Source organism: Geodermatophilus sp. SYSU D00079, from assembly GCF_054050635.1.
In genome coordinates, this window is the sequence record NZ_JBJGZS010000032.1 from 1 (window position 1) to 49,129 (window position 49,129).

Annotated in this window: 53 protein-coding genes and 1 pseudogene; 34 read left to right on the forward strand and 20 right to left on the reverse strand. The window is 76.2% G+C overall.

What is annotated here, in order from left to right; genetic code table 11:
• Positions 1 to 97: 97 nt before the first annotated feature.
• Positions 98 to 307, reverse strand: coding sequence for a dodecin (locus ACI79E_RS19845; RefSeq protein WP_456934295.1), 210 nt, complete (start codon positions 305 to 307; stop codon positions 98 to 100).
• Positions 308 to 475: 168 nt separating this feature from the next.
• On the opposite strand from ACI79E_RS19845, the gene ACI79E_RS19850 reads away from it, so the two are divergent.
• On the forward strand, positions 476 to 2,197 hold the full coding sequence (locus ACI79E_RS19850; RefSeq protein ID WP_456934296.1) for an FAD-dependent oxidoreductase: 1,722 nt from the start codon (positions 476 to 478) through the stop codon (positions 2,195 to 2,197).
• A gap of 16 nt (positions 2,198 to 2,213) precedes the next feature.
• Here the strand turns inward: ACI79E_RS19850 and ACI79E_RS19855 are convergent, their stop codons facing one another.
• Together ACI79E_RS19855 and ACI79E_RS19860 are read right to left on the reverse strand one after the other, a co-directional pair.
• Positions 2,214 to 2,657: a TIGR03618 family F420-dependent PPOX class oxidoreductase gene (locus tag ACI79E_RS19855; RefSeq protein ID WP_456934297.1), complete on the reverse strand. Its 444-nt coding sequence runs from the start codon at positions 2,655 to 2,657 to the stop codon at positions 2,214 to 2,216.
• A gap of 42 nt (positions 2,658 to 2,699) precedes the next feature.
• A complete protein-coding gene (locus tag ACI79E_RS19860) occupies positions 2,700 to 3,407 on the reverse strand; it encodes an alpha/beta fold hydrolase (protein ID WP_456934298.1) in 708 nt (235 codons plus the stop codon).
• A gap of 146 nt (positions 3,408 to 3,553) precedes the next feature.
• Between ACI79E_RS19860 and ACI79E_RS19865 the strand changes: the two genes are divergently transcribed.
• From ACI79E_RS19865 to ACI79E_RS19875, 3 genes are all read left to right on the forward strand, one after another.
• Positions 3,554 to 5,128 (forward strand): FAD-dependent monooxygenase, encoded by a 1,575-nt coding sequence (locus ACI79E_RS19865; protein WP_456934299.1) that lies wholly within the window; start codon positions 3,554 to 3,556, stop codon positions 5,126 to 5,128.
• Between the two features lie 26 nt (positions 5,129 to 5,154).
• Positions 5,155 to 6,849, forward strand: a complete 1,695-nt coding sequence (locus ACI79E_RS19870) for a (2,3-dihydroxybenzoyl)adenylate synthase (RefSeq protein WP_456934300.1) — start codon at positions 5,155 to 5,157, stop codon at positions 6,847 to 6,849.
• A 179-nt stretch (positions 6,850 to 7,028) separates the two neighbouring features.
• The gene (locus tag ACI79E_RS19875) at positions 7,029 to 7,877 is read left to right on the forward strand and encodes a mycofactocin-coupled SDR family oxidoreductase (protein ID WP_456934301.1); all 849 of its coding nucleotides are present in this window, start codon (positions 7,029 to 7,031) and stop codon (positions 7,875 to 7,877) included.
• Between the two features lie 54 nt (positions 7,878 to 7,931).
• On the opposite strand, the gene ACI79E_RS19880 is transcribed toward ACI79E_RS19875, so the two are convergent.
• Entirely contained in the window at positions 7,932 to 8,135 is a 204-nt protein-coding gene (locus tag ACI79E_RS19880) for a hypothetical protein (RefSeq protein ID WP_456934302.1), read from the reverse strand.
• Positions 8,136 to 8,201: 66 nt separating this feature from the next.
• On the opposite strand from ACI79E_RS19880, the gene ACI79E_RS19885 reads away from it, so the two are divergent.
• The 16 genes from ACI79E_RS19885 (at position 8,202) to gcvP (ending at position 23,531) form a co-directional block, all read left to right on the forward strand.
• Entirely contained in the window at positions 8,202 to 9,080 is an 879-nt protein-coding gene (locus ACI79E_RS19885) for an alpha/beta fold hydrolase (protein ID WP_456934303.1), read from the forward strand.
• 251 nt (positions 9,081 to 9,331) lie between these two features.
• Positions 9,332 to 9,898: a hypothetical protein gene (locus tag ACI79E_RS19890; protein ID WP_456934304.1), complete on the forward strand. Its 567-nt coding sequence runs from the start codon at positions 9,332 to 9,334 to the stop codon at positions 9,896 to 9,898.
• 108 nt (positions 9,899 to 10,006) lie between these two features.
• Positions 10,007 to 10,882 (forward strand): alpha/beta fold hydrolase, encoded by an 876-nt coding sequence (locus ACI79E_RS19895; RefSeq protein WP_456934305.1) that lies wholly within the window; start codon positions 10,007 to 10,009, stop codon positions 10,880 to 10,882.
• Between the two features lie 128 nt (positions 10,883 to 11,010).
• Positions 11,011 to 11,562, forward strand: coding sequence for an AAA family ATPase (locus ACI79E_RS19900; RefSeq protein WP_456934306.1), 552 nt, complete (start codon positions 11,011 to 11,013; stop codon positions 11,560 to 11,562).
• A gap of 144 nt (positions 11,563 to 11,706) precedes the next feature.
• A complete protein-coding gene (locus ACI79E_RS19905; protein ID WP_456934307.1) occupies positions 11,707 to 11,907 on the forward strand; it encodes a DUF1918 domain-containing protein in 201 nt (66 codons plus the stop codon).
• Positions 11,908 to 11,910: 3 nt separating this feature from the next.
• The gene (locus tag ACI79E_RS19910; RefSeq protein ID WP_456934308.1) at positions 11,911 to 13,980 is read left to right on the forward strand and encodes an elongation factor G-like protein EF-G2; all 2,070 of its coding nucleotides are present in this window, start codon (positions 11,911 to 11,913) and stop codon (positions 13,978 to 13,980) included.
• Between the two features lie 129 nt (positions 13,981 to 14,109).
• Complete coding sequence (locus ACI79E_RS19915) at positions 14,110 to 14,775, forward strand: CDP-alcohol phosphatidyltransferase family protein (RefSeq protein WP_456934309.1); 666 nt, start codon at positions 14,110 to 14,112, stop codon at positions 14,773 to 14,775.
• A complete protein-coding gene (locus tag ACI79E_RS19920; protein ID WP_456934310.1) occupies positions 14,772 to 15,698 on the forward strand; it encodes a DUF881 domain-containing protein in 927 nt (308 codons plus the stop codon). Before ACI79E_RS19915 ends, ACI79E_RS19920 begins: the two co-directional genes overlap by 4 nt.
• Positions 15,699 to 15,701: 3 nt before the next feature.
• Positions 15,702 to 16,034 carry a small basic family protein gene (locus ACI79E_RS19925; protein WP_456924003.1) on the forward strand — a complete coding sequence of 111 codons (333 nt, stop codon included), beginning with the start codon at positions 15,702 to 15,704 and terminating at the stop codon, positions 16,032 to 16,034.
• Complete coding sequence (locus ACI79E_RS19930) at positions 16,031 to 16,933, forward strand: DUF881 domain-containing protein (RefSeq protein ID WP_456934311.1); 903 nt, start codon at positions 16,031 to 16,033, stop codon at positions 16,931 to 16,933. The genes ACI79E_RS19925 and ACI79E_RS19930 overlap by 4 nt, the downstream gene beginning before the upstream one ends.
• 40 nt (positions 16,934 to 16,973) lie before the next feature.
• Entirely contained in the window at positions 16,974 to 17,375 is a 402-nt protein-coding gene (gene gcvH, locus ACI79E_RS19935) for a glycine cleavage system protein GcvH (RefSeq protein ID WP_456934312.1), read from the forward strand.
• Positions 17,376 to 17,688: 313 nt separating this feature from the next.
• Positions 17,689 to 18,204 (forward strand): oxoglutarate dehydrogenase inhibitor Odhl, encoded by a 516-nt coding sequence (odhI, locus tag ACI79E_RS19940; RefSeq protein WP_456934313.1) that lies wholly within the window; start codon positions 17,689 to 17,691, stop codon positions 18,202 to 18,204.
• 49 nt (positions 18,205 to 18,253) lie between these two features.
• Positions 18,254 to 18,979, forward strand: coding sequence for a transcriptional regulator FtsR (ftsR, locus tag ACI79E_RS19945; RefSeq protein ID WP_456934314.1), 726 nt, complete (start codon positions 18,254 to 18,256; stop codon positions 18,977 to 18,979).
• A 116-nt stretch (positions 18,980 to 19,095) separates the two neighbouring features.
• Positions 19,096 to 19,584 (forward strand): bifunctional nuclease family protein, encoded by a 489-nt coding sequence (locus tag ACI79E_RS19950; protein WP_456934315.1) that lies wholly within the window; start codon positions 19,096 to 19,098, stop codon positions 19,582 to 19,584.
• A gap of 266 nt (positions 19,585 to 19,850) precedes the next feature.
• Positions 19,851 to 20,423, forward strand: a complete 573-nt coding sequence (locus ACI79E_RS19955; protein WP_456924009.1) for a MerR family transcriptional regulator — start codon at positions 19,851 to 19,853, stop codon at positions 20,421 to 20,423.
• Between the two features lie 96 nt (positions 20,424 to 20,519).
• On the forward strand, positions 20,520 to 23,531 hold the full coding sequence (gene gcvP, locus ACI79E_RS19960; protein ID WP_456934316.1) for an aminomethyl-transferring glycine dehydrogenase: 3,012 nt from the start codon (positions 20,520 to 20,522) through the stop codon (positions 23,529 to 23,531).
• A gap of 179 nt (positions 23,532 to 23,710) precedes the next feature.
• Here the strand turns inward: gcvP and ACI79E_RS19965 are convergent, their stop codons facing one another.
• Both ACI79E_RS19965 and coaA read right to left on the reverse strand, forming a co-directional pair.
• On the reverse strand, positions 23,711 to 23,914 hold the full coding sequence (locus ACI79E_RS19965) for a DUF5999 family protein (RefSeq protein ID WP_456934317.1): 204 nt from the start codon (positions 23,912 to 23,914) through the stop codon (positions 23,711 to 23,713).
• Positions 23,915 to 24,079: 165 nt separating this feature from the next.
• Complete coding sequence (coaA, locus tag ACI79E_RS19970) at positions 24,080 to 25,033, reverse strand: type I pantothenate kinase (protein ID WP_456934318.1); 954 nt, start codon at positions 25,031 to 25,033, stop codon at positions 24,080 to 24,082.
• A 98-nt stretch (positions 25,034 to 25,131) separates the two neighbouring features.
• On the opposite strand from coaA, the gene ACI79E_RS19975 reads away from it, so the two are divergent.
• Positions 25,132 to 25,977, forward strand: a complete 846-nt coding sequence (locus tag ACI79E_RS19975; RefSeq protein ID WP_456934319.1) for a GNAT family N-acetyltransferase — start codon at positions 25,132 to 25,134, stop codon at positions 25,975 to 25,977.
• A gap of 21 nt (positions 25,978 to 25,998) precedes the next feature.
• On the opposite strand, the gene ACI79E_RS19980 is transcribed toward ACI79E_RS19975, so the two are convergent.
• Both ACI79E_RS19980 and ACI79E_RS19985 read right to left on the reverse strand, forming a co-directional pair.
• The gene (locus tag ACI79E_RS19980; protein ID WP_456934320.1) at positions 25,999 to 26,889 is read right to left on the reverse strand and encodes a serine hydrolase; all 891 of its coding nucleotides are present in this window, start codon (positions 26,887 to 26,889) and stop codon (positions 25,999 to 26,001) included.
• A 117-nt stretch (positions 26,890 to 27,006) separates the two neighbouring features.
• Positions 27,007 to 27,552, reverse strand: a complete 546-nt coding sequence (locus ACI79E_RS19985) for a YbhB/YbcL family Raf kinase inhibitor-like protein (protein ID WP_456934321.1) — start codon at positions 27,550 to 27,552, stop codon at positions 27,007 to 27,009.
• Positions 27,553 to 27,718: 166 nt separating this feature from the next.
• Here ACI79E_RS19985 and ACI79E_RS19990 point away from each other — a divergent pair, with 166 nt between their 5' ends.
• Positions 27,719 to 28,450: an HAD family hydrolase gene (locus ACI79E_RS19990; protein ID WP_456934322.1), complete on the forward strand. Its 732-nt coding sequence runs from the start codon at positions 27,719 to 27,721 to the stop codon at positions 28,448 to 28,450.
• The gene (locus ACI79E_RS19995; RefSeq protein ID WP_456934323.1) at positions 28,447 to 30,810 is read left to right on the forward strand and encodes a glycoside hydrolase family 65 protein; all 2,364 of its coding nucleotides are present in this window, start codon (positions 28,447 to 28,449) and stop codon (positions 30,808 to 30,810) included. Before ACI79E_RS19990 ends, ACI79E_RS19995 begins: the two co-directional genes overlap by 4 nt.
• Before the next feature lie 6 nt (positions 30,811 to 30,816).
• On the opposite strand, the gene ACI79E_RS20000 is transcribed toward ACI79E_RS19995, so the two are convergent.
• The 3 genes from ACI79E_RS20000 to ACI79E_RS20010 all read right to left on the reverse strand — a co-directional run bounded on the left by ACI79E_RS20000 (position 30,817) and on the right by ACI79E_RS20010 (position 33,382).
• On the reverse strand, positions 30,817 to 31,536 hold the full coding sequence (locus ACI79E_RS20000; protein WP_456934324.1) for a M50 family metallopeptidase: 720 nt from the start codon (positions 31,534 to 31,536) through the stop codon (positions 30,817 to 30,819).
• 73 nt (positions 31,537 to 31,609) lie between these two features.
• Positions 31,610 to 32,407 (reverse strand): ABC transporter permease, encoded by a 798-nt coding sequence (locus ACI79E_RS20005; protein WP_456934325.1) that lies wholly within the window; start codon positions 32,405 to 32,407, stop codon positions 31,610 to 31,612.
• 15 nt (positions 32,408 to 32,422) lie between these two features.
• On the reverse strand, positions 32,423 to 33,382 hold the full coding sequence (locus ACI79E_RS20010) for an ATP-binding cassette domain-containing protein (RefSeq protein ID WP_456934326.1): 960 nt from the start codon (positions 33,380 to 33,382) through the stop codon (positions 32,423 to 32,425).
• A 71-nt stretch (positions 33,383 to 33,453) separates the two neighbouring features.
• Between ACI79E_RS20010 and ACI79E_RS20015 the strand changes: the two genes are divergently transcribed.
• Together ACI79E_RS20015 and ACI79E_RS20020 are read left to right on the forward strand one after the other, a co-directional pair.
• On the forward strand, positions 33,454 to 34,242 hold the full coding sequence (locus ACI79E_RS20015; protein WP_456934327.1) for a TetR/AcrR family transcriptional regulator: 789 nt from the start codon (positions 33,454 to 33,456) through the stop codon (positions 34,240 to 34,242).
• A gap of 12 nt (positions 34,243 to 34,254) precedes the next feature.
• Positions 34,255 to 34,899 (forward strand): LysE family translocator, encoded by a 645-nt coding sequence (locus ACI79E_RS20020; protein WP_456934328.1) that lies wholly within the window; start codon positions 34,255 to 34,257, stop codon positions 34,897 to 34,899.
• A 115-nt stretch (positions 34,900 to 35,014) separates the two neighbouring features.
• Here the strand turns inward: ACI79E_RS20020 and ACI79E_RS20025 are convergent.
• Positions 35,015 to 35,227 (reverse strand): annotated as a pseudogene (locus ACI79E_RS20025) (VOC family protein); the annotation flags it as partial.
• Positions 35,170 to 35,376, reverse strand: coding sequence for a VOC family protein (locus tag ACI79E_RS20030; protein ID WP_456934329.1), 207 nt, complete (start codon positions 35,374 to 35,376; stop codon positions 35,170 to 35,172). The gene ACI79E_RS20030 and the pseudogene ACI79E_RS20025, both read right to left, overlap by 58 nt.
• Before the next feature lie 140 nt (positions 35,377 to 35,516).
• Between ACI79E_RS20030 and ACI79E_RS20035 the strand changes: the two genes are divergently transcribed.
• From ACI79E_RS20035 to ACI79E_RS20045, 3 genes are all read left to right on the forward strand, one after another.
• Positions 35,517 to 35,762 (forward strand): type II toxin-antitoxin system Phd/YefM family antitoxin, encoded by a 246-nt coding sequence (locus tag ACI79E_RS20035; protein ID WP_456934330.1) that lies wholly within the window; start codon positions 35,517 to 35,519, stop codon positions 35,760 to 35,762.
• A gap of 52 nt (positions 35,763 to 35,814) precedes the next feature.
• Positions 35,815 to 36,132 carry a type II toxin-antitoxin system VapC family toxin gene (locus ACI79E_RS20040; RefSeq protein WP_456934331.1) on the forward strand — a complete coding sequence of 106 codons (318 nt, stop codon included), beginning with the start codon at positions 35,815 to 35,817 and terminating at the stop codon, positions 36,130 to 36,132.
• A gap of 488 nt (positions 36,133 to 36,620) precedes the next feature.
• The gene (locus ACI79E_RS20045; protein ID WP_456934332.1) at positions 36,621 to 36,860 is read left to right on the forward strand and encodes a hypothetical protein; all 240 of its coding nucleotides are present in this window, start codon (positions 36,621 to 36,623) and stop codon (positions 36,858 to 36,860) included.
• Positions 36,861 to 36,873: 13 nt separating this feature from the next.
• Here the strand turns inward: ACI79E_RS20045 and ACI79E_RS20050 are convergent, their stop codons facing one another.
• Positions 36,874 to 37,293, reverse strand: a complete 420-nt coding sequence (locus ACI79E_RS20050; protein WP_456924033.1) for a hypothetical protein — start codon at positions 37,291 to 37,293, stop codon at positions 36,874 to 36,876.
• Positions 37,294 to 37,364: 71 nt separating this feature from the next.
• Between ACI79E_RS20050 and ACI79E_RS20055 the strand changes: the two genes are divergently transcribed.
• The 6 genes from ACI79E_RS20055 to ACI79E_RS20080 all read left to right on the forward strand — a co-directional run bounded on the left by ACI79E_RS20055 (position 37,365) and on the right by ACI79E_RS20080 (position 42,946).
• Complete coding sequence (locus ACI79E_RS20055; protein WP_456934333.1) at positions 37,365 to 38,582, forward strand: MalY/PatB family protein; 1,218 nt, start codon at positions 37,365 to 37,367, stop codon at positions 38,580 to 38,582.
• A 34-nt stretch (positions 38,583 to 38,616) separates the two neighbouring features.
• Positions 38,617 to 39,393 (forward strand): glycerophosphodiester phosphodiesterase, encoded by a 777-nt coding sequence (locus ACI79E_RS20060; protein ID WP_456934334.1) that lies wholly within the window; start codon positions 38,617 to 38,619, stop codon positions 39,391 to 39,393.
• Positions 39,390 to 40,286 (forward strand): lysophospholipid acyltransferase family protein, encoded by an 897-nt coding sequence (locus ACI79E_RS20065; protein ID WP_456934335.1) that lies wholly within the window; start codon positions 39,390 to 39,392, stop codon positions 40,284 to 40,286. Before ACI79E_RS20060 ends, ACI79E_RS20065 begins: the two co-directional genes overlap by 4 nt.
• A gap of 46 nt (positions 40,287 to 40,332) precedes the next feature.
• Positions 40,333 to 41,679, forward strand: a complete 1,347-nt coding sequence (locus tag ACI79E_RS20070) for an MFS transporter (protein ID WP_456934336.1) — start codon at positions 40,333 to 40,335, stop codon at positions 41,677 to 41,679.
• Positions 41,676 to 42,419: a thymidine kinase gene (locus ACI79E_RS20075; protein ID WP_456934337.1), complete on the forward strand. Its 744-nt coding sequence runs from the start codon at positions 41,676 to 41,678 to the stop codon at positions 42,417 to 42,419. Before ACI79E_RS20070 ends, ACI79E_RS20075 begins: the two co-directional genes overlap by 4 nt.
• Positions 42,420 to 42,601: 182 nt before the next feature.
• On the forward strand, positions 42,602 to 42,946 hold the full coding sequence (locus tag ACI79E_RS20080; RefSeq protein WP_091322337.1) for an RNA polymerase-binding protein RbpA: 345 nt from the start codon (positions 42,602 to 42,604) through the stop codon (positions 42,944 to 42,946).
• A 131-nt stretch (positions 42,947 to 43,077) separates the two neighbouring features.
• On the opposite strand, the gene ACI79E_RS20085 is transcribed toward ACI79E_RS20080, so the two are convergent.
• The 6 genes from ACI79E_RS20085 to kamD all read right to left on the reverse strand — a co-directional run bounded on the left by ACI79E_RS20085 (position 43,078) and on the right by kamD (position 48,943).
• Positions 43,078 to 43,566 carry an FxsA family protein gene (locus tag ACI79E_RS20085; RefSeq protein ID WP_456934338.1) on the reverse strand — a complete coding sequence of 163 codons (489 nt, stop codon included), beginning with the start codon at positions 43,564 to 43,566 and terminating at the stop codon, positions 43,078 to 43,080.
• 52 nt (positions 43,567 to 43,618) lie between these two features.
• On the reverse strand, positions 43,619 to 44,404 hold the full coding sequence (locus tag ACI79E_RS20090) for a polyprenol monophosphomannose synthase (RefSeq protein ID WP_456934339.1): 786 nt from the start codon (positions 44,402 to 44,404) through the stop codon (positions 43,619 to 43,621).
• On the reverse strand, positions 44,401 to 45,999 hold the full coding sequence (gene lnt, locus ACI79E_RS20095) for an apolipoprotein N-acyltransferase (RefSeq protein WP_456934340.1): 1,599 nt from the start codon (positions 45,997 to 45,999) through the stop codon (positions 44,401 to 44,403). The genes ACI79E_RS20090 and lnt overlap by 4 nt, the downstream gene beginning before the upstream one ends.
• Before the next feature lie 205 nt (positions 46,000 to 46,204).
• Complete coding sequence (gene kal, locus ACI79E_RS20100; RefSeq protein ID WP_456934341.1) at positions 46,205 to 46,603, reverse strand: 3-aminobutyryl-CoA ammonia lyase; 399 nt, start codon at positions 46,601 to 46,603, stop codon at positions 46,205 to 46,207.
• On the reverse strand, positions 46,600 to 47,367 hold the full coding sequence (kamE, locus tag ACI79E_RS20105) for a lysine 5,6-aminomutase subunit beta (RefSeq protein ID WP_456934342.1): 768 nt from the start codon (positions 47,365 to 47,367) through the stop codon (positions 46,600 to 46,602). The genes kal and kamE overlap by 4 nt, the downstream gene beginning before the upstream one ends.
• A complete protein-coding gene (kamD, locus tag ACI79E_RS20110; protein WP_456934343.1) occupies positions 47,360 to 48,943 on the reverse strand; it encodes a lysine 5,6-aminomutase subunit alpha in 1,584 nt (527 codons plus the stop codon). Before kamD ends, kamE begins: the two co-directional genes overlap by 8 nt.
• Positions 48,944 to 49,129 lie beyond the last annotated feature (186 nt).

The window sequence follows — 49,129 nt, forward strand, 5'->3', positions numbered from 1 at the left end:
CCCCCCCGCGCCCCCCGCCCACCCCCCCCCCAGCACACCCCCCCCCGCCCCCCCCCCCCCCCCCCCCCCCCCCCCCCCCCCCCCCCGGCCTCGGGAGCTAGTCCTCCACGCGGAAGCCGATCTTCATCTCGACCTGGAAGTACGCGACGTCGCCGTTCTCGACCATGCCGCGGATCTGCTGGACCTCCAGCCACTCGATGTTCCGCACGGTCTGCGATGCCTTGCGCACCGCCGTGCGGATCGCGTCGTCGACGCTGGTGGGGGAACTGCCGACGATCTCGCTCATCCGGTAGACGTGGTTGCTCAACCCAACTCCTCAGGGAGGCAGCCCGGACGGCTGCGGGGGCTCCACCGTGGCAGATGACCGCGCGGTCGGCGCCCCGGACGCCTGGTCCGGACGGCGCGGCCGCACGCCTTGACCGGGAGCGCCGGACGCGCTGGGCTGTCGCCCACCCCCTCCGCACCGGAGGCCCCCATGCCTCTCCCCGACGAGATCCCCGCCCCCCGCACCGAGGCGACGGCTGCGTCGCCGGCCCGGGAGTCCGCCGCTCCGGTCCCCGACGACCGTTCCCCCGAAGCCGTCGCCGACGTGGTCGTCGTCGGCGGTGGCGGAGCCGGTCTGCCCACCGCGCTGTTCAGCCGCTGGCTCGGCAACGAGGTGGTGCTGCTGGAGAAGGCCGACGAGCTCGGCGGCACGGCCCGCAAGGCGGCCTTCTGGTACTGGGTGCCGGCCAACGAGCCGATGCGGGCGGCGGGCACCGTCGACGAGGAGGCGGACTTCCTGCGGTACGTGGCCCGGCTGTCCCGCCCCACCGCCTACGACCCCACCTCACCGACCCTGGGCCTGGCGCAGTGGGAGTACGACGCGTGCCGGGCGGTCTACGCCAGCGCCTCGCCGGCCGCCGAGCTGCTGGCCGAGCGCGGCGCCCTGGAGTACCGGCACTGCGCGGAGGTCCCGGACTACTGGTCGGAGCTCCCCGAGGACAAGGCGCCCACCGGGCGGGTCCTGGTCCCGCGCGGCGCCCGGGAGAGCATGTCCGACGGCGGTGTCGTCGCGGTGGAGTCGATGAGCGCCGCGGCCCGCCGCGACGGCGTGGACGTCCGCACCGGCCACCGGGTGCAGCGCCTGGTGGTCCGCGACGGCGCGGTCGTCGGCGTGGAGGCGACCACGAGGGACGGCCGCACGCACCGCGTCGCCGCCCGCAAGGCCGTCGTCTTCGCGACCGGCGGGTTCACCCACGACGTCGAGCTGCGGCGGGCCCACCTGCCCGCCGGGGTCTACGGCGGGTGCGCCGCGACCACGAACGAGGGCGACTTCCTCGCCATCGCCGCGCCGCTGGGCGCCCAGCTGCGGAACATGAACCGCGCCTGGATGTGCCCGATCCCGCTGGAGCGGGCGGTGGCGCGGGACCCGGGCCTGATCGGCATGTTCTCCGTCGCCGGCGACTCGATGCTCTTCGTCGACAAGACCGGCCGGCGGGTGGTCAACGAGAAGCTGCAGTACAACGAGCTGGCCCAGGTCTTCTCCACCTGGGACGGCGGCAGGGGCGAGTACCCCCACCTCGTGCTGGTGCAGATCTGGGACCAGCACAGCCAGGACCACTCGGCCAGCGACGAGTACGGCCGGCTGATCGTGCCGCCCGGCACCGACGACTCGCACGTCATCCGGGGCGACACCCTCGAGGCGCTCGCCGACGCCATCGGCGAGCGGCTGCGCCGGTACGCGGCGGTGACCGGTGGGCTCACCCTCGCCCCCGACTTCGTCCCCACCCTGCGCAGGACCATCGAGCGGTTCAACGGCTTCGCCGAGCGCGGCGTCGACGAGGACTTCCACCGCGGCGAGAAGGCGGTGCAGCTGCTGTTCAACGGGCCGGTCGCGGACGAGCCGGGCCGATCCAACCCCACCATGTGGCCGATCAGCGACCTGGGCCCGTACTACGCCGCGCTCGTCACCGGCGGCACGCTCGACACCAAGGGCGGCCCGCGCACCACCCCCGACGGCCAGGTGCTCGACGACACCGGGACGCCGGTCCCCGGCCTGTACGGGGTGGGCAACTGCGTCGCCTCCGCCTCCGGTCAGGCCTACTGGGCCGGTGGGGCCACCCTCGGCCCGATCATCGCCTTCGCCCACCGGGCCGCGCAGGCCGCCGACCGGGAGCCGACGCGGCAGCCGGCCGCCGTCGCCGGCCGGGCGTGAGGGTCGCCGGCGGCGGTCACCGGTTGCTGTAGACCCGGGCCGGGTCGACGAGGACGGCGGTGCGCCGCTGCTCGGCCATCACCCGGTCGTACTCCTCCCAGCCGTCGTGCCGGCCACCGGCCGCGGTGAACACCGCGCGCAGCAGCAGCCGCAGCGCGTCGGGCCCCTCCAGCCACGGCTGCGGGTCGTCCGGCCCGGCCAGCTGCGCGCGGCCCTCCACCGTCGCCCACTCCCAGCCGTGCCGGAAGGTGAGGCCCACCTGCGGCCGGGCGCGCAGGTTGGCCAGCTTGACCGGGCCGTAGGTCACGAACGCCACCACGCGCTGCCCGGTGGCCGGGTGGGGGAGCAGCCCCGCGTTCACCACCGACGCCTGGATGGTGGCGTCGGCCCGCAGCGTGGCGACCACCGCGAGGTGGTGGTCGCCGGCGGCGAGCGCCGAGACGTCGTCGAGGTCGGTCATGCCGTGCAGCGTGGCACCGATCCCGGGCGGTGGGCTCCCGGGCTACCCCGCCCGGCCCGCGGCGGTAACCCGCTCGGCGACGAGGTCGGCGACCGCCTCGGGCCGGGAGGCGGCGGGGCTGTGCCCGGACGCCCACTCCACCGTGCGGGTGGCCCGCCGCGCCATCGCCCGCTGCCGCTCGGGGTGCACCACCTCGTCGGCGGTGCAGACCACGAAGGTCGACGGCACCGTCCGCCAGGCGATCGCCGCGGGCACCCCGCGGAAGACCGCCCGGGCGACGGGGCGCAGCCGGGCCGCGGCGGCCGCCGCGACCTCGGCCGGTGCGTCGCCGTACAGCAGCCGCGGGCCGAGCTCGGGGTCCAGGCCCACCTCCTCGCCGGACACCCGCACCGCCTCGCCCAGCCGCGTGTCCGGCAGGCCCTCCCCGGCGCGGGTGCGGCTGACCGACTCGCCCTCGTCGAGCTGGAACGCCGCGAGGTAGACCAACTCGCGCACCAGCGGGTGCGTGCCCGCGCCGGTGACGACCGCCCCGCCGTAGGAGTGGCCGACCAGCACCGCCGGCCGGCCGAGGTCGTCGAGGGCGTCGAGCACCGCTCGGGTGTCGGAGGGCAGGTCGGTCAGCGGCAGGTCGACGGCGACGCTGTCGACGCCGCGCGCGGCCAGGGCGGTGCGGACGGCGTCCCAGCACCACGCGCCGTGCCAGAGGCCGTGCACCAGGACGGCGGCGGGGGTCGTCGGGGTGTGCTCCACCCGAGGCAGTGTGGCCGTCCCCGCCCCGCGGCCCGGCGGCGGGCCACCTCCCCGGACGGCGGGCGCGGGCGTGGTGTGGCGTGCGCCCCGTCGTGCCAGGGTGGGGCCGGATGTGGGGTGGGGACCCCGGGTGGAGGGGAGGCCGGGTGCGGATCGCGGTGCTCGGCGGCGGGCCCGGCGGCCTGTTCGCCGCGACGCTGGCCCGCGGCGCCGACCCGTCGCGCGAGGTGACGGTCCTCGAGCGCAACCGGGCCGAGGACACCTTCGGCTTCGGGGTGGTCTTCTCCGACGCGACGCTGGCCGGCATCCACGACGCCGACCCGGTGCTGCGCACGGCCCTCACCGAGCACGGCGTGCACTGGGACCCGATCGAGGTCCGCTTGCGCGGGGAGCGGCTGCGCTGCGGCGGCAACGGGATGGCCGCCGTGGAGCGGAGGACGCTGCTGTCGCTGCTGCAGCGGCGGGCGGTCGAGGCCGGCGTCGACGTCCGCTTCTCCACCGAGGTCCACCCGGAGGACGTCCTGGCGGCCGGCTACGACCTGGTGGTCGCCGCCGACGGCGCCAACTCCCGGGTGCGCGAGCGCTTCGCCGACGTCTTCAGGCCCTCGGCCGAGACGGCGACCGCCAAGTTCGTCTGGCTGGGCACCACCTATCCCTTCGAGGGGCTCACCTTCGTGCACGAGCGCGGGCCGCACGGGGTGTTCGCCGTCCACGGGTACCCGATCGGCACCGGCGTCTCGACCTTCATCGTCGAGACCGACGAGGACTCCTGGCGCGCCGCCGGCCTCGACGCGTTCGACGTCACCGCGCCCCCCGGCCCGAGCGACGAGAAGACCCGGGCCTACCTGCAGGAGCTGTTCGCCGGGCAGATCGACGGGCACCCGCTGCTGGTCAACAACTCCCGGTGGGGCAACTTCCGCACCCGCCGCACCCGGCGCTGGCACCACCGCGTCGGCGGCACCGCGATCGCGCTGCTCGGCGACGCCGCCCACACCGCGCACTTCTCGGTCGGCTCCGGCACCAAGATGGCCATGGAGGACGCCGTCGCGCTGGTCGCGGCCCTCGACGAGCACCGCGACGACGTCGACGCCGCGCTCGAGCAGTACGAGGCGGTCCGGCAGCCGCAGGCGGCGCGGATCCAGGACTCCGCCCGCCCCAGCCTGTCGTGGTGGGAGCACTTCGGCCGCAGCCACGACGCGCTGCCGCCCTGGCAGTTCGCCTACCACTTCTTCACCCGGTCGCTCACCGACGCCCGGCTGCGACGGCGCGACGACGGCTTCGTCGACGCCGTCCACGCGCGCTGGCGCGCCGAGCACGGCGCCGAGCCGCTCGACAGCCCCCTCGAGGTCGCCGGGCAGGTGCTGCCCGGGCGGGTGGTGGCGGTCGAGCCGGACGCCGTCCGGCTGCCCACCGGCCGGCTGCCCCTGCGCACCGGCCCCTCCGCCGGCGGGCCGTGGGCCCTGGCCGTGCCGACCCCGGACGACGAGACGGGCCTGCCGGCCGCGCTGGACGTCCTCGCCGCGGGGCTGGCGGCCGGTGCGGCGCTGGTGGCCGTCCGCGGCGGGAGCCCGCTGACCCGCCGCCTGCTCGGCGAGGAGGCACGCCTGGGCCGCGGCGCGCCCACCCTGACCGTCGAGGACGCACCGGACGACGACGCCGCGACCACCGCGGTGCTGTCGGGGCGCACCGACCTGGTCGGCGTGCCGGTCGGCGCGTCCTGACCCCGTCCGCGAGGAGGCGCACCGACATGGCCGAGCACGGCACCGCGACCCCGGTCCGTGAGGGCGTCGTCCCCTGGCCCGAGGAGCTCGCCCGGGAGTACACCGAGCGCGGCTGGTGGCGCGGGCAGTCCCTCGGCGCGGAGCTGTGGACCGCGGCCGACGCCCGTCCGGACGCCGTCGCCCTCGTCGACGGCGACGTCCGGTTGACCCACCGGTCCCTGACCGCCCGGGCCGACGCCCTGGCCGCGCGGCTGGTCGACGACCTCGGCCTGGCCCGCGGCGACCGGATCGTGGTGCAGCTGCCCAACTGCTGGGAGTTCGTCGTCCTGACGCTGGCCTGTCTGCGGGCCGGGATCGTGCCGGTCATGGCGCTGCCGGGGCACCGCCGCCACGAGCTGTCGTACCTGGTCGACCACAGCGAGGCCGCCGCGCTCGCGGTCCCCGGCGTGCTGCGCGGCTTCGACCACCAGCAGATGGCCGCCGAGCTGGCGGCCGGCGCCCCGGCGCTGCGGCACGTGCTGGTCGCCGGCGACGACGTGCGACCGGGCGGCACCGGCCTGACCGGGCTCTGCGACCCGGCGGGGGACACCGGCCGGGACCGGTGGGACGCCGACCCGCCCGACAGCCGGGACGTCGCGGTGTTCCTGCTCTCCGGCGGGACGACCGGCCTGCCCAAGCTGATCGCCCGCACCCACGACGACTACGCCTACAACGCCCGGGCCAGCGCGCAGCTGTGCGGCCTCGGGGAGGACACCGTCTACCTGGTGGCGCTGCCCGCCGCGCACAACTTCCCGCTGGCCTGCCCCGGCATCCTGGGCACGCTGCTGGCCGGCGGCCGGGTGGTCATGCTCGCCTCGCCCGAGCCGGAGCGGGCCTTCGCCACCATCGCGGCCGAGGGCGTCACGGTCACCGCGGCCGTGCCCGCCGTCGCCCAGCGCTGGCTGCAGCACGGCGCGGCGCAGCTGGGCAGCCTGCGCCTGCTCCAGGTGGGCGGGGCACGGCTGGCCGACGAGGTCGCCCGGCAGGTGCGCCCGGTCCTGGGGGCCACGCTGCAGCAGGTGTTCGGCATGGCCGAGGGGCTGCTCAACTACACCCGCCTCGACGACCCCGAGGAGGTCGTCTGCACCACCCAGGGCCGGCCGCTGAGCCCTGGCGACGAGGTGCGCGTGGTCGACGAGTCCGACCGCGACGTGCCCGACGGCACCCCCGGCGCGCTGCTCACCCGCGGCCCGTACACCCCGCGGGGCTACTACCGCGCCCCCGAGCAGAACGCCCGCGCCTTCACCCCCGACGGCTGGTACCGCAGCGGCGACGTCGTGCGCCGCCGGCCCGACGGCAACCTGGTGGTCGAGGGCCGGGACAAGGACATGATCAACCGCGGCGGCGAGAAGATCAGCGCCGAGGAGGTGGAGAACCTCGTCTACCGGCTGCCGCAGGTCGCCCAGGTCGCCGCGGTGGCCATGCCCGACGCCGAGCTGGGGGAGCGGGTGTGCGCCTACGTCGTCCTCCGGCCCGGCACGACGCTCACCCTCGACGAGGTCCGGGCCGCCATGGCCGCCGCGGGCGTCGCCCGCACCACCTGGCCCGAGCGGCTGGAGCTGGTCGGCGCCCTGCCCACCACCACCGTCGGCAAGATCGACAAGAAGGCGCTGCGCGCCGACGTCGCCGCCCGGCTGGGCGCGGGCGGCCCCGCCGCACCCGACGACGCCGCCCCCGCCTGAGCGCCCGCGCACCGGAGGGACCCTCGCCCGCCCGGTCGGGAGCACCATGACCGGCGTCGCACCCCGAACCCCGGAGCCCACGGCGCCCGGCGCCGGCGGACCGGGCCCGCGGGGCCGGCGACGGCCCGAGCGGCCACCGAGGGCGCTCCGGCGCCCTCCCGTCGAGAGGGAGACGCACCGTGGGACGAGTCGAGGGGAAGGTCGCGTTCATCACCGGGGCGGCGCGGGGGCAGGGCCGCTCCCACGCCGTCCGGCTGGCCCAGGAGGGCGCCGACGTCATCGCGGTGGACGTCTGCCAGGACCTGCCCTCGGTGCCCTACCCGGGCGCCGGTGAGCAGGACCTGGCGGAGACGGTCCAGGAGGTCGAGGCGCTCGACCGGCGGATCCTCGCCCGGCGCGCCGACGTCCGCGACCTGGCCGCACTGCAGGGCGTCGTCGAGGAGGGCCTGGCGGAGTTCGGCCACATCGACGTGGTCGTCGCCAACGCCGGGATCCTCAGCTTCGGCGGGGTGCTCGAACTCGACGAGGACGTCTGGCAGGAGGTGGTCGACGTCAACCTCACCGGCGTGTGGAAGACCGTGCGCGCGGCCGCGCCGTCGATGGTGGAGCGCGGGCAGGGCGGGTCGATCATCCTGACCAGCTCGGTCGCCGGGCTCGTGGCGTACCTGGGGTTCGCCCACTACGTCAGTGCCAAGCACGGGGTCACCGGCCTGATGCGGGCGATGGCGATGGAGCTGGCCCCGCACATGATCCGGGTCAACTCCGTGCACCCGACCACCGTGGACACCCCGATGGTGCAGAACCCCGCGACCTACGAGCTGTTCGGGCTGGGCGGCGCCGGCCGCGAGGACGCCAGCCGGGCGTTCCGGGCGGTCAACGCGCTGCCGGTGCCGTGGATCGACGCGGTCGACGTCAGCAACGCCGTCCTCTACCTCGCCTCCGACGAGTCCCGGTACGTCACCGGCCTCACGCTGACGGTGGACGCCGGCGCCACCGCTCCGTACAAGCCGCCGCCCCCGGAGGACTGAGGTCCAGCGGCGCCCGGGCCATGGCAGGGGCGCCGGCTCGGGTGTGCGGCGGCCTCAGGAGAGGGCCTGCTCCCGGCACCGCGGGCACACGTCGTCGGACCCCAGTCCGCGCCGCCCGCTCCAGCTGCCCTGGACGACGGCGACCGGCGTGCCGCAGACCGCCACCCACGGCGGCGGTCCGTCGGCGTCGGCGCGGGGGACGGCGTGCGCCCGCCCCGTCTCCTGCTCCCGGCCGGCCACGTGGTCGCTGCTCGTCATGGCCCCAGCATGACCGCCTCGGGAAACCGGTCGACGCGGCGCCCGCCCGCGGGTCACGGTGGCGGCATGGACCACCGCATCCCCGTGGACGACGGCGTCGAACTCTGGGCCGAGGAGCGCGGCGACCCCGCCGCTGCGCCGCTGCTGCTGGTCATGGGGGCCAACGCCAGCGGCCTGACCTGGCCTGAGGCCCTGGTCGACCGGCTGGCCCGGCAGCACCGGGTGGTGCGCTACGACCACCGCGACACCGGCCGCTCCACCCGCGCCTTCGAGCAGCGCCCCTACGCCGTCCGGGACCTCGCCACCGACGCCGTCCGGGTGCTCGACGCGCTCGGCATCGACCGGTCCCACGTCGTCGGCATGTCGATGGGCGGCATCCTCGTCCAGCTGCTGCTCCTCGACGCCCCGGACCGGCTGCGCAGCGCCACCCTCCTGTGCACCTGCGCGCTGGGCACCGGCCTGGCCGGCGGGAGTGCGGACCTGCCCGGACCGGCGGAGCACGTGGTGGCCTACTGGGCGTCCATGGGGGAGGAGCGGGACGCCGAGGCCGAGCTGGCCTGGCGGGTCGAGCACTGGCGGCTGCTCAACGGGGACGGCGTGCCGTTCGACCCCGCGGAGTTCCGGGCCCTGGAGGAGCGGGTCATCGCCCACAGCGGCACGCCGCGCGGCCCGGTGGCGCACGCGCTGGCCGACCAGTCCGGCCTCGACCGGGGCGCGGAGCTGGCCGCCGTCCGGGTGCCGACGTTGGTGGTCGAGGCGCCGGAGGACCCGGTCAACCCGCCGCCGCACGCGGCGCACCTGGCCGCGGTGATCGGCTCGGCCCGGCTGGCCACGGTGCCGGGGATGGGGCACGCGCTGCCGGCCGCCGTCGTCGGGCCGCTGGGCGAGCTGATCGCCGCCCACACCGCCGCCGTGGACGCCGGGGTGGGCGATCCGGCCCCCTGAGCGGCACCGTCCGGGGGCACATGCCCCCGGGCGCCGGGTCGGTCCGGCACGCAGCGGCCACGGGGGCTGCCCCCGCCGGGCACGCGGGCGGGGTCGACCCCGGAGGCGCGTACGACCGTTATCCCTAACAAACCGCGCCGACGACACGGATCCCCCGGACCCACAGCAAGGCCGGGGGCGCCTCCCAGGGCCACCACAGGCGCGCCCCCGACGCTCGGGACGACCCACCACCCACCGGCGAGGAGACCCCCGTGCGCAGGACGTTCGTCATCACCACCACCACGGCCGGCGTGCTGGCGCTGTCCGGCCTGGCCGTGGCCGTGCCGGCACTGGCCGACACCGACGGCACCGGGGCGGCCTCGTCCTCCGCGGTGGACCGGGTCCGGGACGCGCTCTCGGGTCTGGTCTCCGACGGCTCCCTCAGCGAGGAGCAGGCCGACGAGGTCGCCAGCACGCTGGGCGAGGCCGGCCTCGGCGGCCGCGGGGACCACGGCGGCCGGCCGGGTCTCGCGGCGGCCGCCACGGCGCTCGGCACGACCGAGGAGGAGCTGCGCACCGCCCTCGCGGCCGACGGCGCCACCCTCGCGACGGTCGCTGCGGACCGCGGCGTCGACCGGGACACGCTGGTGACCGCGCTGACGGAGGCGGCGCGGGAGCGCATCGCCACCGCCGTCGAGGACGGCCGGCTGAGCCAGCAGGAGGCCGACCAGCGGCTGGCGGAGCTGGGGGAGCGCATCGAGGCGCTGGTGGACCGCACCGGCCCGGGCTCCCACGGCCCGGGCCCGGGCTCCGGGCCGGGCGACGACGCCGACGACTGACCCGCGACGAGAGCACCGGGCGGCGCCACCTCCCAGGGGTGGCGCCGCCCGTCGTCCCGGCGCCCGCTCCCGGCGCGGCGGAGGCGCCGTCGGCCGTAGCCTCCGCGCATGCCACCCACGGAACTGCAGGTCCCCTCGGCGCCCGACGTCGCCGTCACCGCCTACCGCTGGGACCCCGCCGGCCCGCCGCGGGGTGTCGTGCAGCTCACCCACGGCATGGGTGAGCACCTGCTGCGCTACGAGCCGCTGGCCGCCGACCTCACCGCGGCCGGGTTCGTCGTCGTCGGCCAGGACCACCGCGGGCACGGCGCCACCGCCCGCGACGGGCGGTGGGGCGAGCTGGGCCCGGGCGGCTGGGACGAGCTGGTGGGCGACATCGGCCGGGTCGCCGACCGGGTCCGGGCCGACCTGCCGGGCCTGCCGCTGGTGCTGCTCGGCCACAGCATGGGCTCCTTCGCCGCCCAGCAGTACGTGCTCGACCACGGCGACGAGCTCGCCGGGCTGGTCCTCACCGGCACCGCGGCCCTGGACCTGCTGGAGCCGGCCCTGGACCTCGACGCGCCCCTGGACCTCTCGGCGTTCAACGCCGCCTTCGCCCCGGCCCGCACCGACTACGACTGGCTCACCCGCGACGAGGCGCAGGTCGACGCGTACGTGGCCGACCCGCGGTGCGGCTTCGGGCTGTCCCAGGCCGACGGCCGGCAGATGTTCGTCTCGGCGCGGCAGCTCGCCGACCCGGCGCGGCTCGGCGGCCTGCGCGGTGACCTGCCGGTGTACGTCGCGGTCGGCGACCAGGACCCGGTCGGCGGCGCGCTGGCCCTGGTCCACGGGCTCGTGCAGCGGCTGCGGGACGCCGGCCTGACCGACGTGACCCTGCGGGTCTACGAGGGCGCCCGGCACGAGGTGTTCAACGAGACCAACCGTGACGAGGTCGTCGCCGACCTGCTCGGCTGGCTGGACCGCGTGGTGCCGCCCACCGCCTGACCCGGACGGGACCAGCCGCTCGCCGCCGCCGGGGCGCCACGGCGGCGCTCCCAGGGAGCCCACAGCCGACGCCCCGGGAACACCGAGGCCGGCGGCGCACCCTGGCGGGTCCAGGTAGGGAGGTGGGCGTGCGCACCGGAGCACTCGTGCAGGAGGACCGGCCGCCGGCCGCGGACGGCGGCCGGCTGCTCGTCGTGGTCGGCGGGCTGCCCGGCAGCGGCAAGACCACGCTGCTGCGCCGGCTGCTCGCCCGGGACGTGCCCGGCGTCGTGGGACTGGACTCCGAGCAGGTCCCCGGTGCGGCCGGGTCGCGCGTCCCCTACCGGCTGCTGCGCCCGTGGGTGCACACCCGCCACCGGTGGCGGGTGCTGCGGAGCATCCGGGGGCCGGTCCCCGTCGTCGTCCTCACCGACCCCTGGACCCGCCCGCGCTGGCGCGGCCTGGTGCTGCGGGCCGCCCGGCGGGCCGGCCGGGAGGTGCGCCTGGTGCTGCTCGACGTGGCCCCGGAGCTGGCCGCGCACGGGCAGGTGGCGCGCGGCCGGCGCATCCCCGCCCGCTCCATGCGGCGGCACACCGCCCGGTGGGCCGCGCTGCGGCGCGCCGCGGGCCGGCAGCCGGCGCTGGTGGTGGACCGCGACCGCGCCGGCCGGCTGACCCTCGCCGAGCTCCTCGGCCGCTGACCGCCGCGGCCCGGGCCCCGCGCGGGCCGGGTCGCGGCCGCCGGGGGAGGGTCCGGCGGCCGCGGGCGGCGGGCCCTTGATCGGGCCCCGCACCGCGGGCAGGCTGTGAGCCACACCACAGACCGGGACCGCCGGGAGGCCGCCGTGCAAGCTCGAGTCGGGGACAGGATCGTCGTCCACTCCACCCACCAGGGAGAGCCGGAGCGCACCGGCAGGGTGGTCGAGGTGCGGGGCCAGGGTGGCGGGCCGCCCTACGTCGTCGAGTGGGACCCCGACGGGCACACCGGGGTCTTCCACCCGGCCGCCGGGTCCTGCGCCGTCGTCCCCGAGCCGGCGAACGGCTGACCGGTGGCGAAGGAGACCGCGACCGCGCCGGCCCCGCGACCGGCGAGCAAAGTGCGCAACGTGGCCCTGGTGGGCCACGCCGGAGCAGGCAAGACCACCCTCGCCGAGGCGCTGCTGGTCGCCACCGGGGCGCTGCCCCGCGCCGGCCGGGTCGAGGACGGCACCACCTGCCTGGACAACGAGGAGGTGGAGGTCCGCCAGCAGCGGTCGGTCTCCCTCGGCGTGGCCACCGTCGAGCACGCCGACCACCGCATCACCCTGCTGGACACGCCGGGCTCGCCGGACTTCGTCGGTGAGCTGCGCGCCGGGCTGCGGGCGGCCGACGCCGCCCTGTTCGTGGTCTCCGCGGTGGCCGGGGTCGACGCCGGGACCGTGCAGCTGTGGGAGGAGTGCGCCGCCGTCGGCATGCCCCGCGCGGTGGTCATCACCCAGCTCGACCGCGCCCGCGCCGACGTCGAGGAGACCGTCCGGCTGTGCCAGACGATGCTCGGCGAGGGCGTCTACCCCGTGCACCTGGTCGAGCGCGGGCCGGACGGGTCCGTCTCGGGCCTGGTGAACCTGCTCGAGCCCGGTGCGGGGGCCCCCGACGCCGACCGGCTCCGCAGCGAGCTGATCGAGGGCATCATCGGCGAGAGCGAGGACGAGGCGCTCATGGAGCGCTACCTCGCCGGCGACGAGCTCGTGCAGGGCGACCTGATGAGCGACCTGGGGACCGCGGTCGCCCGTGGCCACTTCCACCCGGTGCTCTGTGCCGCCCCGCTGGCCGGCATCGGCATCGACTCCCTGCTCTACCTCATGGTCAACGGCTTCCCGTGCCCGATGGAGCACGGCTGCCCGCCGGTCACCCGGCCCGACGGCGCCCCGGCGCCGCCCCTGTCCTGCGACCCCGACGGCCCGCTGGTCGCCGAGGTGGTCAAGACCACGACCGACCCCTACCTGGGCCGCGTCTCGCTCGTGCGGGTGTTCTCCGGCACCCTGCGCCCGGACACCCCCGTCCACGTCTCCGGACACGGCATGGCCGACCGCGGGCACCCCGACCACGACGTCGACGAGCGCATCGGCGCGGTGTCCTCCCCGCTGGGCTCCACCCTGCGCCCCGTCGCCGCCTGCCCGGCCGGCGACATCTGCGCCGTCGCCCGGCTGGCCTCCGCCGAGACCGGCGACACCCTCTCCGCACCGGAGGACCCGCGCCTGGTCCCGCCGTGGGACCTGCCCACCCCGCAGCTGCCGGTCGCCCTCGAGGCGGCGTCCCGCTCCGACGAGGACCGGCTGGCCACCGCGCTGACCCGGCTGGTCGCCGAGGACCCCACGGTGCGCCTGGAGCGCCGACCCGACACCGGCCAGCTGCTGCTGTGGTGCGTGGGCGAGGCCCACGCCGAGGTGCTGCTGGAGCGGCTGCGCGTGCGCCACGGCGTCTCGGTGACCACCGTGCCGGTCCGGGTGCCGATGGTGGAGACCCTGGCCGGCCCGGCCCGCGTCACCGGCCGGCACGTCAAGCAGTCCGGCGGGCACGGCCAGTACGCGATCGTGGTCGTCGAGGCCGAGCCGGGCGCCCCCGGCTCGGGCATCGTCTTCGAGCAGCGGATCGTCGGCGGCACGGTGCCCAGCCAGTTCCACGGCAGCGTGGAGAAGGGCGTCCGGGCCCAGGCCGAGCGGGGCGTGTCCGGTGACCGCCCGATCGTCGACGTGCACGTCACGCTCGTCGACGGCAAGGCGCACTCGGTCGACTCCTCCGACGCCGCCTTCCAGGCCGCCGGTGCCCTCGCCCTCCGGGAGGCGGTGGCCGCGGCCGGCACCCGCGTCCTGGAGCCGTGGTGCGAGGTCGAGGTCGTCGTCCCGGGGGAGTACGTCGGGGCGGTGATGAGCGACCTGTCCGGACGGCGGGCGCGGGTCACCGGCAGCGACGCCGACCCCGACCGCGACCGGACGACGGTGCGCGCCGAGGTGCCCGAGGTGGAGCTGCTCACCTACGCCGGGGCGCTGCGCTCGGTCTCCCACGGCACCGGCAGCTTCACCCGCCGGCCGATGGGCTACGAGCCGGCGCCGGCCTCCCTGACCGCCGTGCCCGCGTAGGCGGGCCCGTCCGCGTCCAGGGCCGCTCCTGGACGCGGGCGGGGCACGGGGCAGCCCGGTGCGCCGTTGCGAGCAGTGTCCGGTGGGGGCACTAGCCTCGCAGGCGGTGTTCAGCAGGCTGGAGGTCTCGTGACGTCGTCCAACGGTTCCTCGGCGGCGGTCCCGGCACCCCTCGCCGACGGGGGCCGGCCGGGCCCGGTCGTCTCCGACCGCAACGAGCTGCCCGACCGGGTCTGGACGCTGCCGAACGCGCTGTCGGTGCTGCGGCTGCTCGGCGTGCCGCTGTTCCTGTGGTTGCTGCTGGGCCCCGAGGCCGACGGCTGGGCGGTGCTGGTGCTGGCGCTGTCGGGCGTCACCGACTGGGCCGACGGCAAGCTCGCCCGCGCCCTGGGGCAGTCCAGCCGGCTCGGGGCGCTGCTGGACCCGGCCGCCGACCGCCTCTACATCATCGCCACGCTGGTCGCCTTCGTGCTGCGCGACGTCGTGCCGCTGTGGGTGGTGGCCGTGCTGCTGGGCCGGGAGCTGGTGCTCGGGCTGATGATGCTGCTGCTGGGCCGCCACGGGTACCCGCCGCTGCAGGTCCACTACCTGGGCAAGGCGGCCACGTTCATCCTGCTCTACGCCTTCCCCCTGCTCCTGCTCGCCGACGGCGAGGGCCCGGTCGCCGCGGTGGCCCAGCCGCTGGCCTGGGCGCTGACCATCTGGGGCGGGGTGCTCTACGTCCTCGCCGGGGTCTTCTACGTCGCCCAGGTGGTGGGCATCCTCCGCGCCGAACGCGCCGGGACGGGGCCGTGACCTCGACGCTGCAGCGCGGCGGGGGGCCGCGCTCGCTGGGCGCCTCGCTGCTGGACCAGGTGCTGGCCGAGACGCTCGACCCGGCCTACCGGCAGGCCGCCGAGGCCGCCGCGGCCCGCGCCGCGGCGGGGGAGGAGCGCTCCCCGCGCCGTCGCCGCTGGGGGCAGGGCGCGGTCGCGCTGGTCATGGCCGTCACCGGCGTGCTCGCCGCGGTCACCTACGACCAGGCCGCCGCCGGGGCGCAGGGCCGCGAGCAGGTGCGCGAGGCGCTGGTGGCCGACATCGAGGAGGAGTCCGAGCTGACCGACGGGCTGGCCGCCGAGCTGGAGCAGCTGCGCCGCGACGTCAGCACCGCCCGGGACGACGCCCTGGCCGCCACCGCCGTCGGCCAGCGGGCCCTGGAGGAACTCGCCGACGCCGAGCTGGCCGCCGCCCTCGAGCCGGTCACCGGCCCGGGCCTGCTGGTCACCCTGGCCGACGCCGAGCCCGACGCCGACGCCGACCCGGTGGGCGGGGCGGGGGAGGAGGACCCCCGCGGCCAGGTGCTGGACGGGGACCTGCAGGTGGTGGTCAACGCGCTGTGGGCGGCCGGCGCCGAGGCGGTCGGCATCAACGGCCGCCGGCTGGGGCCCACCACCGCCATCCGGTTCGCCGGCGAGGCGGTGCTGGTCGACTTCCGCCCGGTCGCCAACCCCTACCTGGTCAGCGCCATCGGTGACCCCGACACCCTGCGGTCCCGGTTCCTGGCCAGCCCCGAGGTGGTCGCCCTCGCCGGCTACTCCGAGTCCTTCGGACTCCGTTTCGACTTCGCCCAGGAGGACGAGCTGTCCCTGCCCGCCGGGAGCTCCCCGCAGCTCCGATCCGCCGCGCCCCTGTCCGAGGAGCCCGAGGCGCCGGCACCCGACCCCACGCCCGGAGGCTGAGCCGTGATCCCCGTCATCGGTCTGGCGGTGGGCGTGGTCCTGGGCCTCGTCTTCGACCCCACCGTGCCGCTGTGGCTGCAGCCCTACCTGCCGATCGCCGTCGTCGCCGCCCTGGACGCGGTCTTCGGCGGCGTCCGGGCGCGCTTCGACGGCATCTTCGACGCGAAGGTGTTCGTCATCTCCTTCGTGTCCAACGTGGTGGTGGCCGCCCTCATCGTCTTCCTCGGCGACCAGCTCGGCGTGGGCGCGCAGCTGTCCACCGCCGTCGTCGTCGTCCTCGGCATCCGCATCTTCGGCAACGCCGCCGCGATCCGGCGGCACGTCTTCCGGGCATGAGCGCCCAGGACCGGCCGGCGGACCCGCCGGAGGAGACCCCCCGACCGCCCGGCGACGACGCGCCGGCGCCGGCCCCCGAGGCGGGCGGCGACACCCCCGCGACGGACCACGCCGCACCCCCGGACGGCGACCCCCCCGCGCCCGCCGCCGCGGACGGCGGGCCGGCGGCGTCCGCTGGAGCCGGGAGCCCGGCCGCCCCGGCCCGCCGCCGGCGGCGCGACCCGCTGGCCGCGCTGCTCATCACGGTGCTCACCCTGCTGCTCGGGTTCGCCTTCGCCGTCCAGGTGCGCAGCACCGGCACCGGCGAGGACCTCGCCGGCGCCCGCGAGGAGGACCTCGTGCGCATCCTCGACGAGCTCAACGCCAGCGAGGACCGCCTCCGGGCCCAGATCGCCGACCAGCGCGCCGCGCTGCGGGAGCTCACCAACACCGACAGCCAGACCGAGGCGGCCCTGCAGGAGGCCCGGGACCGGGCCGAGGCCCTGGGCATCCTCAACGGCACCGTGGCCGCCCAGGGGCCCGGGCTGGTCATGACCATCCGCGACCCGGAGGGCGGGGTCCGCGTCGCCGACCTGCTCGACGCCGTCCAGGAGTTGCGTGGCGCCGGCGCGGAGACGATGCAGATCGACGGCGTCCGGGTCGGGGTCTCCACCGCCGTCACCGGCGAGCCCGGGCAGCTGCGGGTCGACGGCCAGGAGGTGAGCAGCCCCTACGAGGTGCTGGTCATCGGCTCCCCGCAGGACCTCCAGACGGCGATGAACATCCCCGGCGGCGTCGTGGACCGGGTGGGCCGCCAGGGCGGGACCGTGGAGATCCAGCAGTCCGACGACGTCGTCGTCGACGCGTTGCGGCCGCTGGACACGCCTCAATACGCTGCGCCGGACGACGGCGACGACTGAAACGCCCGCTCTTCCCACCCGTGACTGGAGACGACGCCGCATGGCCACCCCCGACGACCGCCGCTACACCGACCAGCACGAGTGGGCCCAGCTGCAGGACGGCGGCGGGGCGGCCGTCGTCCGGGTGGGGATCACCGACCACGCGCAGGACGCGCTGGGCGACATCGTCTTCGTCCAGCTGCCGGAGGTCGGCACGGAGGTGGGCCCGGGCAACCCGATCGGCGAGGTGGAGTCCACCAAGTCGGTGTCGGACGTCTACTCGCCGGTGTCCGGCGTGGTCAGCGCGGTCAACGAGGCGCTCACCGACGCCCCGGAGACGATCAACGCCGACCCCTACGGCGCCGGCTGGCTGGTGGAGATCCAGCTGCCCGACGGCGCCGGTGACCCCACCGAGGGGCTGCTGGACGCCGCCGCCTACCAGGCGCTGGTCGACGCCGGCTGACGCCGGCGCGGGGAGCAGCCCGGCGGCGAGCGGGGCCGGCCCGGCAGCCGCGGGACGACCCCGCCGGAGCCCCCGCGGGCGATCACTATGCTCACCCGGGGCGGGATCCCGCGGCACCCTCGTGGGCGCCGCGAGCCCACCCTGAACGTCCGGTTGACCCTCGGGTCAGCCGCTGGTTCCATGACCCACGGCCCGCCGTGACCCACACGGCGGTCGACCCACGACGGGCTGTCCGGCCCGTCGTCCGCCGGCCGCCCGCGGCCACTCGACCTGGCCCGCGGCGGTGCCACCCCTTGCACCGGAGGAGACAGACGTGCACTGCACTCGTTGTGGCCACAACAACCCCGAGGGCAGTCGCTTCTGCGCGCAGTGCGGCGCGGCGCTGTCCCAGGAGCGCATCGGTGAGTCCACCAGCGTCATCCCCAAGGTGGGCGGCGAGGACTCCGCGGAGACCCCCGAGGTCACCGAGAGCGAGGCCCACGCCGGCGCGGTGGAGTCGCTGCCCGCGGGCTCGGCGCTGCTGGTCGTCAAGCGCGGCCCGAACGCCGGCAGCCGCTTCCTGCTCGACCAGGACGTGACGACCGCCGGCCGCCACCCCGACAGCGACATCTTCCTCGACGACGTCACCGTCAGCCGCCGGCACGTGGAGTTCCACCGCGAGGGCGGCGGCTTCTCCGTCCACGACGTCGGCAGCCTCAACGGCACCTACGTCAACCGCGAGCCGGTCGACGTCGCCTCCCTGGCCGGCGGCGACGAGGTGCAGATCGGCAAGTTCCGGCTCGTGTACCTCACCGGTCCGCGCACGGGCGAGCCCGCTCCTCGCCCGTGAAGCCCCGGGAACGCCCCTCCCGGGGGTCGTCCCCGGCGCCGACGGCGGCGTGAGCGCGGTGGCCTCGCGCGCGAGCGCGTTCGGGGACGCCGACGACCAGCACGCCCCCCGCCTGACCATCGGCGAGGTGCTGACCGTCCTGCGCGACGACTTCCCCGACGTGACGATCAGCAAGATCCGTTACCTGGAGTCCGAGGACCTCGTCCACCCGCAGCGCACGCCGTCGGGCTACCGGAAGTTCTCCTCGGCCGACGTCGCCCGGCTGCGGTACGTGCTGGCCGCCCAGCGGGACCAGTACCTCCCGCTGAAGGTCATCAAGGAGCACCTGGACGCGCTGGACCGGGGCGAGCCGCTGCCCGGCTCGGCACCGGCGCCGTCGGGGGGAGCGCCCGCGGAGCGGGCGGCCGGCAGCCTGCCGGCGGAGGAGTTCGCCCGGGCGGCCGGCCTGGAGCCGGGGCAGCTGGCCGACTGCGTGCAGTTCGGCCTGCTGGCCCCCGACGCCGACGGCCGGCACCCGGCCGCGGACCTGCCCATCGCCCGGGCGGCGGCGGGGCTGGCCCGGCACGGCATCGAGCCGCGGCACCTGCGCGTCTACCAGAACGGCGCCGAGCGCGAGGCCGGGCTGGTGGAGCAGCTGGTCGCACCGGTGCTGCGGGCGCGGTCGGAGGAGGCCCGGACCCGCGCCACGGAGAAGCTCCAGGAACTGGCCACCCTGTCGGCGCAGCTGCACGGCGCGCTGCTGGAGGCACGGCTCCGGGACCTCCTGCGCCCCTGACTCCGGCGTACCGTGGTCGCCGTCGGCCCCCGCGGAGGGCTCGGCACCCGACCCGTCCACCAGCCGCCCGACCGATCCACCGCCCCTAGCGGGCCCGCAGCTGAGGGAGCCCCATCGTGCAGGAACTCAGAGTCGTCGGGGTCCGGGTCGAGCTGCCCGGGAACCAGCCGATCCTGTTGCTCAAGGAGACGCAGGGGGAGCGGTACCTGCCGATCTGGATCGGCGCGGTGGAGGCCGCCGCGATCGCCTTCGAGCAGCAGGGGGTGCGGCCGGCGCGGCCGATGACCCACGACCTGCTCAAGGACGTCGTCCGCGCGCTGGGCGCCACCCTCGAGGCGGTCAACATCACCGAGATGCGCGACGGCATCTACATCGCCGAGCTGGTCTTCGGCAACGACCGCGTGGTCAGCGCCCGCCCGTCGGACGCCGTCGCGCTCGCCGTCCGCACCGGGACGCCCATCTACGGCGCCGAGGACCTGCTGGACGAGGTCGGCATCGAGATCCCCGACGAGCAGGAGGACGAGGTCGAGAAGTTCCGCGAGTTCCTCGACCAGATCTCCCCGGAGGACTTCGGGGCCGGCTCCGGCTCCGGCGGCACCCCCTGACCCGGCCTCCGCACCTCCGTGGTCACTCCCGTCACACCGGCCACGGAGGTACCGGAACGGCTCAAGTCCGGTGCGCCACCTGCCGATACCCCTCGGAAGGATGAGTGCGGCGACACGCCGCCCGCCTCAGTTGACCGACCCCTGGGCCCGGCTTACGGTCGGCGAACAACACCGGTGTGACACCTGGGACGTGCAGTGACACGGACGACGGTGCGCCCGCCGGGTCGCCGCGGCGAACGCTGCGGGACGCAGAGGAGGACGCTGACGTGAGCGACCAGAGCAACGGCTCCCAGGGTCAGCTCTTCAGCGACGCCGCTGTGGGGGCGCCGTCCTACGACGAGGTCGACAGCGACCTGGTCGGGTACCGCGGCCCGACGGCGTGTGCCGCTGCCGGCATCACCTACCGCCAGCTGGACTACTGGGCCCGTACCGGCCTGGTCGCACCCTCGGTGCGCAGCGCCACCGGCTCGGGCACCCAGCGGCTGTACTCGTTCCGCGACATCCTCGTGCTCAAGGTCGTCAAGCGGCTGCTGGACACCGGGGTCTCGCTGCAGAACATCCGCAAGGCCGTCGACCACCTGCGCAACCGCGGCATCAAGGACCTCGCCAACGTCACCCTCTTCTCCGACGGTGCCACGGTGTACGAGTGCACCTCCGCCGAGGAGGTCGTCGACCTGCTCGCCGGCGGGCAGGGGGTGTTCGGCATCGCCGTCTCCGGTGCGCTGCGCGAGCTCTCCGGTGAGCTCGCCGAGCTGCCGGCCGAGCGCATCGACGGCGGCACCGTGCACCCCGCCGACGACGAGCTCTCGCTGCGCCGCCGCCGTCGCGCGGCCGTCTGAGGGGACGCCTCCCCCCACGGGCATCCCGCGCGGTGCGCCCCGTGGGGTGCGATCGCCGATCCGGCCGGGGGCCGGAGCGCTGGTAGCGTCGATGTAATGGCGGACCGTGCCCCTGAGTCCCTGCCCGCACTCTCCGCGCTGGACCCGTCGGGGTCCTTCGCCTCCCGGCACATCGGCCCGCGGCCGGCCGAGACCGAGGCGATGCTCGCGGCCGTCGGACACCCCTCGCTGCAGTCGCTGGTCGATGCCGCGGTGCCCGAGGGGGTGCACGACCGGACGCCGCTGGACCTGCCCGCGGCCGCCGACGAGGCGACGGTGCTGCGGCTGTTGCGGGACCGCGCGGCCGCCAACGACGTCTACACCTCGATGATCGGGCTGGGCTACTCCAGCACCGTCACCCCGGCGGTCATCCAGCGCACCATCCTGGAGAACCCGGCCTGGTACACCGCCTACACCCCGTACCAGCCGGAGATCAGCCAGGGCCGCCTCGAGGCCCTGATCAACTTCCAGACGATGGTGGCCGACCTGACCGGTCTGCCGGTCGCCGGCGCCTCGATGCTGGACGAGGCCACCGCGGCCGCCGAGGCCATGACGCTGGTGCGCCGCGCCGGCCGGGCCACGGCCGACGCCGTCTTCGTCGTCGACGCCGACACCCTCCCGCAGACCCTCGCCGTCCTCCGCACCCGCGCCGAGCCGCTCGGCATCCCCCTGCACGTCACCGACCTGTCCGGCGGCTGGCCGGCCGACCTGCCCGGGGCCGGCGCGTTCGGCGTCCTGCTGTCCTACCCGGGCGCCAGCGGCGCCGTCCGCGACCACCGGGCCCTGGCCGCCGCCGCCCACGAGGCCGGCGCCGCGGTCGTGGTCGCCGCCGACCTGCTCGCGCTGACCCTGCTGGAGGCGCCGGGGGAGTGGGGCGCGGACGTCGCCTGCGGCAGCAGCCAGCGCTTCGGCGTCCCCATGGGCTACGGCGGGCCGCACGCCGGCTACCTGTCGGTGCGCGAGGGCCTGGCCCGCCAGCTGCCCGGCCGGCTGGTCGGGGTGTCGGTGGACGCCGACGGCGACGTCGCCTACCGGCTGGCGCTGCAGACCCGCGAGCAGCACATCCGCCGGGAGAAGGCGACCAGCAACATCTGCACCGCCCAGGTGCTGCTCGCGGTCATGGCCGGCGCGTACGCGGTCTACCACGGCGCCGAGGGCCTGACCGCGATCGCCGCCCGCGTGCACCGCAGCGCGCAGACCCTGGCCACCTGGCTGCGCGCCGGCGGGGTCGAGGTCGTCCACGACCGGTTCTTCGACACCGTCCAGGCGCGGGTGCCCGGCCGCGCGGCCGAGGTGGTGGCCGCCGCGGCGCAGCGGCGGGTCAACCTGCGGCTGGTGGACGCCGACACGGTCGGCGTCGCCTGCGACGAGACGACGACGCCGGACACGCTGCGCGTGGTGGCCGCGGCCTTCGGCGTCCCGGCGGACGGCACCGGCGAGGGTCGGGCGGCGCTGGAGGACGGCGGTGCCGACGCGCTGCCGCCGGGGCTGCGCCGCCGCACCCCGTTCCTCACGCACCCGGTGTTCTCCGCGCACCGCTCGGAGACCGCGCTGCTGCGCTACCTGCGGTCCCTCGCGGACAAGGACCTCGCGCTGGACCGCACGATGATCCCGCTGGGCTCCTGCACGATGAAGCTGAACTCGGCGGTCGAGATGGCCGCGATCACCTGGCCGGAGTTCGCCCAGCTGCACCCCTTCGCCCCGGCCGAGCAGGCGCGCGGCTACCGGCAGCTGATCGACGAGCTGTGCACCGCGCTGGCCGAGATCACCGGCTACGCCGCGGTGAGCGTGCAGCCCAACGCCGGGTCGCAGGGCGAGTTCGCCGGGCTGCTGGCCATCCGCGGCTACCACCACTCCCGGGGCGAGGCGCACCGCGACGTCTGCCTCATCCCCTCCTCCGCCCACGGCACCAACGCCGCGAGCGCGGTGATGGCCGGCATGCGGGTCGTCGTGGTCGCCTGCGACGAGGCGGGCAACGTCGACGTGGCCGACCTGCGGGCCAAGATCGACCAGCACGCCGCGCGGCTGGCCGCGATCATGATCACCTATCCGTCGACGCACGGGGTGTTCGAGACCGAGATCCAGGAGATCTGCGCGGCGGTCCACGACGCCGGCGGCCAGGTCTACGTCGACGGCGCCAACCTCAACGCGATGGTGGGGCTCGCCCGGCCGGGCCGGTTCGGCTCCGACGTCAGCCACCTGAACCTGCACAAGACGTTCTGCATCCCGCACGGCGGCGGCGGCCCGGGGGTGGGCCCGATCGGCGTCCGGGAGCACCTGGTGCCGTTCCTGCCCGGCCACCCGCTGGTCGACACCGGCGCGCGGGGGCCGGCGGTGTCGGCGGCGCCGTGGGGCTCGGCGGGCATCCTGCCCATCTCGTGGGCGTACCTGCGGCTGATGGGCCCCGACGGGCTGACCCGCGCCACCGAGCACGCCATCCTCGGGGCCAACTACCTGGCCGCGCGGCTGCGCGAGCACTACCCGGTGCTCTACACCGGCGCCGGTGGGCTGGTCGCCCACGAGTGCATCCTCGACATCCGGCCGCTCACCAAGGCCACCGGCATCACCAACGACGACATCGCCAAGCGGCTGGTCGACTTCGGCTTCCACGCCCCGACGATGAGCTTCCCGGTGGCCGGCACGCTGATGGTCGAGCCGACCGAGAGCGAGGACAAGGGCGAACTGGACCGGTTCGTCGACGCGATGGTCGCCATCCGCGAGGAGATCGGGAGGGTGGCCGCCGGCGAGTACGACCGCACCGACAACCCGCTGCGCAACGCCCCGCACACGCTGGCGATGCTCGCGGGGGAGTGGGACCGGCCCTATCCGCGGGAGGAGGCCGTCTTCCCCGTCCCGGCCCTGCGCGGGCGCGGGTACCTCGCGCCGGTGCGGCGCATCGACCAGGCCTACGGCGACCGCAACCTGGTGTGCTCGTGCCCGCCGCCGGAGGCCTTCGAGGAGCCGGCGCCCGCCCCGGCGGTCCGGGCACGGGTGCCCGGGCGGGCCGAGGGCTCGCCGGACGACATGGGCACCGCGGCCGACGCGCTGCCCGCCGGCGCCCAGGCCTGACGCGCGGCCGGCGGCCGCGCAGCGCGGCCGCCGGCCCCCGGCCAGCACGCCCTCGGCGGTCGTGCGCCGCCCGTACTACCGTTATCCCCAACACGACGCGGCTCGAACCGCGCACGGGAACAACAGCAGCGACGAGGGGAGGGGCCGGCGCCCGGGCGGTGCCGGGCGCCGGCCGGCGGTCAGTGGGCCGCGAGCTGCGGCGCCAGCCAGGCGCGGTGGTCGGCGACGACGCGGCCGTCGGGGAGCAGTTCGCCGTCGTCGTCGAACAGGACGACGCCGTTGCACAGCAGGCTCCAGCCCTGTTCGGGGTGGCTGCTCACCACCGCGGCGAGGTCGCGCAGGTCGCTGGTGGCGTCAGGGCAGGGGGATACGTGGGAGCACATCGGGTTCTCTCCGATCGACCCGGCGGGGCGCGCCGGTTTCACTGAGGGTGGCGGTCCGGTGACCGGACGTTCCCGAGTGTGGGCGGCGCGGCCGGCGCTGTCAGGTGACGAACCTCACGACCTCACCCGATCGGGTCGTCAGGACTCGCCAGGGCGGCCGTGCGCTCAGATCTTGCGCAGCAGGACGCGGCGGACCTTGTGGTCGGCGGCCTTCTGCAGCACCAGCCGGGCACGGGAGCGGGTGGGGGCGATGTTGCTGCGCAGGTTGGGCTCGTTGACCGCCGCCCAGATGCCCAGCGCGGTCTCCCGGGCCTGCTCGTCGGTGAGGTCGGCGAACCGGTGGAAGTACGCCGAGCTGTCCTGGAACGCCGTCCGCCGCAGGGCCAGGAACCGGTCGACGTACCACTGCTGGATGTCGGACTCCGCGGCGTCGACGTAGACGGAGAAGTCGAAGTAGTCCGACAGGAACACCTCCGCGGTGCTGCCGTCGGCCCGCCGGCCGGCCTGCAGCACGTTGAGGCCCTCCAGGACGAGGATGTCGGGCCCGTCCACCACCTGCCGGCCGCCGGGGACGATGTCGTAGGTCTGGTGGTCGTAGAGGGGGGCGGTGACCGCGCCGCGCCCGGACTTCACCGCGGCGAGGAAGCGCAGCAGCGCCCGCCGGTCGTAGCTCTCCGGGAAGCCCTTGCGGCCCAGCAGCCCGCGCGCCTCCAGCTCCGCGTTGGGCAGCAGGAAGCCGTCGGTGGTCACCAGGTCCACCCGGGGGGCGCTGGGACCGGCCGCCAGCAGGGTCTGCAGCAGCCGGGCGGTGGTGCTCTTGCCGACCGCCACGCTGCCGGCGACGGCGATGACGTAGGGGACCTTGGCGGTGGCGTCGCCGAGGTACTGGCTGCGGGCGGCCCACAGCCGGCGGCTGGCCTCGACGTGCAGGTCGAGCAGCCCGGCCAGGGACAGGTAGACCGTCGCGACCTCGTCGAGGTCGATGCGGTCGCCCAGCGATGCCAGCCCCCGCAGCTGCCCCTCGTCCAGCGGCAGCGCCGCGCCGGCGGCGAGCGCCCGCCACGAGTCGCGGTCGAACACCGCGTAGGGCGAGACCTGGGGTCGTGTGCCTGCCGTCACGGGCCCATCGTGCCGGTCACTCCGGGGGGCTCACCCGCCCGGGGGTCCGCGCAGCCGGGCGGGGCGGTACGGCGGCCCTCCCCGTCTAGGGTGCCCGTGTGCCCACGTCTCCCGGGCTGCTCGAGTGCATCGAGCGGTACTTCGCCGCCGCGCCGCTGCCCGATGCCCGGATCGAGGAGGCCGGCGCCCTCGACGTCCCGGTGGGCAGCCCCGACTGGCCCTACCCGGCCCGCCCGCGGCCCGGGGTGGTGGTGACCGCCGACGACGTCCGCGCCGCCGTCGGCGTGCAGCGGCGGGCCGGCCTGCCGGTCGCGCTGGAGTGGGTGTGCGAGTCCGCGCCGTCGGCGGCCGCGGCGGTGCGGGAGGCCGGGCTGGTGGTGGAGGAGTCGCCGCTGCTGGTCGCCGCCGACCCGGTGGACCTGCTGCTCCCGTACGGCGTGCGGCTGTACCTGGTGGGTGCCGAGGACCCCGAGCTGCCCCGCTACCAGCGGCTGGCCTCGATCGCCTTCGCCCACCCCGGCCCGCGGGCCGACGTCGGGGACGCCGCGGTCGGGGCCGTGCCGGAGTCCCCGCAGACGGCGCTGCTGCGGGAGCGGATCGCCACCGGCCGCACCGTGATGATGGTGGCCGTCGAGGGCGGCGAGCCGGTGGCCGTGGGCGCCCACCACCCGGTCGACGTCGGTGGCACCGAGGTCAGCGAGATCACCGGTGTGGCGACGTTGCCCCGGCTGCGGGGGCGCGGCCTGGGCGCCGGGCTGGCCTCGGCCCTGGCCGCGCACGCCCGCGAGACCGCCGACCTGGTCTTCCTCGTCGCCGGTGACGACGACGTGGCCCGCGTCTACGAGCGGATCGGCTTCGCCCGGCTGGCCACCGTCGGGGTGGCCGACCTGGCCGACGGTGAGCCGTCCACCGCCGTCGCGACCGCCACCGGCCTGCCCGGCTGAGCGCGGCGCGGCCGCGTCGGGTCAGGGGGCGGGTGGGGCCGGCACCGCGGCCGCGGCGGCGGTGAGCGACGCCCGCGCGGCGTCCCACCCCACCGTGAGGGGCACCTCGCTGAGCAGCACCACGACCTGCGTCCCGACCAGGCCCACCGAGTGCAGGTGGCGCATCCCGCCCAGGCAGCACATCCAGCCCTGCTTGACCGCCGCGCCCCCGGGGACGGCGCCGAGGACCCCGAACCGCTGGTCGAAGCCGTCGGCCGCGGTCGCCGTCGCCCCGCGCATCCAGTCGGTCAGGGTGGTCGCGTCGTCCGGGTGGGCGACCACCGGCAGCCGGGCCAGGAAGCGGGCGAGGTCCTGCGCGGTGGTCGTCGTCTCCCCCCACTCGCCCCACACGCGGGGCGGGGCGGTGCCGCGCAGGCCGTAGCGGGCGGCGACGTCGCGGACCATCCGGTCGCCGTCGAAGCGGCCCCAGAGGTCCGAGGCGATGGCGTCGGAGGAGCCGCGGACCATCTCCGCCATGCGCCGCCGGTCCTCCTCGGTGAGGGGAAGGGTCCCCTGCCGGGCCCGGTGCAGGAGGTCCTCGGCGACGAAGAGCTTGACCAGGGAGGCGGTCGGGAACGGTCGCGTGGCCTGGTCGTTGCCCGCGGTGGCCGCGGCCACCCGGGCGCTGCGCGCCTCGGCGGCGCGCGGGGACAGCCCGGTGGCCCGGGCCTCCTGGGCGGCGAGGACGACGGCGAGGGTGCCGGTCGTCCCGTAGGCGCCGGTGACGGCGGGGACGACGTCCACCGGCGCGGCCGGGGGACCGCCGGCCGCGGCCGGCGGGGGGAGCAGCAGCGGGAGCAGGAGCAGCAGGGCGACGGCCGCCAGCGCGCCCGCGGTCCGCGGGCGGCGCCGGTGCGACCGGGCAGTCGCCATGGGGCCATGGTGCCCACGCGGCGGCCAGGAACTTCAGTCTTCAAGCACAGAGGGCGTGTCGGTGACCCACCGCGTCCGCGGGCTCGCGCAGCGTCGAGTCCGCGTCGCCCGATCGGGTCAGGTCTGCTCGTAGGTGGCGACCAGCGTGGCCCGGGCCAGCGTGTGGCCGAACAGGTTGAACCCGAGGACGGCGGGGGTGGTGTCCGGCGTGACGTCGAGGGCGTCGGTGTCCACCGCGTGCACGGTGATGAGGTACCGGTGCGGACCGTGCCCGGCCGGGGGAGCGGCCCCGACGTACCCGGGGAACCCGGCGTCGTTGCGCAGCTGCACCGCCCCCTCGGGCAGACCGGTGCCGCCCTGGTCCCCGGCCCCGCTGGGCAGCTCGGTGACCGTGGCCGGGATGTTGGCCACCGCCCAGTGCCAGAACCCGCTCTGGGTGGGGGCGTCGGGGTCGTAGACGGTGACGGCGAAGCTGCGGGTGCCCTCGGGGAAGCCCGACCACGACAGCTGCGGTGAGCGGTCCTCACCGCCGGCGCCCATGACGCCGCTCACGTGCGGGGTGTCCAGCGGCCGGCCGTCGGCGCAGTCGGTGCTGGTGACCGTGAAACCGGGCACCTGCGGCAGGAAGTCGAACGGGCTGGGCGGCGTCGGGCGCTCGGCCATGGTGGTCCTCTCCTCGGCTCGGGACGGCGGGACACGGGCATCCCCGCGGGCGGCGCGCGCGGCACCCCCGCTCCCGACCCTAGGCACCGGGGACCCCGGCCGCGCGTCGGTGAACAGCACGTTTCCCGGCCCGGCGGGCGGCGGTCGGCGCCGGTAGCGTCGCACCGTGCTCGGACTCCCCGCCTCCATCCGCGCGTGCCTGTTCGACCTCGACGGCGTCCTGACCCGGACGGCGACGGTGCACATGGCGGCCTGGAAGCGCACCTTCGACGAGTTCCTCCGCCGCCGCGACCCCGCCGCCGCCGAGTTCACCCAGGACGACTACAACCGCTTCGTCGACGGCAAGCCCCGCCTGGACGGCGTCCGGGACTTCCTCGCCAGCCGCGGCATCACCCTCCCCGAGGGCACCGACGGCGACCCGCCGGACGCCGAGACCGTGCACGGGGTGGGGCTGCGCAAGAACGAGCTGGTCCTCGCCGAGCTCGCCGAGCACGGTGTCGAGGTGTACCCCGGCTCCGTGCGCTACCTGCAGGCGGTGAAGGACGCCGGGCTGGCGACGGCGGTCGTGACCGCCTCGGCCAACGGGGGGCAGGTGGTGGCCGCCGGCGGGTTCGCCGACCTGGTCGACACCCGGGTGGACGGCGTGGTCGCCGGCGAGCGCGGCCTGCGCGGCAAGCCGGCCCCCGACACCTTCCTCGCCGGCGCGCAGGCCCTGGGCGTCGAGCCGGCCGCGGCCGCGGTCTTCGAGGACGCCCTGGCCGGGGTGGCCGCCGGCCGGGCGGGGCGGTTCGGCTTCGTCATCGGGGTGGACCGGGTCGGGCAGGCCGAGGCGCTGGCGGCCTCGGGCGCCGACGTGGTGGTCACCGACCTGGAGCAGCTGCTGGAGGACCAGCCGTGACCGAGGGCCGCCCCACCTTCCCGGTCGAGCCGTGGTCGCTGACCGAGATCGGCCTGGACCACGCCTCGCTGGCCGTCCACGAGTCGGTGTTCGCGCTGGCCAACGGGCACATCGGAATGCGCGGCTCGTTCGAGGAGGGCGAGCCGGTCGTCGTCCCCGGCACCTACCTCAACGGCTTCTTCGAGGAGCGGCCGCTGCCCTACGCCGAGGCCGGGTACGGCTTCCCGGAGCAGGGCCAGACCGTCGTCAACGTCACCGACGGCAAGCTGATCCGGCTGCTGGTCGGCGACACCCCGCTGGACCTGGACTACGGGGAGATCGTCTCCCACCGCCGGTCGCTGGACCTGCGCCGCGGCGTGCTGCGCCGCACCACCGAGTGGCGCTCGCCCAACGGGCGCACGGTGACGGTCACCAGCACCCGGCTGGTCTCGCTGCGCCGGCGCTCGATCGCGGCCATCGAGTACGCGGTGGAGTGCACCGACGGCCTCGGTGACCTCTACATCGCCCTGCAGTCGGACCTGCTGGCCAACGAGCCGGTCGACAGCGGCAGCGAGGGCGACGACCCCCGCGCCGCCGCGGCGCTGGCCCGCCCGCTGGTCAGCGAGCTGGCCGTGGGCCGCGGCCAGCGGGCGGTGCTGGTGCACCGCACCCGCCGCAGCCGGCTGCGGATGGCCGCCGGCATGGACCACGTCGTCGAGGTGCCCGACACCTACACCGAGGACATCGAGGCGGGGGAGGACCTCGCCCGCTTCACCCTCGCCGCCCGGCTGCCGCAGGGGTCGGCGGTGCGCCTGGTGAAGTACCTGGCCTACGGGTGGTCCTCGCGGCGCTCGTCGGCCGCGCTGCGCGACCAGGTGGAGGGGGCGCTGGCGACGGCGAAGCTGGCCGGCTTCGAGCGGCTGCTGCGGGAGCAGCGTGAGGTGCTCGACGCCCACTGGCTGCACGCCGACGTCGAGATCGAGGGCGACGACGAGCTGCAGCAGGCGGTGCGGGTCGGCGTCTTCCACCTGCTGCAGGCCGGCCTGCGGGCCGAGCGCCAGCCCATCCCCGCCAAGGGGCTCACCGGCCCGGGGTACGACGGGCACACCTTCTGGGACACCGAGACCTACGTGCTGCCGGCACTGACCTACATCGCCCCGGACGCCGCGCGGGACGCCCTGCGGTGGCGGCACTCCACCCTGGAGCTGGCCCGGGAGCGGGCGCGGGTGCTGGGGCTGCAGGGCGCGGCGTTCCCGTGGCGGACCATCCGCGGGGAGGAGACCTCCGGGTACTGGCCGGCGGGGACGGCGGCGTTCCACATCAACGCCGACATCGCCGACGCCGTCGTGCGCTACCACAACGCGACCCTCGACGAGGAGTTCGACCGGGACCACGGCGCCGAGCTGCTCATCGAGACCGCGCGGCTGTGGGCCTCGCTGGGGCACTTCGACGACGAGCACGGGTTCCGCATCGACGGGGTGACCGGCCCCGACGAGTACACCGCGGTGGTGGACAACAACGTCTACACCAACCTCATGGCCCAGCGGAACCTGCGCGAGGCGGCCGCGGCGGTGGAGCGCCAGCCCGACGTCGCCGGCCGGCTGCAGGTGACCGAGGACGAGGTCGCGCTGTGGCTGCGGGCCGCCTCCCTGATGGCCGTGCCGTACGACACCCGGCGCGGCGTGCACATGCAGTCCGACGCCTTCACCCACCACGAGGAGTGGGACTTCGAGAACACCCCGCCGGAGTGCTACCCGCTGCTGCTGCACTACCCGTACTTCGACATCTACCGCAAGCAGGTGGTCAAGCAGGCCGACCTGGTGATGGCCCTGCACCTGCGCGGTGACGCCTTCACCCACGAGGAGAAGGTCGCCGACTTCGCCTACTACGAGGCGCGCACGGTGCGGGACTCCTCCCTGTCGGCCACCCAGCAGGCGGTGGTCGCCGCCGAGACCGGGCACCTGGAGCTGGCCTACGACTACTGGGGCGAGGCGACGCTCACCGACCTGCAGAACCTGCACGGCAACTCCGGGCACGGGCTGCACATCGCCTCCCTGGCCGGGGGCTGGACGGTGGCGGTGGCCGGGTTCGGCGGCATGCGCGACCACGACGGGCGGCTGCAGTTCGCCCCGCGACTGCCCGAGCGGATCACCCGGCTGCGGTTCCGGCTGAACTACCAGGGCCGCTGCCTGCTGGTGTCGGTGAGCCCCACCGAGACGACCTACCGGCTCTCGGAGGGTGATCCGCTCGACGTCCACCACCACGGCCGGCGGATCACCGTCGGTGAGCAGGAGGTGGTCGCCGAGATCCCGCCGGCGCCGCACGTGGAGCCGGTGTGCCAGCCCGCGGGCGCCGAGCCCCGGCGGCGCGGGCGGAAGTGAGCCGGCTCAGCCGACCCAGCGCGCGCCGAGCAGCCACCACCCGCCGAGCAGCAGGGCGCCGACGTCCACCAGCAGGAACAGCCCCACCCACAGCAGCGCCGGTAGGCGGGTGAGCCGGGCCAGCTGGTCGGCGTCGGAGTCCGGCGCGGCGCGGCGCCGCCGGGCCCGCTGCAGCTCCACCACCGTCCTCGGCGCGGCCAGCAGCAGGAACCAGGTGCCCGCGGCGGCGAAGGCGGCCTGCCCGTCGGGCGGCAGCCACCGGGTCACGGCGACCACCACCGCGGCGGTGGCCAGCACCGACCACAGGCCGAACCAGTTGCGTATCTGCACCAGCAGCAGCGCGAGCAGGGCCAGCAGCGCCCACAGCAGCCCGACGGCGTGCCCGGCGGCCAGCAGCGCGGCGGCGCCCAGGCCGAACAGGCCCGGGCCCAGGTAACCCGCCGCGCAGGTCAGCACCATGCCCGGCCCGGACGCCCGGCCCGCCGACACGGTCACCCCCGAGGTGTCCGAGTGCAGCCGGATGCCGGCCAGCCGCCGCCCCGTCACCAGGGCGGCCACCCCGTGCGCGCCCTCGTGGGCGATGGTCACGACGTTCCGGGCGTACCGCCACAGCGCCGGGGTGCCGATGACGACGGCGGCGGCGACGAGGGCGGCCAGCAGCACCGGCGTCGGGAGGTCGGGGACCGGGGTGGTGACGCGCGCCCAGAACCCGCCCACGACGTCCACGGCCGGGAGTCAACCGCACGAGCCTGGGAGCCGGCCGGGGAACGCGCCACCACTCCACCGTTATCCCCAACGATCAACCACGTACACGGTGACGGAACAACCCCACGGCGAGGACGACGGCCCCGGCGAGCAGGCCGGTGCACCAGGCGAACGCGACCGGGCCGGTCGCGCCGATCGGGGTGCCGGTGAGCAGGCCGCGGACCGTCTCGATGACCGGGGTGATCGGCTGGTGCTCGGCGACCGCGCGGAGGACGGCGGGCATGGTGTCGGTCGGCACGAAGGCGCTGCTCAGGTAGGGGAGGAAGAGCATGGCGAAGCTGAGCGCGCCGGCCGACTGCACGCTGGAGGCGATGGCGCCCAGGCCGGCCGCGAGCCAGGACAGCGCCAGCACGTAGAGCAGCAGCAGGCCGAGCGCGGCCAGCCACTCCACGGGACCGGCGTCGGGCCGGAACCCCATGGCGAGGGCGCCGACGAGGACGACGGCGGTGGCCACCGCGTTGCGCGCGACGCTGGCCACCACGTGCCCGGTCAGGAAGGCGGAGCCGACGATCGGCATGGCCCGCAGCCGGTCGACCATGCCGCTGGTCATGTCGGCCGCGACCGCCGTCGCCGTGGATGCCGCGCCGAAGCCGACGCACAGCAGCACGATCCCGGGCACGACGTAGTCCACGTAGGCCGCGCGCCCGGCGATGGCGCCGCCGAAGACGTAGACGAACAGCGCCATCATCAGCAGGGGCAGCACCACGGCCATGACCAGCGCCTCCACGTCGCGGCGGGACAGCCGGATGCAGCGGCCGACGAGGGTCAGCGACTCGGTGAGGGCCGCGGCGGCCCGGGAGGTCGGGCGGGCGGTGGGGGAGAGGGTGGTCATCGGTCTCCTCCGGCCTCAGGCGGGGACGGCGACGGGGGTCGCGGCGGAGGCGGCCGCGCGGGTGCCGGTCAGGGCGAGGAAGGCGTCGTCGAGCGTGGGCCGGGCCCCGGCCACCCGGGTGACCGGGACGCCGGCGGTGTGCAGGTCCTCGAGCACCCGGCGCAGGTGCTCGGCGCCGCCGTCCGAGGGCAGGGTCACCGTGGAGGGACGGTCGCCGGGGACCGCGCCGGCCGCGGCGAGGACGGTCAGGGCGCGGGCCGCGGCCGCCGGCTCGGGGAGGGTGAGGACCAGTCGCTCGCCGCCGACCCGGGCCTTGAGCTGCTCGGCGGTGCCCTCGGCCACCACGCGGCCGCCGTCGAGCAGCACGATGCGGTCGGCCAGCCGGTCGGCCTCCTCCAGGTACTGGGTGGTCAGCACGACCGTCGTCCCGGTGCGCACGAGGGCGGTGACCGCCGTCCAGACTGCCGTCCGGCTGACCGGGTCCAGGCCGGTGGTCGGCTCGTCGAGGAAGAGCACGCGCGGGGGCACGACCAGGCTCATCGCGAGGTCCAGCCGGCGCTGCATGCCGCCGGACCAGGTGGCGACCCGGCGCTCCGCGGCGGCGGTCAGGTCGAAGCGCTCGAGCAGCTCGCCGGCGCGGCGGCGGGCGGCGGCGCGGCCCAGGTGGCGCAGGCGGCCGATCATCACGAGGTTCTCCCGGCCGGTCTGCTGGGCGTCGACGGCGGCGAACTGACCGGTGACGCCGACGACGCGGCGCACCGCGGCGGGATCGGTCGTGACGTCGGCGCCGGCGACGGTGGCCCGCCCGCCGTCGAGCCGGGCCAGCGTGGTGAGCACGCGCACGGTGGTGGTCTTGCCGGCGCCGTTGGGCCCGAGCAGCGCCAGCACCGACCCCTCCGGGACGGCGAGGTCGACGCCGTCGAGCGCGCGGTGGGTGCCGAACCTCTTGACCAGGTCTCGGGCTTCGACGATCACGGGTGCCTCCATCGGGGGGACGGTCACTGCGTATGTCATACGCGAAAGAGCGTATGGCATACGCTGAACGCGTGGCAACGGATGCCGACCCGCTCCCCGACGACGTCGCGCTGCTCTGGGACCGCCGCCCGGCCGCCCGCCGCGGCCGCCGGCCGACGCTGACCCTGGCCGACATCACCCGGGCGGCGGTCCGCGTCGCCGACGCCGAGGGCCTCGCCGCCGTCTCGATGGCCCGCGTCGCCGCCGAGCTGGGCAACGCGACCATGGCCCTGTACCGGCACGTGCGCAGCAAGGACGAGCTGCTGCTGCTCATGGCCGACGCCGCCTACGAGCGGCCCTCCGCGGACCTGGAGGAGGGGGACTGGCGCCGGCGGCTCGGCGCCTGGGCGCGCGGTGTGCTGGCGGTGCTGCGCCGGCACCCGTGGTTCCGCGACGTCCCCATCAGCGGCCCGCCCATGGGACCGGGCAACCTGGCCTGGCTGGACCGCGGGCTGGCCGCGCTGGAGGAGACGGGACTGGACGACGAGGAGCGGCTCGCCGTCCTCATGGGCCTGCTGTCCCTGGTGCACGGCCACGCCCGGCTCGCCGTGGACCTCGAGCGCGGGTACGCCGCCGACCCCGGATCGGCCGGCCGGGGCTACGGGGCCACCCTGGGACCGCTGCTGGACCCCGACCGCTTCCCCGCCCTGGCCCGGGCCGTGGCTGCCGGCGTGTTCGACGGCCCCCCACCCGGGGACGCCGGGGAGCTGGGCGGGGAGCTCGACGCCGGCTTCGCCTTCGCGCTGGCCTGCTACCTCGACGGGGTGGCCGGCGTGGTCGCCGGCAGCGCAAACAGGTCGCCCGGGCGGCCGGCGGGCTGACACCATCCCGGTGTGGACCTGCTCGGGTCACTGCCGGCGTTCGTGCTGGCCGTCGCGCTCATCTCGGCCTCGCCGGGGCCGGCGATGGCGCTCATCCTCCGCCGGGCGGCCCTGCGCGGCCTCGGCGGCGCGGTGCCGACCGTGCTCGGCCTGGAGCTGGGCCTCTACGTCTGGGCGCTGGTCGCCGGCGCCGGGTTCGCCGCGCTCGTCGCGGCCTCCGAGGTCGCCTACCTCGTGCTGCGGATCCTCGGTGCGGCCGTGCTGCTGGCCCTCGGCGTCAAGGCCTGGCGGACGGCGTGGCGGGACCGCCGGGCACCCGACGTCCCGACGCCCCCTCCCGCTCCGATGGGACGGCGGCGGTGGTGCACGGCCTTCGGTGAGGGGCTGGTCGTCCAGCTGGCCAACCCCAAGGCCGCCGTGTTCATGCTCGCCTTCTATCCGCAGTTCGTGCCGGCCGACGGCCCGGTGTTCGCCACGACCGCGGCCCTCGGGCTGCTGCAGATCACCCTGGAGACCGGGCTGTACCTGGGGCTGGCCGCGGGCGTGGCGCGGGCCGGGGCCTGGTTCCGCCAGCCGCGGATCCGGCGGCGGCTGGAGGCGGTCAGCGGGACGGTGCTCGTCGCGCTGGGCGTCCGGGTCGCCGTCTCCAGCCGGTAGCCAGGGCCGCCGGCGGTGGCCGTCGGGGCCCGGGACCGGATCGGACCGGTGACCCCGGACGCCGCCGGGCCCGGAGGACACGTGCGGGACGGGACGGCACCGGCGACGCGGGCCGTCAGAGGGTCTGCGTGAGGTTGACGGCGTTGCCGTCGGGGTCCTGGACGTGGGCGACCCGCTGACCCCAGGGCATGTCGTTGGCCGGCCCGGGTGCCGCACCGCCCAGCGCCTGGACCCGGGCCAGACGGGCGTCGACGTCGTCCACCTCGATGCTCAGCAGCATGCGACCGGGTCGCCCGGGACGACCGAGGCGTCGGCCGAGAGCCCGAGCTCGGAGTCGCCGAGGGCCAGGCCGACGTAGGAGACCGGCCCCTCCCCGGGGAAGCGCATCACCTCCGTGGCGCCCAGCAGGCCGGTGTAGAAGGCCAGGAGCCGGTCGAGGTCGGCGGTGACGATGATCGGGCGGACGGTGCTGGGCACGGGGCCTCCTCGTGGTCCGGTGGCTGTCGCTGGTCCGACGGGTCGGGGCACCCGGAAGTCATCGTCACTGTGACGTAATACGAGAGGCGGCGACCTCGGCCGCGATTGACCTAGCCAGACTTAGCCATACGCTGGGTGGCATGACCAGGACCGTCAACGTCCACGAGGCCAAGACGCAGCTCTCCCGGCTGCTGGAGGCGGTCGAGGCGGGGGAGGACGTCGTCATCGCCCGGGCCGGCAAGCCGGTGGCCCGGCTGGTCCCGGCGGCGGTCCGCCGCGAGCCCCGTGTCCCGGGCACCTGGCGGGGGCGGGTCGTCATCGCCGACGACTTCGACGAGACGCCGGAGAGCGTGCTGGCCGCCTTCCGCGGCGAGAGCGACTCGTGACGCTGCTGCTCGACACGCACGTCCTGCTGTGGTGGCTCGCTGACGACCCCGGATGACCGGGACGATGCGCGAGGCGATCGCGGATCCCGGGACGGCGGTGGCGGTGTCGGCGGCGTCGGCGTGGGAGATGGCGATCAAGGCCGCGCTCGGCAAGCTGTCCGCCCCGGACGACCTCGCCGCGGAGCTGGCCCACCACGGCTTCGAGCCGCTGCCGATCACCGTCGAGGACGGCCTGGCGGCCGGCCGCCTGCCGCGTCACCACGAGGACCCGTTCGACCGCATGCTCATCGCTCAGGCCGCGCGGCGGCGGCTGGTGGTCGTCACCGCGGACCGTCGCTTCGGCGACTACGACGTGCCGGTGCTCGGGTAGGGCGGCCCCGCAGCGCCCTAGTTGACATAATGTGCATTATCGGCGGTTGATATCGAGCGGACCGGGAGGGCTGGAGCACTGGCTGGCCCGCCCGTCGTCACCCGTCCAGTCGGCCGGCTGTCGACGTCCACGGGTCGGCGCGTCCGGGCCGTCGCCGGTCCGGGTTCCCCGCGGCGTCGCGGCCCGTGGCGCCCCGGTGCACGTCAGCTTCGGCGTGTGCACGTCGGCTCCGGCGGGCGGCGTCGGCGGCCGGCCGCTGTGCTGCTCGTCCCGGCGGCGCCCGCGATGATCATGACCGGCGCGACGGCGCCCGGCGCCACCGGCCGCCTCCCGGGCTCTCCGGCGCCTCGACCCCCTGCCCGAGACGCCCGCCGCCACCCCTTCCCCGACCCGCAGACCCACCCATCATTGCGTCACAGTGACGCAATGATGGGTGGGTCTGCGGTCTCGACGGGCGGTGTCCCCGGGTGCTGCATAGGGTCGGAGACATGCAACTCCGACGCCCGATCGCCGCACTGTTGACCGCCCTGGCGCTCTTCGGAGGCGGTGCGACGATGACCGCCTGCCAGGCATCCGGGCAGGACCAGCGGGACGGCACCACCGACGACGAGAGCGTCAACACCGAGACCAACGACGAGTCCGACGAGTCCCAGGACAACGTGCCCGACCTCAGCGACCCCGAGGACGGTGCCGAACAGGGCGAGGGCAACGAGGAGGAGGACGGCTGACGAGCCGTCGACGTCAGCCGGCGCGCTCGGTGACCCAGAGCCGGTCGAGCCGGCCGGTGGAGCGCACGAGGTCGGACAGCGAGCGTTCCAGCTCGGCCTTGGTGGGCCGCTCGGTCAGCAGGGTCTGCACGTCCTCCAGGGCGCAGCGCAGCTGGTAGAGCCGGTCCTGCAGGCCGTCGAGCTCGGCCCGGGTCACGAGGACGACGTCGCCGGACAGGCCGGCCTTCGCCGTCGCCGACCGCTGCTCGTAGGCCCGCTGCCGGCACGCCTGGCCGCAGTACTGCCGCGGGCGGCCCACCGAGCCCTGCTGCGGGAGCACTCGGCGGCACCAGCCGCAGCGGCGTTCGGCTCCGCTCCCCTGCCGGGGGCTGGGGAGCCCGGTGCCGGTCGTCGCCTCCTCGTCGGTCACCTGGGTGGTGTGCTGCTTGGCCACGGTGCGCACGGTAGACGGCACCACCGACAGCACGGAGGGACACGCCCGACACGCGGGGTGGGAGGAACGCCGTGGCCGAGGACGGGACGAACGGGTTCGACGCGGTGACCGTGGAGGCCCTGCGCGCCGCCGGCGGGCTGAAGTGGTCGGCCTACGGGACGGCGCTGGGGGCCTTCGTCGCCGAGATGGACTTCGGGACCGCGCCGGCGGTGCGCCGGGTGCTGCACGAGGCCGTCGACCGCGGCGCCCTGGGCTACCTGACCCCGCAGGCGACGGCCGCGATGGCCCGGGCGTGCGCGGACTGGTACCGGACCCGCCACGGCTGGTCGCCGCCGCCGGAGTGGATCACGCCGCTGTCCGACGTCATCGCCGGGCTGCAGGCGGCCGTCGAGCACTTCACCCCACCCGGCGGCGCCGTCGTCCTGCCCACGCCGGCCTACATGCCGTTCCTGACGGTGCCCGGGCTGCTCGGCCGGCGGCTGGTCCAGGTGCCGATGGTGCAGCGGGACGGGGTGGCCACCTACGACCTCGACGGCATCGCGGCCGCCTGCGCCGGCGGTGGGGCGCTGGTGGTGCACACCAACCCGCACAACCCGACCGGCCGCGTCTTCACCGCAGCCGAGCAGCGCGCCCTGGCCGACGTCGTGGAGGCGGCCGGTGCCCGGGTGTTCGCCGACGAGATCCACGCCCCGCTGGTGTACCCGGGCGCGGTGCACCGCCCGTACGCGTCGCTGTCGGAGGCGACCGCGGCGCACACGATCACCGCGACGTCGGCGTCCAAGGCGTGGAACCTGCCCGGTCTCAAGGCCGCCCAGCTGCTGCTGTCCAACGAGGCCGACGCCGCGCACTGGGCCCGGGTCGGCTTCTTCGGCGTGCACGGCGCCTCGACCCTCGGCGTCCTCGCCGCCACCGCCGCCTACACCGAGGGCGGGCCGTGGCTGGCCGGGGTCCTGGCCTACCTCGACGGCAACCGGCGACGGCTCGAGCAGCTGCTGGCCGGGCTCCTCCCCCGGGTGCGGTGGACCCCACCGCAGGGCACCTACCTCGCCTGGCTGGACTGCCGGGCCCTGGCCCTGCCGACCTCGCCGGGCGCCTTCTTCCTCGAGCGGGCCGGGGTCGCCCTCGTCGACGGGCCGGAGTGCGGCGCGCCGGGCGCCGGGCACGTCCGGCTGAACCTGGCCACCCCGCGGCCGGTGCTGCAGACGATCGTCGAGCGCATGGCCGACGCCGTCGCCGGTCGGGCGCACGGTGCGGAGGGGACGGGTGGGGCCGGTGCACCGAGGCCCTGACCAGCCCGGCGACGCCCGGCGTTAGCGTGTCGGCGTGGTCCCCGCCCGGTACGCGTTCCTCGACGGGCCGACCCCGATCGCCATGGCCCACCGCGGCGGCGCGATCGAGCACCTGGAGAACTCCATGCCGGCGTTCGAGGCCTGCGTGGCCCTGGGCTACCGGTACCTGGAGACCGACGTCCGGGTGACCGCCGACGGCGTGCCGATCGTCTTCCACGACGCCGTCCTCGACCGGGTCACCGACCGCACCGGCCGGGTCGACCAGCTGCCCTGGGCGGAGGTCTCCGCCGCCCGCATCGGCGGGCGGGAGCCGATCCTGCGGCTGGAGGAGCTGCTCGGCGCCTGGCCCGACGTCCGCTTCAACCTCGACATCAAGGCCGCGGGGGTGCTGGCCCCCCTGGTGCGCACGGTGCGGCGACTGGGGGTGGAGGACCGCATCTGCCTCGGCTCGTTCTCCGACGCCCGGGTGGCCGCGGCCCGCCGGCTGTTCGGGCCCGCGGTGTGCACCGCGCTGGGCCCGCGCGGGGTGGCCGCGCTGCGGTTGTCCTCCTACTCCCCCCGCGCCGCCGGCCTGGTGCGCATCCAGGCCGGCTGCGCGCAGGTGCCGCTGCAGCTGGGGGGCCGGGCGCTGGTCGACGAGCGGTTCCTGGCCGCCGCCCACGCCCGCGGCCTGCAGGTGCACGTGTGGACGGTGAACACCGTGGAGGAGACGACGGCGATGCTGGACCTCGGCGTCGACGGGGTCATGACCGACCGGCCGGCGATGCTGCGCGAGCTGCTGGAGAAGCGCGGGCAGTGGACGCCGCGGTGAGCGGGCTGGGACGGCGGATCCGGCAGTGGCGGCCCCGGCCCCCGCGGCTGCCCGACGACGTCGCGCACCTGGTCGGCCCGGACGACCCGGAGTGGTTCGCCCGGGAGCTGGCGATCGCGGCGAGCCCGCCGTGGTGGTTCTGGCGGTTCGCCCTGCGGTGGTTGTCGTGGCTGCCCGGCGTGTTCGGCCGGCTGCAGGTCACCGGCTCCATCAGGGAGGACTGGCTGCGCGGCCCGCTGCTGCTGGCGGTCAACCACATCGGTGACTTCGACACGTTCGTCGTCGCGGTGGCGCTGCACCGGGCCGGCGTCACGCCGCGGTTCCTGGCCACCGGCGGCATCATGCGCTCACCGGTGGCCGGACCGCTGCTGGAGCGGGCCGGCGGCATCCGCGTCGACCGCGGCACCGACGTCGCCGCGCACGCGCTGACGGTGACCCGGGTGGCGCTGGCCCACGGCGGGCACGTCGTCGCCTATCCCGAGGGGCGGGTCGGGCTCTCCCCCGACGGCTGGCCCGAGCGCGGCCGCACCGGGCTGGCCCGCATGGCGCTGGCCGCCGACGTCCCGGTGATCCCGGTCAGCCAGTGGGGCGCGCACGAGGTGCTGCAGTACGCCAACGACTGGGGCAAGCTGCGCACCCTGCTGCGGGCGTTGTGGCGGCGGCCCGCGCTGCGGGTGCACATCGGCCCGCCGGTGTTCTTCGAGGACCTGCAGCCGGGCCGGGTGGGCGACGCCAACCGCGCCCGCACCCGCATCGCCGCCGCGATCACCCGCGGCCTGGTCCCGCTGCGGGCCGGGGAGCCGGCCGACCGCCCCGCCTACGTGGACCCGACCCGGCCGACGACGGCGACCGCGGCCTTCCCCGGCGGCATCGTCCCCGACGACATCCCGTGACCACCTCGTGCTGGACGGTCACGGGCCCGGCTGACACCCTGCGCCCGTGACGACGGCCGCCTCCCCGACCGCCCCCGCCGCCGAGCCGGCCCTGCGCCGCGAGCGGTTCGGGTGGTACTCCTACGACTGGGCGATGTCGGTGTTCAACACCAGCGTCACCACCGTCTTCCTCGGCCCCTACCTGACCTCGGTGGCCGAGGAGGCCGCCGGCCCCGACGGCCGGCTGGGCGTGCTGGGGCTGTCCATCCCGCCGGGCAGCTGGTTCTCCTACGTCCTGTCGCTGTCGGTCGTGCTGCAGGTGCTGGTGCTGCCGCTGACCGGCGCGGTGGCCGACCGGACCGGCGCCAAGCGGCAGCTGCTCGCCGGGTTCGCCGCGCTGGGCGCGGTGGCCACCACTGGCCTGTTCTTCGTCGCCGACGGCCGCTACCTGCTGGGGGCGCTGCTGTTCGTCGTGGCCAACATCAGCTTCGGCGCGGCCACGGTCGTCTACTACTCGTGGCTGCCCGACCTGGCCGGGCCCGACGAGCGCGACGCGGTGTCCAGCCGCGGCTGGGCCTTCGGCTACGTCGGCGGGGCGCTGCTGCTCGCCGTCCACCTGGGGCTGGTGCTGGGGGCGCCGTCCCTGGGGCTGACCACCGGCGAGGCCGTCCGGATCTGCCTGGCCACCGCTGGGCTGTGGTGGGGGGCCTTCACCGTCTTCACGGTGTCGCGGCTGCGCAACCGGCCGGTCCGGGAGTCCGCCGCGGCCTCGCGCAGCGGCTTCCGGCAGCTGGCCACCACCCTGCGCGAGATGCGGGCGTTCCCGCTGACCCTGTGGTTCCTCGGCGCCTACCTGCTGTTCAACGACGGCGTCCAGACCGTCATCGCGCTGTCGGCCACCTACGCCACCGAGGAGCTGGGCCTGGACCAGTCGGTCCTCACCGGCGCCATCCTCATGGTGCAGGTGGTGGCGATCGCCGGCGCGCTGGGGCTGGGCCGGCTGGCCGCCCGGTACGGCGCCCAGCGGGTCGTGCTGGGCAGCCTGGTGGCCTGGATCGGTGTGCTGCTGGCCGCCTTCTTCCTCCAGGAGGGGGCGGTCGCGCAGTTCTACGCCCTCGCCGCGGTGATCGGCCTGGTGCAGGGCGGCACGCAGGCGCTGTCGCGGTCGCTGTTCAGCCAGCTGATCCCGGCCGGCAAGGAGGCCGAGTACTACGGCTTCTACGAGATCAGCGACCGGGGCACCAGCTGGCTGGGACCGCTGGCGTTCGGCCTGACCTACCAGCTGACCGGCTCCTACCGGTACGCGATCGTCAGCCTGGTCGTGTTCTTCGTGGCCGGGTTCGTGGCCCTGGCCGCGCTGCCCGTCCGCCGCGCCGTCCTCGCGGCCGGCAACACCCCTCCGGAGCGCCTGTGAGTCCCCTGCCCGACCTCGATGCCGGCACCGAGCGGCGGGCGGCGGTGGTCCCGGTGGCCGGTGACCGCCGCCGGCACCCGGCCCCGGCGCACCTGCGGTTCTTCCACGGGCCCATGGACTGCGGGAAGTCGACGCTGGCGTTGCAGGTGGACCACAACCACAGCCGGCAGGGACGCCGCGGGCTGCTGCTCACCCAGGGTGACCGGTCGGCGCGGCCGCTGATCAGCTCCCGGGTGGGGCTGTGCCGGGAGGCGATCGAGGTGGGGCCGGCCACCGACCTGCGGCTGTTGGTCCGCGCGCACTGGGCCGAGGGCCACCGGGTGGACTACCTGATCGTCGACGAGGCCCAGTTCCTCACCGCGGCGCAGGTCGACCAGCTCGCCGAGCTCGTCGACGACTCGCACGTCGACGTCTACGCCTTCGGGCTGACCACCGACTTCCGCGCCCGGCTGTTCCCCGGCACCCAGCGGCTGCTGGAGGTCGCCGACGACGTGCAGCGCATCCAGGTGGAGGTGCTGTGCTGGTGCGGGCTGCCCGGGCTGCTCAACGCCCGGGTGGTGGACGGCGCGATGGTGCGGGAGGGCGAGACCGTCGTCGTCGCCGACACTGCGCCCACCCCGGCGCCGGACGACGCCGGCCCCGAGCCCGAGGTGCACTACCAGGTGCTGTGCCGGCGCCACCACGTGCTGGGCCAGCTGGGGCCCGCCGCGGTGGGCCCGGGGCAGCTCGCCCTCCCCTGACCTCACCCCTCGGGGGGTGGGCGGCGGCGGGTTTACCACCCCATGCGATGATTGTGAACCGACTCAGCGGAATCTCTCCGCGAAATCCGTCGTTGGTTCTTTCGACCCCGTCATCCGGTGGGTATCCCCGCCTGCGACGACGAGATCCGACCGACACCACCAGCACGAGAGGACGGTGTGCCATGGGCGAGCGTTCCCTGCGGGGCAGCCGACTGGGCAGCGTGAGCTACGAGACCGAGCGGAACACCGCGCCGATCGAGCGTCAGTACGCGGAGTACCGGTGCCCTTCGGGTCACCTGTTCACCGTGCCCTTCGCTGACGACGCCGAGCTCCCCGACACCTGGGAGTGCAAGTTCGACGGCTCCGCGGCCAAGCTGGTCGGTGGCGCCGAGCCCGCGCCCAAGAAGGTCAAGCCCCCGCGGACCCACTGGGACATGCTGCTCGAGCGCCGTTCGGTGGAGGACCTCGAGGAGGTCCTGGCCGAGCGCCTCGAGGTGCTGCGCGGCCGGCGGACCCGCGCCAGCTGAGAGAGGGACCCCGCCTCGCTGCGGGCGGGTCGACGGCACGGACGGCCCCGGTGGGAGATCCCACCGGGGCCGTTCCGCGTCCGGGGTGCGGCCGGCGGCGGCAGAGACGTCGGTCCGCGGACCGGCCCGTCCTACCGCGTGCCGGGCCGGGGGCGGTCCTCGGCGACGACCTCGCCCTCGATGACCAGCGGCCGCCCGGCGCGTGGCCCGGCGTGCGGCACCCCCTCGGCGCGGCGGCTGCGCACCCGCACCGGGCCGCGCAGCTCGGCCGGCAGGCGGGTGACCAGCACCCGGGCGAGGGCGCCGCGCACCAGGAAGCGGGTCGGCGGCAGCAGGCACAGCAGGCCGAGGACGTCGCCGAGGAAGCCGGGCAGGACCATGAGCAGCCCGCCGACCGCGATCAGCCCGGCGTCGCCCAGGGCGCGGCCGGAGGGGCGGCGTTCCCGGGCCCGGTCGCGCAGCTCGGTGAGTGCCCGGGTGCCCTGCCGGGCCAGCAGCGCCCAGCCCAGGGCGCTGGTGGCCAGGGTGGCCAGCAGCGTCCAGCCGACGCCGATCCACCCGGCGACCAGCACGAAGACGACCAGCTCGGCCAGGGCCAGCAGCCCGGCTGCGATCCGCACGCGGCGACCCACGGTTCTCCTCGCTCCGCCCGGGCCGGCGGTCCCGGCCCGCCTACCGGGCCGTGCGCGACCGCCCGCCACCGCGGACCCGTCCCGGTACGGGGCGGGAGACCCGGCCCGGCAGCCGATCGGCCAGCCGGTCCTGCAGCCCCCACCAGGTGACCCGTACCAATGCCTCTGCAACGATCGAGCCGCTCATCTTGCTCCTGCCGAACCGGCGTTCGGTGAAGGTGATCGGGACCTCGACCACGCGGGCGCCGGCGCGCACGGCCCGCCAGGCCCAGTCGACCTGGAAGCAGTACCCCTGGCTGGCGACGTCCCCGAACGGCAGCCGGTCCACCAGGTCCCCGCGCACGGCCCGGTAGCCGCCGGTGGCGTCGGCCAGCGGCAGGCGCAGCGCCCACCGGGTCCACAGGTTGCCCGCCCGCGACAGCAGCAGCCGGTGCACCGGCCAGTCCTCCACCCGGCCCCCGGCCACGTACCGGGAGCCCAGCGCCAGGTCCGCGTCGGCCAGGGCGGCGAGCAGGTCCGGCAGCTGCTCGGGGTGGTGGGAGCCGTCGGCGTCCATCTCGACCAGCACCGGGTAGCCGCGGGCCCGCCCCCAGCGGAAGCCGGCGACGTAGGCCGGGCCCAGCCCCGCCTTCGCCGTCCGGCGCAGCACGTGCACCCGCGGGTCCAGGGCGGCGAGCTTCTCGGCGAGCTCCCCGGTGCCGTCGGGAGAGCCGTCGTCGACCACGAGGGCGTGCGCGTCGGGGACGGCACGGTGCAGCCGCTCGAGGATCGGCTCGAGGTTGTCCACCTCGTCGTAGGTCGGGACGACGACCAGCACCGGGCTCACGGCGCCCCCCGGGCGGCCCGGCGCCGCGCCAGGCCCGGGACGACGACGGCCAGCACCGCACCGGCGCCGAGGGCGGTGAGCGCCCACTCCGGCGCCGCGCCCAGGCGCTCGGCCAGCGTGGTGGAGTCCCGCTGGGCGACGTCCTCGACGAAGACGGCCGGCTCGAACAGCTCCGAGCGGGCCGCCAGGGAGCCGTCGGGCGCCACGACCGCGGAGATGCCGCTGGTGGCCGCGACGACCACGGTGCGGCCGAACTCGACCGCCCGCAGCCGGCTGGCGGCCAGCTGCTGCTCGCTCTCGTCGGTGTAGCCGAAGGTGGCGTTGTTGGTCTGGACGACGATCATCCCGGCGCCGGCCTCGACGACGTCGCGCACCAGCCCGTCGTAGACGACCTCGAAGCAGATGACGTCGCCGACCCGCGCCGGCCCCATCTCCAGCACGCCGACCTCGGTGCCGTGCACGAAGTCCCGGCGCACCAGGTCGACCTTGTCGCTGAAGAAGCGGAAGAAGTCACGGGCGGGCACGTACTCGGCCAGCGGCACCGGGTGGCGCTTGACGTAGGTGTCGCCCGGGCCGTCCCGGGGGTCCCAGACGATCCCGGTGTTGCTGATGAACCGGCCCGGCCCGTCCACGACGGCGCCGACGAGGACCGGCGCGCCGATCGCCTCGGCGGCCCGGCTGATCTGCCGGGCGGCGTCGGCGTTGCGGTAGGGGTCGATGTCGGAGCTGTTCTCCGGCCAGATGACCGCGTCCGGTCGCGGCTGCTGCCCCGCGGCCACCGCCTCGGCCAGCTCGAGGGTGCGGGCGACGTGGTTGTCCAGGACCGCCCGTCGCCGCTCGTTGAACTCCAGGCCGGGCTGGGGCACGTCGCCCTGGATGACCGCGACGGTGGCCGTGGGCCCGCCCTCGGTGAGCGACGGCCCGGGCAGCGGCAGCCACGCCAGCCCGCCGAGCAGGGGCACCGCGACCGCGCCGGCCGCGGCGAGGGCGGCGGCGCGGCGGCGCCGGCGCAGCGCCAGCAGGGCCGCGGCCAGCAGCGTGCCGGTGAGGGCGACGGCGAAGGAGACCAGCGGCACGCCGCCGTAGGCGGCCAGGGACAGGAACGGCCCCTCGGTCTGGCTCAGGCCCAGCCGGCCCCAGGGGAACCCGCCCAGCACGAACCGGCCGCGCAGCGCCTCGTCGGCCACCCACAGCGCCGCGCCCCACAGCGGCCACAGCGGCAGGCGTGAGGTGGCCGCCGCCGCGGCGCCCAGCAGCGCCAGGTGCACCGCCTCCCAGCCGGCCAGCGCCAGCCAGGGGAAGGCGCCGACGTAGATGCCGCTCCACGACAGCAGCGGGGCGAAGAAGGCCAGCCCGAACACCAGTCCCAGCCACGCCCCGCCGCGGGCCCGCTGTCCCCGGACGGCCAGCGCCAGGGCCGCCGGGCCGAGCGGGGCGAGGGCCCAGAGGCCGTACCCGGGGAAGGCGAGCAGGAGCAGGAGGCCGCCGGCGGCGGCCAGCAGGGTGCGCCACGGCCGGCGGCGCCGGGCACCGCGGCCCGGCGTGGGGTGCGGTGCGCCGGACGGCCGCTCCAGCGTGTCCGGGGCTGCACCCACCGTCGCCTCCCGTGCACCCCGGCGCTCCCGCGCGCGACCCGCCCCGCGCCGGTCGGACGGGGCCTGCGACCACCGGCGCGCGCCGGTCGGTCGCAGCCCAGCATCCCATCCCGGAGCCGTTCCCCGGCCGCCCGCCGCGACGGGCGTGGTCCGCTGCCGCACGCCGGGCCGGCTCGCCGGATCCCGGGGCGCCGGGGAGGGCCCGCTACGGCGTGGCGGGCCCGGGGACGACGAGGGTGGCGGTGGCCTCGACGACGGTCTGCGGCGGCTGCAGCACCCGCGCCGCGGACGGGCCCCGCCCGGGCTCGGCGCGCGCCGTGACGCGGGCGGTGCAGCGCAGCTCGCGGCTGCGCCGCCCGATCCGCACCACCTCCGCGGTGGCCTCCAGGACGTCGCCGGCGTGCACCGGCCCGAGGAAGCGGACCTCGGTGTAGCCGGCCAGCAGCCCCTCGTCGCCGTCCATGACGATGGCGACCTCGGTGGCGACGTCCCCGAACAGGCCCAGGGTGTAGGCGCCGTCGACCAGCGACCCGCCGTAGTGGGCGTGCGCGTGCGGCACGTAGCGGCGGTGGGTGACGGTCAGGCCGAGGCGGTCGTCGGTCACGAGGGCGCTCCTGCGGGGACGAGGGCGGACACGAGGTAGCTGGCGACCTCGCCGGGGGTGGTGCCCCGGCCGAAGACCTTGTCGACACCGAGGTCGGCGGCCATCGCGGGGTCGAAGCGCGGGCCGCCGACCACCAGCAGCGGGCGGGACCCCCCCATCGCCTCGCGGAACGCGGCGGCCAGCTCGCGGGTGTTGCGCAGGTGCGCGTCGCGCTGGGTGACCACCTGGGAGACCAGGACGGCGTCGGCCCGCTCGGCCCGCGCCCGGGTGACCAGCTCCGGGACGGCGACCTGCGCGCCCAGGTTGGTGACGGCGAACTCGCGGTGGTACTCCAGGCCCTTCTCCCCCGCGAAGCCCTTGAGGTTGAGGATCGCGTCGATGCCGACGGTGTGCGCGTCGGTGCCGATGCAGGCGCCGAGGACGACGAGCTTGCGGCGCAGCCCGGTGCGGATCGCGGTGTCGACCTCGGCCGGGGTCAGCAGCGGGTAGGCCCGCTCCTCGACCTGCACGGCGTCGAGGTCGACGAGGTGCCGGGTGCTGCCGTAGACGACGAAGAAGGTGAACCCCTCCCCCATCCCGTGGCTGTGCACGACCATCGCCGGGGCCAGGCCCATCTTCTGCGCCAGCTGCAGCGCCGCGCCGTCCGCCCGCGGGCCGGGGGCCACCGGCAGGGTGAACGACAGCTGCACCATCCCGTCGCCGGTGGTGTCCCCGTACGGGCGCACGATCCGGCCGTCGTGGCCACTACGGCCGGTCTCAGGCACGCGCCGCCTCCCGCTCCAGCAGCTCCAGGGCCGGGTTGTACGCCTCCGGGCCCAGCCGCACGACGCCGTCCAGGCCCCGGCCGCGGTCCGGCGGGCGCCGGGTGATGCCGAAGGTGCCGTCGGCGATGGCCTGCAGCAGGCCCTCGTCGGCGATCCGCTCCAGCAGCCGCACCGCCTCGCCGAGCACGGTGTGCGCGCGGCGGTCGATGAACCCGCCCCGCGGTGGCGCGAAGTCCTCGACCAGGCCGCCGGCGGCGTCCAGGACGTAGCGCACGTTGCGCAGGGCCAGGTCGCGGTCGGACAGCCACGGGGTGACCACGGCCTCGGTCATCATCCCGACCAGCAGGATGCCCTGGCCGGTGAGCGCCCCGGCCAGGTTGAAGAAGCCGTCGAGCAGGTAGCCGCGGAACACGTCGCCGGTCATGTGCTTGGTCGGCGGCATCCACTTCAGCGGCGCGTCAGGGAACAGCGCCCGGGCCAGCAGCGCGTGGGCCAGCTCCAGCCGGAAGGACTCCCGCCGGTCGGGGTCGATCTCGAAGGCGTGGCCCAGGCCCAGCTGCCAGTCCGCCAGCCCGGCCTCGTGCGCCAGGGTCTCGTTGAGCAGCTGGCTGACGGTGACGGTGTGCGCCTCGTCCACGGCGTCGGCGGTGGTGAGGTAGTTGTCCTCGCCGGTGTTGATGATGATCCCGGCGCGGGCGTGCACCATCCGGCTGAACCGCTGGTCGACGAAGGTCCGCTGCGGGTTGATGTCGCGGAAGAGGATCCCGTACATCGCGTCGTTGAGCATCATGTCCAGCCGCTCCAGCCCGGCCAGGACGGCGATCTCGGGCATGCACAGGCCCGACGCGTAGTTGGTCAGCCGCACGTAGCGGCCCAGCTCCGCCCCGACGTCGTCCAGGGCGGCCCGCATCAGCCGGAAGTTCTCCTGGGTGGCGTAGGTGCCGGCGTAGCCGGTGCGGGTGGCGCCGTCGGGCACGTAGTCCAGCAGCGACTGGCCGGTGGAGCGGATGACGGCGATGACGTCGGCGCCGGCGCGGGCGGCGGCCTGGGCCTGCGGGATGTCCTCGTGGATGTCGCCGGTGGCCACGATCAGGTAGATCCACGGCCGCCGCGGCGGGTCCCCGAGCCGGGCGACGAGCTCCTCCCGTCGGGCGCGCTGGGCGTCGATCCGCGCGATGCCGGCGGCGACGGCGTCCCGCGCGGCGTCCCGGGCCCGCTCGGCGGCGGCGCCGGCGGGCACGGTGAACCGCGCCGTCCCGGCCCCCACCTGCTCGGCCAGGTCGGCCAGGGTGCCGCCGCCGGCCAGCGCGTGCCAGACCGGCAGCGCGACGCCGGCCTCCAGGCCCACCTGCTCCCGGACGGCGTCCACCACCCGGTTCACCCACGGCACCCGGTCGGTGGCCGCGCCGTCCCCGGTGACCGGGTCGGTGCCGGTGAGCCCGGCCAGCCGCAGCACGGCCCGCTCCACGGAGACGGTGGTGTGCCGGCGGGCGAGGTCGACCACCGGCTGCGCCGCGCGGACGGCGAGCTCCCGCGCCCGCGCCACCAGCGCCGGGTCCAGCTCCAGCACGCTCATGTCCCCTCCCCGATCGCGGGGACGGCCGCCCCCGCCCTCATCGCGGCTCCCCGACCGGTACGCCGTCGACCAGCAGCAGCCGGCAGGGGGGGGGGGGGGGGGGGGGGGGGGGGGGGGGGGGGGGGGGGGGGGGGTGGGGGGGGGGGGGGGGGGGCGGGGGGCGCGCGGGGCCGCGGGGCGGCGGGG

Bases quoted from the DNA above. Each gene is read 5' to 3' on its own strand.
- ACI79E_RS19870 (WP_456934300.1), top strand. From the start codon at position 5,155: ATGGCCGAGCACGGCACCGCGACCCCGGTCCGTGAGGGCGTCGTCCCC.
- ACI79E_RS19855 (WP_456934297.1), bottom strand. From the start codon at position 2,657: ATGACCGACCTCGACGACGTCTCGGCGCTCGCCGCCGGCGACCACCAC.
- kamD (WP_456934343.1), bottom strand. From the start codon at position 48,943: ATGAGCGTGCTGGAGCTGGACCCGGCGCTGGTGGCGCGGGCGCGGGAG.
- ACI79E_RS19885 (WP_456934303.1), top strand. From the start codon at position 8,202: ATGGACCACCGCATCCCCGTGGACGACGGCGTCGAACTCTGGGCCGAG.
- ACI79E_RS19880 (WP_456934302.1), bottom strand. From the start codon at position 8,135: ATGACGAGCAGCGACCACGTGGCCGGCCGGGAGCAGGAGACGGGGCGG.
- ACI79E_RS20080 (WP_091322337.1), top strand. From the start codon at position 42,602: ATGGGCGAGCGTTCCCTGCGGGGCAGCCGACTGGGCAGCGTGAGCTAC.
- ACI79E_RS20045 (WP_456934332.1), top strand. From the start codon at position 36,621: ATGCAACTCCGACGCCCGATCGCCGCACTGTTGACCGCCCTGGCGCTC.
- ACI79E_RS20005 (WP_456934325.1), bottom strand. From the start codon at position 32,407: ATGACCACCCTCTCCCCCACCGCCCGCCCGACCTCCCGGGCCGCCGCG.
- gcvH (WP_456934312.1), top strand. From the start codon at position 16,974: ATGGCCACCCCCGACGACCGCCGCTACACCGACCAGCACGAGTGGGCC.
- ACI79E_RS19980 (WP_456934320.1), bottom strand. From the start codon at position 26,889: ATGGCGACTGCCCGGTCGCACCGGCGCCGCCCGCGGACCGCGGGCGCG.
- ACI79E_RS19850 (WP_456934296.1), top strand. From the start codon at position 476: ATGCCTCTCCCCGACGAGATCCCCGCCCCCCGCACCGAGGCGACGGCT.
- ACI79E_RS19930 (WP_456934311.1), top strand. From the start codon at position 16,031: ATGAGCGCCCAGGACCGGCCGGCGGACCCGCCGGAGGAGACCCCCCGA.
- gcvP (WP_456934316.1), top strand. From the start codon at position 20,520: ATGGCGGACCGTGCCCCTGAGTCCCTGCCCGCACTCTCCGCGCTGGAC.
- ACI79E_RS19965 (WP_456934317.1), bottom strand. From the start codon at position 23,914: ATGTGCTCCCACGTATCCCCCTGCCCTGACGCCACCAGCGACCTGCGC.
- ACI79E_RS19895 (WP_456934305.1), top strand. From the start codon at position 10,007: ATGCCACCCACGGAACTGCAGGTCCCCTCGGCGCCCGACGTCGCCGTC.
- ACI79E_RS20035 (WP_456934330.1), top strand. From the start codon at position 35,517: ATGACCAGGACCGTCAACGTCCACGAGGCCAAGACGCAGCTCTCCCGG.
- ACI79E_RS20040 (WP_456934331.1), top strand. From the start codon at position 35,815: ATGACCGGGACGATGCGCGAGGCGATCGCGGATCCCGGGACGGCGGTG.
- ACI79E_RS19985 (WP_456934321.1), bottom strand. From the start codon at position 27,552: ATGGCCGAGCGCCCGACGCCGCCCAGCCCGTTCGACTTCCTGCCGCAG.